The 56,998-nt window shown below is 67.7% G+C and carries 50 protein-coding genes (1 of these 50 cut by a window edge); 24 read left to right on the top strand and 26 right to left on the bottom strand.

Going from position 1 to position 56,998, the window contains the following annotated elements; all coding sequences use genetic code 11:
* Positions 1-250, bottom strand: partial view of a polymorphic toxin-type HINT domain-containing protein gene (locus tag ACIOTO_RS18530; RefSeq protein ID WP_400859155.1) — the beginning only. Its footprint begins 419 nt before the window's first position; the window shows 250 of its 669 coding nt (coding positions 1-250); its start codon is at positions 248-250; the stop codon falls past the left edge of the window.
* Between ACIOTO_RS18530 and ACIOTO_RS18525 the strand changes: the two genes are divergently transcribed.
* The 5 genes from ACIOTO_RS18525 to ACIOTO_RS18505 all read left to right on the top strand — a co-directional run bounded on the left by ACIOTO_RS18525 (position 150) and on the right by ACIOTO_RS18505 (position 11,941).
* A complete protein-coding gene (locus ACIOTO_RS18525; RefSeq protein WP_400859166.1) occupies positions 150-449 on the top strand; it encodes a hypothetical protein in 300 nt (99 codons plus the stop codon). The two genes, ACIOTO_RS18530 and ACIOTO_RS18525, sit on opposite strands and share 101 nt — an antisense overlap.
* 295 nt (positions 450-744) lie before the next feature.
* The gene (locus ACIOTO_RS18520; protein WP_400858930.1) at positions 745-3,837 is read left to right on the top strand and encodes a LamG-like jellyroll fold domain-containing protein; all 3,093 of its coding nucleotides are present in this window, start codon (positions 745-747) and stop codon (positions 3,835-3,837) included.
* A gap of 2 nt (positions 3,838-3,839) precedes the next feature.
* A complete protein-coding gene (locus ACIOTO_RS18515) occupies positions 3,840-10,820 on the top strand; it encodes a polymorphic toxin-type HINT domain-containing protein (protein ID WP_400858929.1) in 6,981 nt (2,326 codons plus the stop codon).
* Positions 10,821-11,071: 251 nt separating this feature from the next.
* The gene (locus ACIOTO_RS18510) at positions 11,072-11,293 is read left to right on the top strand and encodes a hypothetical protein (protein ID WP_400858927.1); all 222 of its coding nucleotides are present in this window, start codon (positions 11,072-11,074) and stop codon (positions 11,291-11,293) included.
* An 84-nt stretch (positions 11,294-11,377) separates the two neighbouring features.
* Positions 11,378-11,941: a hypothetical protein gene (locus ACIOTO_RS18505; RefSeq protein WP_400858925.1), complete on the top strand. Its 564-nt coding sequence runs from the start codon at positions 11,378-11,380 to the stop codon at positions 11,939-11,941.
* 57 nt (positions 11,942-11,998) lie between these two features.
* Here ACIOTO_RS18505 and ACIOTO_RS18500 read toward each other — a convergent pair whose 3' ends face one another.
* The 8 genes from ACIOTO_RS18500 to ACIOTO_RS18465 all read right to left on the bottom strand — a co-directional run bounded on the left by ACIOTO_RS18500 (position 11,999) and on the right by ACIOTO_RS18465 (position 20,265).
* The gene (locus ACIOTO_RS18500) at positions 11,999-12,292 is read right to left on the bottom strand and encodes a Dabb family protein (RefSeq protein WP_400858923.1); all 294 of its coding nucleotides are present in this window, start codon (positions 12,290-12,292) and stop codon (positions 11,999-12,001) included.
* A 19-nt stretch (positions 12,293-12,311) separates the two neighbouring features.
* A complete protein-coding gene (locus ACIOTO_RS18495; RefSeq protein WP_029262661.1) occupies positions 12,312-13,319 on the bottom strand; it encodes a sugar phosphate isomerase/epimerase in 1,008 nt (335 codons plus the stop codon).
* A complete protein-coding gene (locus ACIOTO_RS18490; RefSeq protein ID WP_400858921.1) occupies positions 13,316-14,170 on the bottom strand; it encodes a sugar phosphate isomerase/epimerase family protein in 855 nt (284 codons plus the stop codon). Before ACIOTO_RS18490 ends, ACIOTO_RS18495 begins: the two co-directional genes overlap by 4 nt.
* Positions 14,171-14,248: 78 nt before the next feature.
* On the bottom strand, positions 14,249-15,457 hold the full coding sequence (locus ACIOTO_RS18485) for a substrate-binding domain-containing protein (RefSeq protein ID WP_029262663.1): 1,209 nt from the start codon (positions 15,455-15,457) through the stop codon (positions 14,249-14,251).
* A gap of 2 nt (positions 15,458-15,459) precedes the next feature.
* Positions 15,460-16,515: an ABC transporter permease gene (locus ACIOTO_RS18480; RefSeq protein WP_029262664.1), complete on the bottom strand. Its 1,056-nt coding sequence runs from the start codon at positions 16,513-16,515 to the stop codon at positions 15,460-15,462.
* Entirely contained in the window at positions 16,512-17,624 is a 1,113-nt protein-coding gene (locus tag ACIOTO_RS18475; RefSeq protein WP_400858918.1) for an ABC transporter permease, read from the bottom strand. The genes ACIOTO_RS18480 and ACIOTO_RS18475 overlap by 4 nt, the downstream gene beginning before the upstream one ends.
* A complete protein-coding gene (locus ACIOTO_RS18470; RefSeq protein WP_400858917.1) occupies positions 17,621-19,159 on the bottom strand; it encodes a sugar ABC transporter ATP-binding protein in 1,539 nt (512 codons plus the stop codon). The genes ACIOTO_RS18475 and ACIOTO_RS18470 overlap by 4 nt, the downstream gene beginning before the upstream one ends.
* Positions 19,156-20,265, bottom strand: coding sequence for a Gfo/Idh/MocA family protein (locus tag ACIOTO_RS18465; protein WP_400858915.1), 1,110 nt, complete (start codon positions 20,263-20,265; stop codon positions 19,156-19,158). The genes ACIOTO_RS18470 and ACIOTO_RS18465 overlap by 4 nt, the downstream gene beginning before the upstream one ends.
* A 113-nt stretch (positions 20,266-20,378) precedes the next feature.
* Here ACIOTO_RS18465 and ACIOTO_RS18460 point away from each other — a divergent pair, with 113 nt between their 5' ends.
* Positions 20,379-21,572: an ROK family protein gene (locus tag ACIOTO_RS18460; protein WP_400858913.1), complete on the top strand. Its 1,194-nt coding sequence runs from the start codon at positions 20,379-20,381 to the stop codon at positions 21,570-21,572.
* Between the two features lie 31 nt (positions 21,573-21,603).
* Here the strand turns inward: ACIOTO_RS18460 and ACIOTO_RS18455 are convergent, their stop codons facing one another.
* Together ACIOTO_RS18455 and ACIOTO_RS18450 are read right to left on the bottom strand one after the other, a co-directional pair.
* A complete protein-coding gene (locus tag ACIOTO_RS18455; protein ID WP_400858911.1) occupies positions 21,604-22,734 on the bottom strand; it encodes a Gfo/Idh/MocA family protein in 1,131 nt (376 codons plus the stop codon).
* On the bottom strand, positions 22,734-23,540 hold the full coding sequence (locus ACIOTO_RS18450; protein WP_400858909.1) for a sugar phosphate isomerase/epimerase family protein: 807 nt from the start codon (positions 23,538-23,540) through the stop codon (positions 22,734-22,736). The genes ACIOTO_RS18455 and ACIOTO_RS18450 overlap by 1 nt, the downstream gene beginning before the upstream one ends.
* 108 nt (positions 23,541-23,648) lie before the next feature.
* Between ACIOTO_RS18450 and ACIOTO_RS18445 the strand changes: the two genes are divergently transcribed.
* The 3 genes from ACIOTO_RS18445 to ACIOTO_RS18435 are packed head-to-tail and all read left to right on the top strand — an operon-like array spanning position 23,649 to position 25,937.
* Complete coding sequence (locus tag ACIOTO_RS18445) at positions 23,649-24,266, top strand: TetR/AcrR family transcriptional regulator (RefSeq protein WP_400858906.1); 618 nt, start codon at positions 23,649-23,651, stop codon at positions 24,264-24,266.
* Positions 24,267-24,324: 58 nt separating this feature from the next.
* A complete protein-coding gene (locus ACIOTO_RS18440; RefSeq protein ID WP_400858905.1) occupies positions 24,325-24,969 on the top strand; it encodes a DUF4166 domain-containing protein in 645 nt (214 codons plus the stop codon).
* The gene (locus ACIOTO_RS18435) at positions 24,966-25,937 is read left to right on the top strand and encodes an epimerase (RefSeq protein ID WP_400858903.1); all 972 of its coding nucleotides are present in this window, start codon (positions 24,966-24,968) and stop codon (positions 25,935-25,937) included. Before ACIOTO_RS18440 ends, ACIOTO_RS18435 begins: the two co-directional genes overlap by 4 nt.
* Here ACIOTO_RS18435 and ACIOTO_RS18430 read toward each other — a convergent pair.
* From ACIOTO_RS18430 to ACIOTO_RS18420, 3 genes are read right to left on the bottom strand one after another with little or no spacing between them, the layout of a single operon-like run.
* A complete protein-coding gene (locus ACIOTO_RS18430; protein ID WP_400858901.1) occupies positions 25,934-26,326 on the bottom strand; it encodes a PLD nuclease N-terminal domain-containing protein in 393 nt (130 codons plus the stop codon). The two genes, ACIOTO_RS18435 and ACIOTO_RS18430, sit on opposite strands and share 4 nt — an antisense overlap.
* Before the next feature lie 50 nt (positions 26,327-26,376).
* The gene (locus ACIOTO_RS18425; RefSeq protein ID WP_400858899.1) at positions 26,377-27,306 is read right to left on the bottom strand and encodes an aldo/keto reductase family oxidoreductase; all 930 of its coding nucleotides are present in this window, start codon (positions 27,304-27,306) and stop codon (positions 26,377-26,379) included.
* Positions 27,307-27,335: 29 nt separating this feature from the next.
* The gene (locus ACIOTO_RS18420) at positions 27,336-27,542 is read right to left on the bottom strand and encodes a helix-turn-helix domain-containing protein (RefSeq protein WP_400858897.1); all 207 of its coding nucleotides are present in this window, start codon (positions 27,540-27,542) and stop codon (positions 27,336-27,338) included.
* Between the two features lie 115 nt (positions 27,543-27,657).
* On the opposite strand from ACIOTO_RS18420, the gene ACIOTO_RS18415 reads away from it, so the two are divergent.
* From ACIOTO_RS18415 to ACIOTO_RS18405, 3 genes are read left to right on the top strand one after another with little or no spacing between them, the layout of a single operon-like run.
* Positions 27,658-28,032 (top strand): helix-turn-helix domain-containing protein, encoded by a 375-nt coding sequence (locus ACIOTO_RS18415; RefSeq protein ID WP_262002503.1) that lies wholly within the window; start codon positions 27,658-27,660, stop codon positions 28,030-28,032.
* Positions 28,033-28,074: 42 nt separating this feature from the next.
* On the top strand, positions 28,075-28,467 hold the full coding sequence (locus ACIOTO_RS18410; protein WP_400858896.1) for an ImmA/IrrE family metallo-endopeptidase: 393 nt from the start codon (positions 28,075-28,077) through the stop codon (positions 28,465-28,467).
* A gap of 8 nt (positions 28,468-28,475) precedes the next feature.
* Positions 28,476-29,078, top strand: coding sequence for a GNAT family N-acetyltransferase (locus ACIOTO_RS18405; protein WP_400858894.1), 603 nt, complete (start codon positions 28,476-28,478; stop codon positions 29,076-29,078).
* A gap of 27 nt (positions 29,079-29,105) precedes the next feature.
* Here the strand turns inward: ACIOTO_RS18405 and ACIOTO_RS18400 are convergent, their stop codons facing one another.
* Positions 29,106-29,333 carry a hypothetical protein gene (locus ACIOTO_RS18400; RefSeq protein ID WP_400858892.1) on the bottom strand — a complete coding sequence of 76 codons (228 nt, stop codon included), beginning with the start codon at positions 29,331-29,333 and terminating at the stop codon, positions 29,106-29,108.
* A gap of 66 nt (positions 29,334-29,399) precedes the next feature.
* On the opposite strand from ACIOTO_RS18400, the gene ACIOTO_RS18395 reads away from it, so the two are divergent.
* On the top strand, positions 29,400-30,011 hold the full coding sequence (locus ACIOTO_RS18395; protein ID WP_105710976.1) for a flavodoxin family protein: 612 nt from the start codon (positions 29,400-29,402) through the stop codon (positions 30,009-30,011).
* 6 nt (positions 30,012-30,017) lie between these two features.
* Here ACIOTO_RS18395 and ACIOTO_RS18390 read toward each other — a convergent pair whose 3' ends face one another.
* The 7 genes from ACIOTO_RS18390 to nrdH form a co-directional block, all read right to left on the bottom strand.
* Positions 30,018-30,518 carry a GNAT family N-acetyltransferase gene (locus ACIOTO_RS18390; RefSeq protein ID WP_400858890.1) on the bottom strand — a complete coding sequence of 167 codons (501 nt, stop codon included), beginning with the start codon at positions 30,516-30,518 and terminating at the stop codon, positions 30,018-30,020.
* 43 nt (positions 30,519-30,561) lie between these two features.
* Positions 30,562-31,572, bottom strand: coding sequence for a hypothetical protein (locus ACIOTO_RS18385; RefSeq protein WP_400858888.1), 1,011 nt, complete (start codon positions 31,570-31,572; stop codon positions 30,562-30,564).
* 307 nt (positions 31,573-31,879) lie between these two features.
* Positions 31,880-32,371, bottom strand: a complete 492-nt coding sequence (locus ACIOTO_RS18380) for a hypothetical protein (RefSeq protein ID WP_400858886.1) — start codon at positions 32,369-32,371, stop codon at positions 31,880-31,882.
* Positions 32,371-33,348: a class 1b ribonucleoside-diphosphate reductase subunit beta gene (nrdF, locus tag ACIOTO_RS18375; RefSeq protein ID WP_017828866.1), complete on the bottom strand. Its 978-nt coding sequence runs from the start codon at positions 33,346-33,348 to the stop codon at positions 32,371-32,373. The genes ACIOTO_RS18380 and nrdF overlap by 1 nt, the downstream gene beginning before the upstream one ends.
* A 47-nt stretch (positions 33,349-33,395) precedes the next feature.
* Positions 33,396-35,540 carry a class 1b ribonucleoside-diphosphate reductase subunit alpha gene (gene nrdE / locus ACIOTO_RS18370; protein WP_400858884.1) on the bottom strand — a complete coding sequence of 715 codons (2,145 nt, stop codon included), beginning with the start codon at positions 35,538-35,540 and terminating at the stop codon, positions 33,396-33,398.
* Positions 35,537-35,971, bottom strand: a complete 435-nt coding sequence (nrdI, locus tag ACIOTO_RS18365; RefSeq protein WP_029262703.1) for a class Ib ribonucleoside-diphosphate reductase assembly flavoprotein NrdI — start codon at positions 35,969-35,971, stop codon at positions 35,537-35,539. The genes nrdE and nrdI overlap by 4 nt, the downstream gene beginning before the upstream one ends.
* A gap of 6 nt (positions 35,972-35,977) precedes the next feature.
* Positions 35,978-36,211 (bottom strand): glutaredoxin-like protein NrdH, encoded by a 234-nt coding sequence (gene nrdH, locus ACIOTO_RS18360; protein WP_028503264.1) that lies wholly within the window; start codon positions 36,209-36,211, stop codon positions 35,978-35,980.
* Positions 36,212-36,601: 390 nt separating this feature from the next.
* Here nrdH and ACIOTO_RS18355 point away from each other — a divergent pair, with 390 nt between their 5' ends.
* The 8 genes from ACIOTO_RS18355 to ACIOTO_RS18320 all read left to right on the top strand — a co-directional run bounded on the left by ACIOTO_RS18355 (position 36,602) and on the right by ACIOTO_RS18320 (position 49,011).
* Complete coding sequence (locus tag ACIOTO_RS18355; RefSeq protein ID WP_400858881.1) at positions 36,602-37,810, top strand: MFS transporter; 1,209 nt, start codon at positions 36,602-36,604, stop codon at positions 37,808-37,810.
* The gene (locus ACIOTO_RS18350) at positions 37,807-38,727 is read left to right on the top strand and encodes a sugar kinase (protein WP_400858880.1); all 921 of its coding nucleotides are present in this window, start codon (positions 37,807-37,809) and stop codon (positions 38,725-38,727) included. Before ACIOTO_RS18355 ends, ACIOTO_RS18350 begins: the two co-directional genes overlap by 4 nt.
* A gap of 252 nt (positions 38,728-38,979) precedes the next feature.
* Entirely contained in the window at positions 38,980-40,863 is a 1,884-nt protein-coding gene (locus ACIOTO_RS18345; RefSeq protein ID WP_262002489.1) for a metallophosphoesterase family protein, read from the top strand.
* Positions 40,864-40,901: 38 nt separating this feature from the next.
* Entirely contained in the window at positions 40,902-45,032 is a 4,131-nt protein-coding gene (locus tag ACIOTO_RS18340) for a metallophosphoesterase (RefSeq protein WP_400858879.1), read from the top strand.
* Positions 45,033-45,150: 118 nt separating this feature from the next.
* On the top strand, positions 45,151-45,909 hold the full coding sequence (locus ACIOTO_RS18335; protein ID WP_372469264.1) for an alpha/beta fold hydrolase: 759 nt from the start codon (positions 45,151-45,153) through the stop codon (positions 45,907-45,909).
* A complete protein-coding gene (locus ACIOTO_RS18330) occupies positions 45,906-47,066 on the top strand; it encodes an acyl-CoA dehydrogenase family protein (protein WP_400858877.1) in 1,161 nt (386 codons plus the stop codon). Before ACIOTO_RS18335 ends, ACIOTO_RS18330 begins: the two co-directional genes overlap by 4 nt.
* An 86-nt stretch (positions 47,067-47,152) precedes the next feature.
* The gene (locus tag ACIOTO_RS18325; protein WP_029262065.1) at positions 47,153-47,620 is read left to right on the top strand and encodes an Lrp/AsnC family transcriptional regulator; all 468 of its coding nucleotides are present in this window, start codon (positions 47,153-47,155) and stop codon (positions 47,618-47,620) included.
* Complete coding sequence (locus ACIOTO_RS18320) at positions 47,617-49,011, top strand: aspartate aminotransferase family protein (protein WP_400858876.1); 1,395 nt, start codon at positions 47,617-47,619, stop codon at positions 49,009-49,011. Before ACIOTO_RS18325 ends, ACIOTO_RS18320 begins: the two co-directional genes overlap by 4 nt.
* Positions 49,012-49,048: 37 nt before the next feature.
* Here ACIOTO_RS18320 and ACIOTO_RS18315 read toward each other — a convergent pair whose 3' ends face one another.
* Entirely contained in the window at positions 49,049-49,321 is a 273-nt protein-coding gene (locus ACIOTO_RS18315) for a metal-sensitive transcriptional regulator (RefSeq protein ID WP_029262067.1), read from the bottom strand.
* Positions 49,322-49,355: 34 nt separating this feature from the next.
* Between ACIOTO_RS18315 and ACIOTO_RS18310 the strand changes: the two genes are divergently transcribed.
* Together ACIOTO_RS18310 and ACIOTO_RS18305 are read left to right on the top strand one after the other, a co-directional pair.
* Positions 49,356-50,633, top strand: coding sequence for a DUF445 domain-containing protein (locus ACIOTO_RS18310; protein ID WP_400858874.1), 1,278 nt, complete (start codon positions 49,356-49,358; stop codon positions 50,631-50,633).
* A 1-nt stretch (position 50,634) separates the two neighbouring features.
* Positions 50,635-51,567: an agmatinase family protein gene (locus ACIOTO_RS18305; RefSeq protein ID WP_400858872.1), complete on the top strand. Its 933-nt coding sequence runs from the start codon at positions 50,635-50,637 to the stop codon at positions 51,565-51,567.
* A gap of 1 nt (position 51,568) precedes the next feature.
* Here ACIOTO_RS18305 and hutI read toward each other — a convergent pair whose 3' ends face one another.
* Genes hutI through hutH form a run of 3 tightly spaced genes read right to left on the bottom strand, consistent with a single transcriptional unit; the run spans position 51,569 to position 55,965 of the window.
* A complete protein-coding gene (gene hutI / locus ACIOTO_RS18300) occupies positions 51,569-52,732 on the bottom strand; it encodes an imidazolonepropionase (protein ID WP_400858871.1) in 1,164 nt (387 codons plus the stop codon).
* A 34-nt stretch (positions 52,733-52,766) separates the two neighbouring features.
* On the bottom strand, positions 52,767-54,431 hold the full coding sequence (hutU, locus tag ACIOTO_RS18295) for a urocanate hydratase (RefSeq protein ID WP_400858869.1): 1,665 nt from the start codon (positions 54,429-54,431) through the stop codon (positions 52,767-52,769).
* Positions 54,424-55,965: a histidine ammonia-lyase gene (gene hutH / locus ACIOTO_RS18290; protein ID WP_400858867.1), complete on the bottom strand. Its 1,542-nt coding sequence runs from the start codon at positions 55,963-55,965 to the stop codon at positions 54,424-54,426. The genes hutU and hutH overlap by 8 nt, the downstream gene beginning before the upstream one ends.
* A 52-nt stretch (positions 55,966-56,017) precedes the next feature.
* Here hutH and ACIOTO_RS18285 point away from each other — a divergent pair, with 52 nt between their 5' ends.
* Positions 56,018-56,824 (top strand): IclR family transcriptional regulator, encoded by an 807-nt coding sequence (locus ACIOTO_RS18285; RefSeq protein ID WP_400858865.1) that lies wholly within the window; start codon positions 56,018-56,020, stop codon positions 56,822-56,824.
* Positions 56,825-56,998 lie beyond the last annotated feature (174 nt).

Below are 56,998 nucleotides of genomic sequence, written 5' to 3'. Positions count from 1 at the left end.
TCGCGGTGACCTGCACCCAGGTACCAGACGAGGTCTGCACCCACATCCCCGGACGCAGTTCTCCCGCGTCCACCCACTCCTCGATGTCGGGAACCCAGAAAGGGTGACCCGCAGTCGCGGTCACCTGACCCGTCTGCCCCGACCCATCCGTGACCGACACGGTCACGAGATCCTTCACCCCGGTACCGGTGATCGTGGCGACCACCGGTCGCGCGGACGTCTTCCCCGTCTCCGGATCCGTCGCCAGCACCAGGTCACCGAGCTCGATCTTCTCGATCTCCTTCTTCGCCCCGTCCGCCATCAACACCGACGTGCCCGGCACGAAACTATTCGCCGCACACGACGACATCGGCCGACTCCCACCCGACGACGACGGCTTCGCCGCCGCGGACGGACGGATGCTCTGCAACGGCGAACTCGACGGACGCACCGACGCCCCCGCCACCTGACCCCCACGAGACGCGAGAGGTTTGAACGCACTCGACACCGCAGCCGTCACCCTGTTCGCCACCGGCGTGAACACCTTGCCCACCGCTGCAGCCACCGGGCCCAACGCCCAACCGACCGCGGTCTCCACAACCCGCCAGGCGGGTTTATCGGGCGAATAACCGGCTCAATTGACATCCAGAAGATTCACAGAATATGATCAGCTCGCTCAATGGTTGAGAGGCCGGGTCGATGTGATCGACCGCGACACCTCGTCGCGCGCTGAGCAGAATTTTGCTGGCGTTGCGAGGAGCAATCATGGGTGTGCTGTCGTCAATCGAGCGTTCGAGCGCGAGCCAGCGCTGGATCGCGGGCGGACTCGTCGCCGTTCTCGCCGCCACCGGAATCGTCGTGGCGGTCAACCTGGCTAGCTCTCCGGGAGCCGACTGCGCCGAGTTGCGCGCGTCGAGCGCGAACGAAGCCGGTGTCAAGGCTGCGGCGTGCGACTCGGACGTCGAGGTGTTGGATGAGCGCACTCCGTGGGTTTCCGTCTACGCCCAGCCGGATGGCCGCACGAGGATGACGGTCGACGCAGTCGCCGGCCGCACGAGCATCGACGGCGAATGGCAAGACGTCGACCCCGCCATCGCGACGGAACCCTCGACCACAGCCGACGCGGCTGATGCCGCCGAGGCACCGACCGGCACGCCGGCCCCGTCCGATGTCGTCCCCGATGATGTGGACGAGGCCGTAGCCCCTGACACCGATCGGATGCTCTCCGTCGAAGCTCCCGTGTATCCGATGTGGTTCAACCCGGGCGGCGAAGCCGGAGTAGGCATGCCGTTGGGCGTGGTTCAGAGGGACGACGCGTGGGTGGCGATGCGGTTCCCGCTCGCTCTCCCGACACCCGTCATCGACGGCCGGTTTGTCACCTATCCGCTCGCTGATGGCGTGCGGCTCACCCTTTCCGTCATGGAGGACGGCTCCGGATTTCGTCCGATCCTCGAACTGGACTCTGCGGATGCGACCGAATGGTGGCGGACCGCACTCGCTTCGGTGCGCCAGGCTGCCGATCTTCCGGGCGATGGCTTCGATGTGCCATATCGGGTGTACTCCTCTGAGGGGCTGACCTTGCGAGGAATCGATGAGGTCGGATTCGAGATCGTTGACGGTGACGAGAACTCGGTGTTCTGGTCACCGCAGTCGTCGATGTGGGACTCCGCTGCCGACGAGGTTTCCGAAGAACCGGTGGAGCGTATCGAATTCCCCACGCCTGGCGATCGAGTGTTCGACATGCCGGTGCGTGTGGTGGGCGCCGCTGGAGGCGCAGGCTACGTGGTGGTGGAGCCGAACGAACAGATGCTGACGGATCCGGACCCGGCGTGGCCGATCCACATCGACCCGTCGCTTGGCGCCCGAACACCGACCGAGTGGATCGCGATTCGGACAGGCGGATACACATCTTCGATCTATAAGTGGGCTGACACCGCCAGCCGAGTGGGCGAGTCCATGGGGTACTGCTCCACGAGCTGGACATCGGCCTGCGTCACCACGTTCACGTCCCGTCTCGTGTGGGAGTTCGGCGACAGCACACTCGCTTCCTGGATGAAGACGCTTTCGGGCGCCGACATCGTGTCCGCCGAGTTCTCGGCAGATCCGGGTCAGCGAGGAAATTGCACTTCCTCACGCACAGACGCCTACATGACCGATTCGATTGCGAGTTCCGCGTCGAACTGGAACCTGCGGTTTTCGGTCTACCAGGCCAACGTCACCGCGCCCCAGGGTGATGCGTGTTCGGACGCCGGCGTGCGTCGAGGCTGGAATGTCCTCGCCGGCGTCAAAACGGCGGCGGACTCGAACTACGGTTCGATGACGTTCGGCCTGAAGGCGAACAACGAGACCACTTCGAGCGGATACAAGACCTACAAGAACGACGCCCGCTTGACGATCGTCTACAACCGCCCGCCGAACAAGCCGACAGGCGTCAAGCTTGCGTCGCCCTCTGTCGCTTGCACTTCCGGGGTCAATCGCCCGGCGATCGCGACGACGACTCCGACGCTGACCGGCGTCGTCTCCGATCCCGACGGTGGCACGGTGCAGGCCCACTTCCAGATCGTGCAGGCGGGGACGGCGACCGAGGTCTGGAACAGCGGAACCCTCGCTGCAAAGGCGTCCGGATCTGCGTTCAGCGCAGCCGTGACGGCCGGGAAGCTGGTGAACGGCCAGTCGTATCAATATCGGGTCACGGCCACCGATGGTTCGAAATGGTCGGGGTGGTCGACAGCACTGTGCGAGTTCTCCGTCGACACCAGCAAGCCTGCAGCACCCGCCGTCACTCCCGTGCGAACGGGCGTGTCCGCCGTATACGACGAGGGCTTCGAGCGTGGTGGAGTCGGATTCGACGGGAAGTTCACGCTCAGCAGAGCGGGCACCACCGACGTCAAATCGTTCTCCTATTCCTACAACAGCACAACGCTCGCAACGAGCGTCCTGCCTGACGCGGCAGGCAACGCGGTTGTCTCCTTCTCGCCCACGGCCGCCGGACCGGTGGTACTACGAGTTCTCAGCGTGGACAGCGCGGGGAACAAGTCGGAGACGACCAGTTACACCTTCGACGTGGGAGCGGCGAAGGAAGACGGCATCTGGATGCTCGATGAGGGCGACGGGACGGACGCCGCCGACACGAGCGGCAAGGGCACAGCCCGCAGCATGGTGGTGGACGGTCCCTCCTGGGAGACAGGTCCGCACGGGCTGTTCGGATCCCGACCCGGCGATCGTGCGCTGAGCTTCGACGGAACCGACGATCTGGCCAGCACCGGTCCCATCGTCGACACACGAAAGTCCTTCGTCGTGTCCGCGTACGTCTGGCTCGACGCGGAGAAGGTCAAGACGGGCACGTACACCGCTGTATCCCAAGACGGTGTCGCTCAGTCCGGGTTCGATGTGTCTTACGTGCCTTCGTGCACAGTCACCACGACGGGGTGCTGGACCTTCGGGATGAAGAACACAGACTCGAATGGTGCTGCGTCGACAACAGCCGTATCCGACACCCCCGTCGTGGGCGACCAATGGGTGCACCTGGTCGGCGCTCACGACGCTGCGTCGAAGACGCTGAGGATCTGGGTCTGCGAGATCGGCACGCCCTCAGCTCCTGGCGCGGGATCGCCCGTCTCTGCCTCCACTCCGCGATCAGCGACCGCGTGGCCTGCGACCGGCGGGCTGGTCCTCGGGCGTGGCCTGATCGACGGGTCGGGAGCGAACTGGTGGCCCGGGCGCATCGACAACGTTCGAGTCTTCTCCGGCCAGGTTCTGTCGGAGGCCAAGATCCGGAGGATGTGTCAGGGCGCCGAGGCTCAAGACTTCAGCACAGGGCTCGATGCCCTCGACCCGACGACGACGAACGGAGAATGAGCATGGAGCGCAAGAATGCCACGGGCGGCGCCGGTACCCGTGCAATCCGCACTCTCCGGTCGAAGTTCGTCACGATGGGTGTCGCCGCAGGGCTCGCCGTGATCATCGCTGTGGATCCGGTCGGACTCGGCGTCGTCGCCAGCGGGGAGGCTCGCGCGGCTACATCTCCGGAGGATCGCTCCTCGAACCTGGCTGCCGCGCTCGGGAAGGTCGCGGGCGAAGCCGCAGCCCCGTCGACGCTGCTCGGAGGTGCTTGGTCCCAAACGCCGGAAGCGGGTCTTCCCCTGCCGAGTGCGGAACTGCCCGCCCCCGACGAGGCGACCGTCGAAGTGCCGGCTTCTTCGGCGGCAAGCACTGACCTGGGCGGCATGACAGTCGAGGTTGCCGGGACCGATGGTGGCGCGTCTCCTGACGCGGTGACGTTGAAGGTCGAAGATGCGGCGACCGCTGAAGCCGCCGGTGTGACAGGTGTGCTCCTCGACGTCATCGATGTAAGTGAGGATGGGACGGCAGACGACCTGACGGTCGATCTCACTCTGTCGTACGAGCAGTTCGCGGGCGCGGTCGGCGGCGATTGGGCGTCACGACTCAGGCTCGTCCGAGTGCCCGATTGCGCACGCGAAACTCCGAACGCTCCGGAATGCCAGCCCGAGCCGATCCCGTCGACGAACGATGCAACGGCGCGCACGGTCACCGGCACGGTCCCGGTCGAGTCCGCATCCGCATCGGGCGGAGCGACAGCTGTTGCATCGACGACGGGTTCGCTCATGGTGCCGACTGCGGTCTCTGCGAAGGGCAGCTCGATCGCATTGGCCGCTGGAGCGTCAGGCTCCTCCGGGGACTGGACACAGACCGGGCTTTCCCCATCTTCGTCTTGGGGTGCATCGGGAAACACGGGCGCATTCACCTGGTCTTACCCGCTGGAGCTCCCGGAGGCAGTAGGACCGTCACCCGACCTTTCCCTGTCGTACTCGTCGGCCGTGTCCGACGGACGCGTTCCCTCCGCGAACAACCAGGCAGGCTGGATAGGTGAGGGATTCGACCTGACCTCGAGCTACGTCGAGCGTCAGTACAAGCCGTGCACGGAGGACGCGCGAAGCGGCTCCAACAACGTGGACCGGGAGAACGGCGATCTGTGCTGGGGGCCGGCAAACGCCACGTTGGTCCTCAACGGAGCCTCGAATCCGCTCGTCTACGACTCCGTCGCGAAGACATGGCAGTCCAAGTCGGTTGACGGGTCACGGGTCGAACTGCTCACCGCCGGCTGGAACGGCATCGGGTCAGCTGAGTACTGGAAAGTGACGACTGTCGACGGCACCCAGTACTTCTTCGGCCGTGGCAAGACATCTTCCGCCGGGGCAGATCTCAAGTCCGCCTGGTCGGTTCCGGTGTACGGCAACGACAGCGGTGAAGCCTGCTACAAATCGGCTACTGACGGCGGGTTCGCCTCCTCGCGGTGCAACCAGGTCTGGCGCTGGAACCTCGATCATGTCGTCGATCCGTCGGGCAATACGATGACGTACTCCTACGCGACGGAGGCGAACAGCTACGTCGCCGATTACGCAAACAACACAGCCTGGACGACGACGTCGTATGTATCGGGCGGGCGACTGACGAAGATCGAGTACGGAGCGCGCACCGGATCCTCCGGCAGCGCACCATACCGAATCGTGCTCGGAACCGAAGCTCGGTGCGTCACGGACCGCGCGGACGGTGCTTCGGTCTGCTCCGGAGGGCGCGTCGAGACTGACAAGAGTCGCTGGCTTGACACACCCACCGACCTGCAATGCACCGCGAGCACTGCGGAGTGCAAGAGCGTGACGCCGGTGTTCTTCGACACCACTCGTCTCGTGAAGATCACTGCGCAGAGCTGGGACGGCAGCGCCTATCAGGACATCGATGCCTGGGCGTTCACTCAGCGTTACGTCGGCGAGGGGGACTCCGGTCTGGCGAACGTCGCGGACGCGGCCGTTCTGCGTCTGGACCGCGTCACTCGGACGGGCCGTGGCGGCACGGCATCGACGGCCGACGACATCGCCCTGCCTCCGGTGGAGTTCACGTACATGTCCATGCCGAATCGTGTCGACACGGCGAGCGACGGCCAAACCGGCCTCTGGCGTCCTCGTGTCATCCGAGTGCGCACCGATTCCGGCGGTGCGGTGAACGTTGCCTATCGCACGGAGTGCGAAGCGGCGAGTGTGCCGGCGACGACGGATGCGGCGCAGGCTGCAAACCCCAAGCTGTGCTACCTGGTGAAGTGGCAGCCCGATGGCGAGTTGGTCGCTCAGAACCATTGGTTCCACAAGTACGTGGTCGAGAGCATCGTCGAGGATGCTGCACCTCATGTCGGCGAGAGCCAATCACTCATCACCGGGTCGCTCTCGACGACGACCAGGTTCACTTACCTGGGCGGCGCCAAGTGGGTCAAGCCCACCGGGCCGATGGTCGACGCCGACCAAGTCACGTACTCGGACTTCCGTGGATTCGCGCAGGTTGCAACGGTTCTCGGCGAAGGAGCAGAACAAACCACTGCAGAGAAGAGCACGTACTTCCGAGGGACTGGTGCGACGCTCACAGCCGGCGCGGCAGGGCAGACCATCAGTGCGGTGGACCGTGACGAGTTCGCGGGCCAGGTGTTCGCCAGCGAGAAGCTCAACGGCTCGACCAAAGTGTCGGAGACCGTCAGCCAACCGGCCACTCCCGTCGTCGTCGCGACCGGCTCGGGCGGTCTGAAAGCGACGCGGATTCCCTCGACGACGACCTTCGGGTTCACGTACAGCGCGGCAGGTGCCCTCGTTCACCGCACCTCGGCGACGACCACCAATGACTCGAGTGGTTTGCCGGTGTCTGTCGAAGATCGAGGCGATCTCACTTCGACTGCTGACGATGTGTGCACGAAGACGACGTATCGGCGCGACGGTGGATTCGCCGAGGCCAACAAGCTCTCCTACGCCTCGAAGACCGAGAGCTTCGCGGCATCGTGCAGTGGCACCCTCACCGCAGCCACGCTGATCTCGCGGGAGACCGCGACGTATGACGATGCGGGACGCACGGTCGAGACGAAGTCGGTCGACCCGGCCAACGGCGCTGCCGACATCGTCCGCACCAAGGCCACATACGACTCGTCTGGGCGTACCCTCACGAGCCACGACGCTGCCGGGAACGTGACGACCCTGGTCTACGCGCTCGGCGCCGGCGGGCAGGTGGCCAAGGTCGTCACGACGTCGCCCGACCCGGACGGCGCGGGCGAGGGCACGTCTTTCACCTCGACCCAGGTGTTCAACCCGCTGACGGGGATGCCGGTCTCGACGACCGATCAAAACGGCAAGTCGACCAAGGGCACCTATGACTCGCTCGGCCGGCCCACGAGCGTGACGTACCCGCAGCATGCTGACGCCGCAAAGCCGTCCGTTCAGTACGAGTACGTGGTAGCGACCAACGGACTGAATGCCGTCATCACTCGGACCCTCGGAGCAGACGGAAAGCGCCAGCACGCGTCGGTCGTGCTGTACGACGGCATGTTGCGCCCCTTCCAATCCCAGGTAGAGAGTGCCGATGCCACGGATGCCAGCGGTAGTCGATCCGTCTCGCATATCTACTACGACTCGGCTGGCCGCACAGTCAAGAAGACCGCTCCCTGGTCTGCTCAGGGCTGGCCGAGCGGCCAAGCGATCGTTCCCATCGCTGTTCCGCCCGCACACACCACCTACGTCTACGACAAAGCGGGGCGAGTTACCGACGAGGTGTTGTGGGTCGGCACGGACTCCGAGCCGACGAATGAGAAGTGGCGCACGAAGACCGCCTACGACGGTGCGGCGACGCTGACGATCCCTCCCAGGGGCGGGGTGCCCACCGAAACGGTCGTGGATGCTCTCGGACGGACCATCGAGCTCCGTGAATACCTCCGAGACCCGGTATCTCAGGCCAACGTGGTCACGGCTGCCGGGGTACGAGCGCTGGTGAAGCAGACGACGGCGTACACATATGACGCAGCGGGTCGAATGCTGACGATGAAGAACCCTGCCGGGGATGTCTGGAAGAAGACTTACGACGTGGCCGGGCAACTCGTGTCTTCCACCGATCCCGACGCCGGGGCATCGACGAGCACCTACGACATCCTCGGGCGAGTCGCCACGCAGACCGACGCGAACGGCGCGAAGCTCGCGTACACGTACGACGCCCTCGGGCGTGTGACTAGCCTGCGCGACAGCAGTGCGAGTGGACCCGTCCGTGCGACTTGGGAATACGACGCGTCATTGCTCGACGGGAGCGAGGCGCGAGCCCTCGGTCAGCTCAGCACCTCGAAGCGGATCATCGGAGGAAAAGAGTACACGACATCGTTCCCGGTGTACGACGCTGCCTACCGCCCCTTGGAAGTCCAGACGAGCCTGCCTGCCGATAGTGCGCTGAACGGTCTGTCCGGCGCAGACTTCACGACCGCCTACTCCTACGCTGCGGACGGCCAGATCGCGCAGGTCACCTACCCGCAGGTGAAGGATGGCGAGATGACCGTCCTCGGCGCGGAAACCGTGACCACTCGGTTCAATCAGCGTTCGATGCCGTCCTGGATGGGAAGCGGCTTCGGGTGGGGAGTCTACGTCGCTGACGCGAGGTGGACGCACGACGGCAAGCCGCTGCTGCAGGATCTCGGGAACACCTATGGCGCGGCGGTCACCTACGACTGGGAAACAGGCACGAACCGTCTGCGTACCATTCGCCTCGATCGAGAGCGAGTGGATGGCACCGAAGTAGATACGCGCTACTCGTACGACGCGGCTGGCAACGTCACGAGCCTCATCGATGCTCCGGTGAACGCTGCCGTCGCCGGTGCCTTCGATGCTCAGTGCTTCGCGTATGACAGCCTCCGTCGCCTCAAGACCGCGTGGACTGCCGCTGACAAGACGTGCTCGGCAAGCCAGGTGACCCAGGCCGTCGTCGGTGGCGCATCGCCGTACTGGACCGATTACGAGTACGACCCTCTCGGCAATCGCACGAAGATGACAGAGCACGCGTCGTCAGGCAACTCCGTCACCACGTATGACCACGGTGATGGTGCAGCCGGCCCGCACCAGCTCACGTCGATGACCAAGACGACCGGCGGCATCGCCGTGACAACCGGCTTCACGTGGGACGCCGCAGGAAACCAGACATCGCGCACCGCCGATGCCAACCTGCAGACTCAGGCCTGGGACGCCGAGGGCGAGCTCGTCTCGATCTCAGGTGGTGACGAAGACGTCTCGAACGTGTTCGACGCGAACGGCGTTCGGCTCATTCGTACCGATGAGGCGGGAGCGACCCTGTTCCTCCCCGGCGGTCAGGAAGTGCGTGCGAGTGCGACCGCTGTGTCGGCGACGAGGTGGTACTCGTTCGGCGGTGTGAACGTCGCGGTGCGGACAGGCACGGGCATGGCCGGAGTGAGTAGCGTGGTCGCCGATGCACACGGTACGCCTCTCGCCTACGTGCACAACACGAACTGGGCAGAGGCGGTGCGACGCGTTCGCACGGACCCGTTCGGGTCGGCGCGGGCGGACGCGGCCGGGACTCTTGCGGGTCGCGGATTCTTGGGGGCGCCGGCGGACGCCTCGGGTCTGACGTTGTTGGGAGCGCGGTTCTTCGACCCCGATACCGGCACGTTCCTCAGTCCAGATCCTGAGCTCACCGCAGGGGTACCTGCGCAGTTCAATGCGTACGTGTACTCGGGGAACAACCCGATGACGTGGTCCGACCCCTCGGGGCGGAACTGGTTCGGCGATTTCTTCAACTCCGCGAAGAAGTTCGTGAAGAAGTACCAGGCCGAGATCGCGGGCGCCGTGGTCGGGACGCTCGTCACAGCCGGTTGCCTGGCGGTGACGGCTGGTGCGGGCAGTGTCGGTTGTGCGATCGCCGGCGGCGCAGCGGGTGCGGCCACGACGAACGTGTGGAAGCAGTCGCAGTCGAAGAAGCCGTTCAACATCGGCAGTTTCGCCCGGGACACGGTGATGGGCGCTGCGGTCGGTTGGGCGTTGGGCCCGGTGGCTGCGGTGGTGGGCAAGGTGTTCACGCCGGTGGCGAACAGGTTGACGGCTGCGGTGTCGAGTGCGTTCAAACCTCTTGCGTCTCGTGGGGGTCAGGTGGCGGGGGCGTCGGTGCGTCCGTCGAGTTCGCCGTTGCAGAGCATCCGTCCGTCCGCGGCGGCGAAGCCGTCGTCGTCGGGTGGGAGTCGGCCGATGTCGTCGTGTGCGGCGAATAGTTTCGTGCCGGGCACGTCGGTGTTGATGGCGGACGGGGCGAAGAAGGAGATCGAGAAGATCGAGCTCGGTGACCTGGTGCTGGCGACGGATCCGGAGACGGGGACGTCGTCTGCGCGTCCGGTGGTCGCCACGATCACTGGTGTTGGGGTGAAGGATCTCGTGACCGTGTCGGTCACGGATGGGTCGGGGCGGACGGGTCAGGTGACCGCGACTGCGGGTCACCCGTTCTGGGTTCCCGACATCGAGGAGTGGGTGGACGCGGGAGAGTTGCGTCCGGGGATGTGGGTGCAGACCTCGTCTGGTACCTGGGTGCAGGTCACCGCGATCGAACACGATCACCGTGAGCAGACCGTCCACAACCTCACCATCGACACCACCCACACGTACAGCGTCTACGCTGGTGCCGACGCTGTTATCACCCACAACTGCGGTGTGACGCGGGACCCGACGACCGGACGTTTCATCAGCGGCGCAGGCGGAGAATCGAGCGCAACGGCAGCGGGGCGGTCGGCGCATACGAGCTACGAAAACACTTTAGGCGGTGACTACGTGTTCAACCGTGGGCTTCCTGGAACTGGCGGAGCGATGCGGCCAGACGCGGTTGATTGGGCGGCGAATGTGGTGCGCGAACTGAAGCCCGATTCGAAGAGCGCCATAAATCGCGGATGGCGACAGGTGACGACTTACAAGGAGTATCTGGAAGAGTTGACCGGGCAAGCGTGGACAGCCATCGTGGACGTGTACAAGAGATGATCACCTCAGATCTTCGAAAGATGTACTCGCAAGCATTGCGAGACGCAGGCTTCGCGGGTCGTGGTTCGGTATGGCACTATCTGGGTCACGACGTTCAATGGACCTGTCAGATCAGCGTCTCGAACTGGGGGCGACAGGTGTCCCTGGATATCGGAGTCGACCTCCAGATCGATCGGCCTCTTTCGCGCGCAGATGACTCTCCGATAGTCATGTACCTGGAGACATTTGCGAGTCTGGACGATGCGCTTCAAATGGCCGGCATCGATCGCATGGAGGTCAGCGCGGCCGGAAGGCTTGAGTCTGGCGTTGACATCGAGGAGCGGGAGGCCGTGATCGTGAAGGCTGCGAGGGCGGTGCACGCGTATGTTTCGGAGAGGTCGGATCTCGAATCGGTGCGCTCCGCCTTTCGGCGAGGCGAGTTTCGGACGGGGTTCGTGCGAAAGGATGCGAGAGAAGCGCTTGCCGGAGAATGATACGAGAACGAATCCCCCGCAGCCAGCGACGGCCCGTCGGTGAAGCGATCATCGTCAGGGTCTTCTCCGAGAACGAGTGCGCAAGTGTTACTTGATCAGTTTCGGTCGGCGTATCAACTCGGTCCCCGCGAGCCAGGAGCGGACACGCACCTGTGGCGGCCGCGAGGGTCGGACAGGATCAAGGGGTTCGATCAGTTCGCGGAAGAGTTCACCGGTGCGTCGTTCAACGGTGGGCTGTATCGGTTCCACGATGAGCACTCGGCCGCACTTGCGGCGACGTTCATCAACCAGACATTTCCCCAGTATTCGGAGCGTACCCTGCCGTTCGGATACGACTGGCTGGGGCGACACTTCCTGTGCGACTTCCGGCGCCTGGTGCGGAATGAACCACAAGTTCTGCTGATCGACCCCGGCGCTGGCGAGGCCTTGGAGGTACCCGTCAACTTCACGGAGTTCCACGACGTGGAGCTCGTCGTGGAATCCGATGCCGCGGTGGCCAGCTCTTTCCACCGCGAGTGGGTCAGCAGCCGGCCCTCACCAGTCGCTCCCATCCTCAGATCGCAATGCGTCGGCTACGACGTGCCGCTCTTTCTCGGTGGAAGCGACACTGCCGACAACCTCTCGCTGACGGATCTCGAGGTCTACTAGGACCTGAGTTCACAACTATGGAGAATGGCGACCACGCATGGCTCGAGCGACTGACCGTCACTCCACGAAGTCGTACTCCTGGAACTCGGCGACCTCGGGCACCCACCGCTCCGCGACGAACGCCCGGTGCGCGGGATGGACGTCATAGGTGTCGTAGACGCTCTGATCGGCGAACACCATCGAGAACTGGTGCGTGAGATCGCTCTTCGCGCTGACCTGGCGACGGATCGTGAAGTCCCCGACGCCGGGGATCGACGTGAGCACGGCGTGGCCGGTCGCCAGGAACTCCTGCTCCTCGGCGGAGCCGGCCGGATGGATCAGGCGGAAGACGACGGTGTGCTGGATCGGCATGGGGTTCCTGTCGGGGTGGTCACTGGTTGCTGAACGCGGCGTCGAACGAGGCTTCGGGCTTCGGCCACAGCAGCGAGCGCACGTATGCCAGCGCCTCGGGGGCGCCATGCAGGCGGTCCATCCCGGCATCCTCCCACTCGATCGAAATGGGGCCGGAGTAGCCGATCGCATCCAGAGCGCGGAACGAATCCTCCCACGGCACATCCCCGTGCCCCGTCGAGACGAAGTCCCAGCCCCGCCGAGGGTCGCCCCACGGCAGGTGCGAGCCGAGCACGCCGGCCCGGCCGTTGTGCGGACGCATCCGGGTGTCCTTGCAGTCCACGTGGTAGATCCGGTCGGCGAAGTCCACGATGAACCCGACCGGGTCGATGTTCTGCCACATCATGTGCGACGGGTCCCAGTTGAACCCGAACGCCTCGCGGTGGTCGATCGCCTCCAGCGCACGCACCGACGACCAGTAGTCGTAGGCGATCTCTCCCGGGTGCACCTCGTGCGCGAACCGCACGCCCTCCGCATCGAACACGTCGAGGATCGGGTTCCATCGGGCCGCGAAGTCCTCGAACCCACCCTCGATGACGGATGCCGGAACCGGCGGGAACATCGCCAGATACGGCCAGATAGACGAGCCGGTGAACCCGACCACGGTGTCGATGTCGAGCTTGCGCGCGACGCGGGCCGCCCGCTTCATGTCCTCGGCCGCCCGCTGCCGCACGCCCTCCGCCTCACCGTCACCCCACACGTACTCGCGCAGGATTGCCTGGTGGCGGAAGTCGATCGGCGCATCGCACACGGCTTGACCGGCGAGATGGTTCGAGATCGCGAAGATCTTCAGCCCGTGCCGGTCGAGGATCTCCCGGCGCGAGGCCACGTAGGCGTCATCCTCGTCGGCACGCCGCAAGTCGAGGTGATCACCGGACGCGGCGACCTCCAGCCCGTCATAACCCCACTCCGCAGCGAGGCGGGCGACCTCCTCGAACGGCAGGTCCGCCCATTGCCCGGTGAAGAGGGTGACCGGATGCGTGCTCATGGATACTCCAATGCTCGGAGGGCAGCGATGCTGCGTGCAGCGAGTTCGTCCTGGCTCGGGGCGAGGGGTCGCCACACCGAGGCCGCGACCGCGATCGTGGCGTTCTCCCCCGTGAAGCTCTCCAACCCGAGCGGGCCGCGATAGCCGGCATCATCGAGGGCCGCGAGGATCCCGGGCCAGTCGGTGTGGTCGTCGCCGACGGCCCCACGGTCGCTCCCGCACACCTGCACGTGGGCGATGGCGTCACCGGCGGCACGGATCGCCTCGGCGGGCTTCTTCTCCTCGATGTTGAGGTGATACGTGTCGAGTGCGAGTCCGAGACCGGCACCGAGCAGCGGGCCGAGCGCATCGAGGCTCTGCTCGACCGTGTTGAGCAGGCTCGTCTCGTAGCGGTTCAGCGGCTCGATCGCGAGGGTGATACCCGCGTCTGCGGCCTCGGCGACGAGGGGCGCGAGGTTCTCCCGCAGCTCCCCCACGACCGCCGCCCGCTCGTCGGCATCCATCCGCCAGGTGACGCCGGTCGGCGCGTAGAAGGGGCCGGCCACGACCTCGGCGCCGAGCGTCCGAGCGGCCGCGATGCAGGCGCGCAGGTAGGTCTGCGTCGCGGCGACATCGCCGGCACGGGCGATCAGAGATCGTCCAGGGCCCATCGCCCCGACCACGATCGCGCCGAGCCCGAGCGAATCGAGCAGGTCGCGGGATCGCGCCGAGTCCCAGTCGCCAACGCTCTCGAGCGGCAGCTCCAGGGCGTCGTACCCGAGGTCCTTGGCCTTGCGGGCGAGCGGCTCGAGCGACGCGTCGGTCAGCGGAGACGTCCACACCCAGGTGTTGACGGCGATCGTGCGGGGCATCGTTGTCCTTGTGATCGTGAAGCGCTCCCACCCTCCCACCCCGCGGGTGCGGAGCGGAAGGGCGGGAGCGGATTTCGGTTACGGGATCTGACGCTGCTGCCACACCGTCGGGTAGCCGGGGAGGTTCTCCCCGCCGAACTTGGCGTAGTGGCCGTCGGGCATGCCCTCGTTGGCCTTCAGGTAGTCGTCGAGCTCGGGCTCCGTGATCGGCTTCTGCGGGAGGACCCATTCCTTCGGGACCTCTTCGCCGGCGAAGATCATCTGCGCCGCGAGCAGCGGAGTGCGCCACTGGAAGTTGGAGTACACCGGCGCGAGGCCCGTGAGCCCCGTGTCCTTCCACTTGCGCAGGAAGCTCATCTCGTCCTCACCGGTCATGACCGGGTAGTCCGCTCCGGCGTCCTCGAACGCCTCGATGGCCGCGACGGCGCCGTCACCGGCGTCCATCCAGATGCCGTGCACGTCGCCCTTGGCGAGCTCGTCGCTGATGATGCTCTTGATCTCGGCGGGGTCGGCACCCGTGAAGTGATCCACGGCCTCGATGCCGGCCTCGTCGAAGAGCTTCTCGGCGGCGGCCCAGCGGTGCTCGAGCACGTCGACACCCGGGAGGATGCGCAGCGCCACGACCTTGTCGCCCTCTTCGAGGTTGTCGATGAGGAACTCGGCGGTGTCGATACCCCAGGCGAAGCCGCCGATCGGGTGGATGAACGTGACCGGGCAGTCGGTGTTCACACCGCGGTCGAACACGACGACCGGCTTGCCCGTCTCGCAGGCCCGCTCGACGGCCGGGGTCATGGCCGCCGTGCTGTTCGGCGAGATGAGGAAGACGTCGCATTCGCCCTCGGCGATGAAGTAGTCGATGTCCGCGATCTGCGTGTCATCGGAGTCCTGCGCGTCGCGGGTCTCCATCTCGCTGATGGCGCCCGCGTCCTGCAGCGACTTCAGCTGCTCGTTCATCGTGATCCAGCCGGTCTGGCGCCACGGGTTGGAGATCGACGCGTTGGCGAAGCAGGCCTTCTTGGCCCCTTCGCTCGCGAACTCCGCCGTGTCGACCATCTCGGCGTTGATGTGCTGCAGGTAGGGCTCGTCCTCCGGCCCCTGCGGGGTGACGCCGCGCTCCTCGTCCTGCTTGTCGAAGAGCTCCTGGTCGAACCACTCTGTCGTCTCTGCCGTCTCCTCGGGGTTCTCCGACTCCGCCGGCGCCACGGACGGGTCGGTCGTACACCCGGCGAGCGCGATGAGGCCGAAGAGAGCCACCCCTGCGGTGGCGATCTTCATCGATCGTCGCATTGCTAATCTCCTCTGGTTTCTGTGTTGATGGTGCTGGTGGAACTGGTGGTTTCAGGGATTCTGGGTTCTTCGGGAGGGATGTCCGAGGGCAGCGGGCCGCGCTTGCGCCGCGCCCGGAAGGCGACGGCGGAGTAGGCGACCGCGGCGATGATGATGACGCCCTGCACGGCATCGCGCAGTGTCGAGGGGATGCCCGCGATGTTCAGCAGCATGAACAGGGCCTCGAGGGCGAAGGCACCGGCGACCGCCCCGACGATCCACCCTCGGCCACCGCCCAGCACGACGCCTCCGAGCACCACGGCCGTGATGGCGGTGAACTCGTATCCGCGGCCGACCGAGGGATGCACGCCGGCGTATCCGACGAGGAGCACGGCTGACAGCGAGGCGGAGAGCGACGAGATGACGAACGCGCGCGTCGTCACCCAGGCGCGGCGGGCCCCGGCGTAGTCGACCGCACCGGCGTTGTCGCCGACCGCGATCAGCGTCTTGCCCAGCGGGCGCTTGGTGATCCAGATGCCGAGTCCCAGCCACACGATGAGCAGCAGCACCGCCCAGGGGATGAACTCGAGGAACGGCACGTCGCGGATGCCGCCGCGGCCGATCTCACGGAAGCTGTCGGCCGGGTTCCCGGTGGCCGCTCCCCCGGTCCACCACATCACTCCGCCCAGGAGGGCGAGCATCATGCCGAGCGTGACGATGAACGACGGCACCTTCAACAGTGTCGTGATCACCCCGTTCACGAGCCCGACGGCCACAGCGAAGACGATCATGAGCAGCAGGACCGGCACCGTGCGGGCGTCGTCCTGACCGACCAGGTTGCCGGCGATGATCACCTGCGCCGTGATGAGCGAGCCCTGCGAGAGGTCGAACTCCCCCGCGATGATCACGAAGTACTGCCCGATCGCGACGATCGCGATGGGCGCCACCCGCTGGATGAAGCGCATGAACTGACCGGGCTCGGCGAAGCTCGGGTTGAGGATCGTGACGGCCACCAACAGCAGCACGAGCAGCAGGAACACGGCCCCACGGGGGCTCACGAGAGTGCGCAGCGCGTTCATGAGCGTCCTCCTTCCGTGGCGGTGCCGATATCGGATGCGGTGTCGGTGTCGGTGCTGACGGCGGCGAGCTGCGACGCGGCGGCGGCCATCTCGGGTGCCGCTGCCTTCGCGGCATCGTCCCCACCGGTGCGGGTGCCTCCGGCGCCGAAGCGCGGACGGCGGCGGATGATCGAGCGGCGGCTGTAGACGGCCACCGCGGCGACGATGACGACGCCGCGGACGACGTCCTTGAGGAACGGGTTGACCTGCATGACGCTCATGACGTTGTCGACGACCGCGAGGATCGCCACGCCGCCGATCGTGCCCCAGACGGAGCCGCGACCACCGAGCAGCAGCGTTCCGCCGAGCACGACCGCCGCGATCGAGAGCAGCGCATAGCCGCCCTGCTGCCCGACGGTCGGGCTGCCGACGCCGAGGCGGCTGGCGAGCAGCAGACCCGCGAGACCCGCGAACACCGAGCAGAGCACGTGCGCCCAGATGAGAGGCATCCGCGTGCGCACGCCGGAGAGCCGGGCGATCTCGGGATCGCCGCCGACGGCGTAGAGGTGGGCGCCGGTGCGGGTGCGGTTGAGGAGCACCCAGATCACGACGGCCAGCACGATCATGATGAGCGTGGAGACCGGGATGGGTCCGACGCCGGTGGCGCCGATGAGCTGGAACGCCCAGGGCACCTTCCCCGCGGATCCCTCGAAGTTCGTGTTGAGGATGCCCTGCAGGATGAGTCCGACGCCGAGTGTGGCGATGAAGCCGTTGACCTTGAGCACCGTGACGATGAGCCCGTTCACGAGACCCACGCCGGCGCACACGAGCAGCGTGACGATCACGGCCACCGGGATGTTCGCCGCGTTGTCGTTCATCATCGTGGCCGCCAGCAGACTCGACAGGCTGATCACGTAGGTGACAGAGAGGTCGAGAGAGGCGCCGAGCACCACGAGCGTCTGCCCGATCGCGACGAGGCCGAGCACGCTCATGCCGGTCAGGATGTCGCGGATGTTGCCGGCGCTGAGGAAGTTGCGCCCCACGGTGCCGACCAGGATCGCGCCAATGACGAGCACCAGGAGCAGGATGCCGAGCACGATGACCGTGGAATCGATCTTCAGACGCTTCATCGCGCACCTCCGTCCGTCGCGGTGTCGGGATCGAGGGTGCCCGGATGGGCGGCGCCGGTCGCGGCCCCGAGGATCTCGTGCTCGGCGGAGCCCGCCGGCAGTTCGGCGACGAGTTCGCCGTCGTGCATGACCAGAATCCGGTCGCTCATGCCGATCACCTCCGGCAGTTCGCTCGACACCATCAGCACGGCCTTCCCTTGCGCTGCGAGCTCGCGCATCAGCTGGTAGACGGCGTACTTCGCACCGACGTCGATGCCGCGGGTGGGCTCGTCGAAGAGCACGATCTGCGGCTGGGTGAGCAGCCACTTGGCCAGCACCACCTTCTGCTGGTTGCCGCCGGAGAGGAAGCGCACCTCCTGATCCAGGCCCCGCGAGCTGACCTCGAGCGAGCTCAGGATGCCGGGTACCTCGCGCCGGGATGCGGCGGTGCGACCGGCGAAGACACTGCGGACGACCAGCAGAGCGTTGTCGAGGACCGACTGCCCGAGGGCGAGGCCCTGCGCCTTGCGGTCCTCGGAGACGAGGGCGAGGCCGGCGCGGACGGCGGCGCGGGCGGTCCCGATCCGCACGGGCGCCCCATCGATGCGCATCGATCCGCGGGTGAAGGCCTGGATGCCGAACACCCCTTCCACCAGCTCCGTGCGTCCGGAGCCCTGCAACCCGGCGATGCCGACGATCTCCCCGGCGCGGAGCGTGAGGGAGACCCCGTCGACGTAGGCGTTGCCGCAGCCGTCGAGTTCGAGCCGCGCCTTCCCGACCGTCGTACCCTCGACCGCATCCGGGAAGTACGACTGGATGGAGCGGCCGACCATGCGCCGCACGAGCTCACCCGTGGTCAGGGCGGCGGTCTCGTCGGTCGAGACGAGCGCGCCGTCTTTGAGGATCGTGATGCGATCGCACAGGTCGAAGATCTCCTTCAACCGGTGCGAGACGTAGATCACGGCGACGCCGCGGGAGGTGAGCCGGCGGATGATCGCGTAGAGCAGCTCGACCTCGCGGTCGCTGAGGGCGGCGGTCGGCTCGTCCATCGAGATGACCCGAGCATCGAAGGAGAGCGCCTTGACGATCTCGACGATCTGCTGCTCGGCGACCGTCAGCGAACCGACGCGCGCGGTCGGCTCGATGAAGGAGACCCCGAGGTCGGTCAGCAGGTCGGCGGTCCGCGAGTTCATGGCGCGCTGGTCGACGAATCCCCGCCGACGCGGCTCGCGTCCGAGGTAGACGTTCTGCGCCACCGTGCGCTCCGGCAGCAGCGTGAACTCCTGGAAGACCGTGACGATGCCGGCATCCATCGCCTGCCGCGGGTGCGCGTGGTGCACCTCTTCGCCGCGATACGAGATCGTGCCCTCATCGGCCGGCTGCACGCCGGCGATGATCTTCATCAGCGTGGACTTGCCCGCGCCGTTCTCGCCGACGAGACCGTGCACCTCGCCGGGCCGCACGTCGAAGTCGATGCCCTTGAGAACCTCGACGCCGAAGAACGACTTGCGGATGCCGGCCACCCGCAGCACGGGTTCGGTCGTGGTCGCGATCATGCCGTCACCTCCACCCATCGTCCGCCGTCGGCCGCCGAGGCGAGCACGGCCTCCGTGAGCACGGCCGAGCGGTATCCGTCGGCGAAAGTCGGGAGCCCATCGGGTTCCGCACCGGCGATCGCCGCATAGACGTCGGCGATGAAGCTGTTGAAGGCGTCCTGGTACCCCATCGGGTGTCCCGCCGGAACCCGCTGCAGCCGCGCGGAATCCGGGTCGGCGGTGGCGGGGTCGCGCAGCAGCAGCCGGGATTCCTCGCGCATGCCGATCCACAGCTCCTCGGGCCGCTCCTGCTCGAAGCGCAGGCTCTGCCGCGAACCGTGCAGCTCGAGGGTGAGGGCGTTCTTGCGGCCGGCGGCCATCTGCGAGATGAGCAGCGTGCCGAGGGCGCCCGACTCGGTCTCGACGAGCACCGCGACGATGTCCTCCGTATCGACCGACTGCCCGGAGCGCTCCGAGAAGACCCGACGGGTGCGGGCGCTCAGCGCGTGGATACGCTCACCGATCACGAACTCGATCAGGTCGCACAGGTGGGAGCCGATGTCGGCGAAGGCGCGGGATGCGCCGCCGGACTCGGAGCGCACCCGCCAGTCGTCGTCGCTCGACAGCAGCATCCAGTCCTGCAGATAGGAGCAGTCGAGGGTGAGCAGGTCACCGGCCTCGCCGCGGGCGATCCGCGCCCTGGCCTCGCGCACCATCGGGTGATAGCGGTAGATGAACGGGACGGCCGCCACCAGTCCGCGAGCTTCCGCGGTCTCGGCGAGAACCTTGGCGTCCGCCGCCGTCGTGGCGAGCGGCTTCTCGCACACGACGTGCTTGCCAGCGGTCAACGCCTGCAGCGCGAGCGAGGCGTGCGTGGCGTTCGGCGTGCAGATGTGCACGACGTCGATGTCCCCCGCTTCCAGCAGACCGGCCGCATCGCTCTCGGCTCGACCGGCACCGAGCGCCAGCGCGGCATCGCGACTTCCTTCGCGAGAGCGGGTGGCGACGGCGCGCAGTTCGCCGCCGGCGTCGCGGGCCGCGGTGCGATGCACGCGGGCCATGAATCCTCCGCCGAGGATGCCGGCTCGGATCGTTCCGAGACCGGTGTCAGTGACATCCGTTGTCATGCGGCGATTCTGACACAGACCTGCAGACTTTTGCTAGACCTTCGTCAAAAGTTATCTGACGGAAATCGGAAGTCGATCGGCGAGACGCCGAAGTGCTGTGGTTTACTGACGCAATGGTTGACGTTCTCAGGCCCGCTCCGGCGATCGCATCGGGGATCGGAGAGATCTTCCAGATCCTCCGCGACGGCCACGCCAGGACGAAGGCGGAACTCGCCGTCCTCACCGGCCTCGCCCGGTCGACCGTCGCCCTGCGGGTCGACGCGCTCCTCGCCGCCGACCTCGTCCGCCCCGCCGGAGAAGCCGTCTCCACGGGTGGCCGACCGCCCGCACGCGTGGCCTTCAACCCGCGCGCCGGGCTCGTGCTGGCCGTCGACCTCGGTGCCACGCACGCGACGGTCGCGGTCGCCGACCTGGCCGCCGTCATCCTCGATGCCCGCACGCGCACGATCGACATCGGCGACGGACCGGAGAGCCTGCTCGACACGATCCTCGCCGACGCCGCCGAGCTGCTCGACTCGACCGCCGCCGGCCTCCCGCTCGTCGGTGTCGGCATCGGCGTGCCAGGCCCCGTCGAGCACTCCACCGGCCGACCCACCAATCCGCCGATCATGCCGGGCTGGGACCGGTTCGACGTGCCCGCCTACGTGCAGAAGACCTTCGACGTGCCCGTTCTCGTCGACAACGACGTCAACATCCTCGCCCTCGGCGAGCAGGCGATGAGCTGGCCACAGGTCGAAGACCTCGTCTTCGTCAAGGTCTCGACCGGCATCGGCGCCGGCATCATCGCGGGCGGCCAACTGCAGCGCGGCGCGCAGGGATCCGCGGGCGACATGGGCCACGTCCAGGTGCCCGCGGGCGCGGGGTCGACCCGCGAGCCGGGCGATGAGCGCGACCTCGAGGCCCTCGCCAGCGGTTCCGCACTCGCGATCGCGCTCCGCGAGGAGGGGCTCGACGTGCACGGGCCCTCGGATGTGGTCGATCTGGTCCGCGCCGGAAACGCCGCCGCGATCGAGGCCACCCGTCAGGCGGGGCGTGATGTCGGCGAGGTCCTCGCGACCGTCGTCAATCTCCTGAACCCGTCGATCATCGTGCTGGGCGGCAGCATCGCCCGCGCCGGTGAGCACCTGCTCGCGGGTGTGCGCGAGGTCGTCTACCGCCGCTCGATCCCGCTCGCGACGCAGCATCTGGCGATCGTGCAGTCCCAGGCGGGCGACCGCGCGGCCGTGCTGGGGGCCGCGATCATGGTCGCGCGCGAGGTGCTCTCCCCTGCGAGCGTCGACCGCTACGTGGCGGCGAAGGCGCGCTGATCCGCACCCCCGCCGCCCCGAGCGGCGACCGTCAGAGCGTGGCCTCGAACGGATCGAAGTCCGCGGCGATCGCGCCCACCTGATCCAGCGTGCTCTCGACCGGGACGAAGCTCCGCGATTCGGCCGCCTCCTCGATCGACAGGAGCGTGTCGAGCACGTGGTAGCCGAACTCCCCCGTGGCGACGTGCGGCCGGCCGGCCGCGATCGAGCGGGCCATGTCGAGCAGCCCGACACCACGACCGGAGAGCACACCCTCCTGCGCGATGTCGACGATCTCCTGCGTCATCGGCTCCGGCGGAACGAACTGACGTGTGAGCGGACGCGTGATGGTGATCGGACCGCCGAAGGTGTTCGGGTCGGGGATCACGATCGTGCCCTCGGTGCCGGTGATCTCGACGATCCCTTGCCGCAGCAGCGGTGAGTCGGTGCTGTACAGGCTCTGCGCCTGGCCGCCCTCCTCGAAGTCCATCAGCACGCTGAGCGTGGACGGGATCTCGACCGGGAACTCCTGGCCCGCCAGCTCGCCGACCTGCACACGGCGCGTCGGCGACCCCTGCAGCCCGAGGGCGGCGACCGCGGCGACCGGTCCGAACACGTGCACGAGGGTCGACACGTAGTACGGGCCCATGTCGAGCAGCGGCCCCGCGCCCTTGGCGTAGAGGAACGCAGGGTTCGGGTGGAAGATCTCCGGACCCTGCCACTGGAAGGTGGTCTGACCGAACAGCGGGCGCCCGATGTCGCCGCGCGCTATCGCCCGCTTGGCGGTCTGCACGCCCGGGCCGAGCACGGTGTCCGGGGCCACGCCGACGCGCAGACCGGCGGCATCCGCCTTCTCCAGCAGCCGACGCGACTCCTCGCGGCTGACGCCGATCGGCTTCTCTGTCCAGACGTGCTTGCCCGCGGCGATGATCGCCTCGGAGACCTCGACATGCACCGCCGGGATCGTCAGGTTCACGACGATGTCGATCTCGGGATCGTCGAGCACCACGTCGACGCCGCCGGCACGCGGGACGCCGTACTTCGCGGCCTGCGCCTTCGCACGCTCCTCGATGACGTCGGCGACCGCGATCACACGGACATCCGGGAAGGTGGTGAGGTTCGACAGGTACTGGTCGCTGATGTTCCCGGCACCGATGATGCCGACTCCGACGGGACCCGCCATCAGCCGGCCACCTTCTCGTCGAGGAAGACACGGCTGCGCTCGATCGCGTCGAACAGGTCGCCCTCGTAGTAGTCGAACTCGACGATCGCGAGCTCGAGCGCCGGGGCGGCGGAGATGGCTTCGACCAGCGGAACGGATCCCTCGCCCGCGGCCACCTGGTCGGCGGGCGGGTAGGCGCCGGCGAGCGCCGGGTCGAGCGTGCCGTCCTTCGCGTGCACGGCGATCACGCGGTCACCCAGGCGCTGCAGCAGCGCGACGGGGTCGACACCGCCGCGAGCCACCCAATACAGGTCGACCTCGAGCACGACGCGCTCGTCGAGCAGCCCGGCGAGAACCTCCAGCCCGGTCACCCCGTCGAAGACGGCCTCCAGCTCGTGCGCGTGGTTGTGGTACCCGACGCGGACGCCGACGGTCGCGCCGATCTCGGCGGCCGCGTTCAGCAGGCGCGCGGTCTCCTCGATCTGCGCGACCGACTCCCAGCGCGCGGGCTCGGTGTAGGGGTCGATGACCGTTTCCATGCCCAGCACCCGGGCTGCGGCGAAGACGACGTCGGGCGTGGGGACGGGGATGGTCGTGCCGCTGCCGTCGGGGTTCACGAACGACTCCGAAGCCAGGAAGGCGTGCCCGGACGGGGCGGTGAGTCCGGCGGCGGAGAGCGCGGCGGCGAGCGGCTCGGCACGGCGGACGAAGTCGTAGGGCTCGACGGCCGTGAAGCCGCGGGCGGCGACCGCCGTGAGCGTGCCCTCCAGGTCGGCCTCCAGCTCGTCCTTGATCGTGAACAGCTGCAGGGAGGTCTGAATCGTCATCGGTCGTGCTCCTTCGGTCTTCGGTGACATGTGGGGGTCACTACCCCGTGCAGGCACGCTACCACCAAATACCTCCACGTGGAAGTTTTGATTCGCTAGACTCCCCCCATGCCCGCCGACACGCCAGAGCCTGCCGAGCAGCCCCGCCCGCGCGGCACCTACGCCAAGGGGATCGCTCGCCGACAGGAGATCCTCGATCGCGCCATCGAGGTCTTCGCCGCGCGCGGCTCCGACCGCACGAGCCTGCGGGCGATCGCGCGCGAAGTGGGCGTCACGCACGCCGCCCTCACCCACTACTTCGGGTCTCTCGAAGAGCTGCTCGTCGCCGTCTACGAGGAGAGCAACGCGCCGGGGCGGCAGCCCGATCCCCCGTCGGCGGATGCGACGCCGGTCGAGATGATGATCGAGTCGGCACGCTTCAACCGCGCGATCCCCGGCCTCGTGCAGCTGTATTCGACCCTTGTCGCGTCGGCACTCGAGGAGGGCCACCCGGCGGCGCGCACGTTCGCCACCGGTCGTTTCACACGTCTGCGCGAACGGCTCGCCGAGACCGTGCGGCGGCAGCAGGAAGGCGGGCAGATCCGGAAGGACGTCGACGCGGATGCCGTCGCGGCTCTCGTCGTCGCGGCGTCGGACGGCCTTCAGACGCAGTGGCTGCTCGACGAGACGGCCCCGCAGCACGAGGCGCTCGCGCTGCTCGACCGGCTGCTGCGCCCACCCGCGTGACCGACCGCGGACCGGCCAAGAGCAGCCGCCGCCGGACTAGGCTCGAAGCGTGACGCCCGTGCCGGATTCCCCTTACGCCCGGGCGCTCGGCGAACGCATCGACGAGCTGCACCCTCGCCTGCGCGCCTACTTCTCGGCGGTCCCCGACGGCGCCGTCGGCATCGGCGAGGGCGTGTTCCACGTCGTCGGCACGCCGCGGCGGTGGCTGTGGCCCGTGCTCCGCGTCCTCGAACGTCGCGGGGTCGTCGCCGCCGTCTGGGAGCGCGACGTGCCCTTCCGCGTCGAGAACCGCACGATCGCATCGAGGGCCATCGGCGAGCGCACGTTCCGCTTCACCCGCGGCCCGTGGGTCATGCGCGATGCGGTCGCGCTCACCCGGCACGGTCGCGTGCTCGACGAACTCGGCGAACCCGGACTCATCGCGGCCTGCTTCGACGTCGACGTGCGCGACGGCGGACTGCACCTCACGAGTCGGGCTGTCGGGGTGCGACTCGGACGGCTCCGAATCCGCGTCCCCCGCCTGATCGCACCGGTCGTCCGCCTCACGGAGCGCTTCGACGACGCCATCGACCGGCAGCAGTTGGCACTCACGATCGACGCGCCTCTCCTCGGCCGCGTGTACGAATACCGGGGCGACTTCGAGTACCGCGTCCCGCACATCGCCGAGGTCCCCCGCACCGCAGAGAAGGAGCAGTCCGCATGAGCACAGGCCGGGTCGTCATCGGCGGGTCCACGGGCTTCATGGGGAGCCACCTCGTCTCCCGACTCCGCGCCGAGGGCCGCGAGGTCGTCACGATCTCGCGCTCCGGCGCCGACATCCGCTGGGGCGATCAGGTCGAGATCGACCGCGCGGTCGACGGCGCCTCCCTGGTCATCGGCCTCGCGGGCAAGAGCGTCAACTGCCGGTACACGCCGGAGAACCGCGCCGAGATCTTCCGGTCCCGGCTCGACACCACCACGTCGCTGAGCACGGCGATCGCCCGCGCGTCTGCGCCTCCCGCCCTGTGGGTGAACTCCTCGACGGCCACGATCTACCGGCACGCCGAAGACCGTCCGATGACCGAATCCACGGGCGAGCTCGGCACCGGCTTCTCGGTCGAGGTCGCGAAGGCCTGGGAGAAGGCGTTGTTCGCCGAAGAGCTGCCCGCCACTCGCCGCGTCGCCCTCCGCAGCGCCATCGTGCTCGGCCACGGCGGCGTGCTCGGGCCCCTGAAGAACCTCGTCCGGCTCGGGCTCGGCGGTCCGCAGTACGACGGCCGGTGGCCCGCGACCGCCGCGCGACGCCGGGCCGGGACCGTTCACCACTTCCGCGCGCGCCGCGGGAGTCAGCGGTTCAGCTGGGTGCACATCGACGACGTCGCGCGCATCATCGACTTCATCGAGCAGACGCCGTCACTCGAGGGTCCCGTCAACGTCGCATCCCCGAATCCGGTCGACAACGTCGAGTTCATGGCGACGATCAGGCGGGTGCTGGGTGCTCGCGTCGGCCCGCCGCTGCCCCGCTGGATACTCGAGCTCGGCGCCATCGGCATCCGCACCGAGACCGAACTCGTCCTGAAGAGCCGGTGGGTGCTGCCGGAGAAGCTCACCGCCGCGGGCTTCGAGTTCCGCCACCCGCAGTTGGAAGAGGCGATCCGCGAGTCCTTCGACCGCGGAGGGGTCTCGGCCTAGGAGGCGGCGCCGGCGGATCCGGAGGCTGCGTCCCCGTCGCGGCGGCGCTTCTCGAGCTCCTCGCGGAGCCGCCATTCCTCGATCTCGCGGTCGAGGTCGGCGATCTGCTGCTCGGTCGTGCGCGTGTCCGCCGGCGGCGAGGGGCGCACGTCGGCGCGGGTGGCGGTCGGCCGCTCGGCTCGACGCACGCGAGGGATGGAGACGCCGGCCTCGCCGTACTCGCGTCCGATGGCGAACCACAGCACGCTGCCGACGAACGGCAACAGGATCACGATGATGATCCACACCATCTTCGGCAGGTGCTTCACCAGGGCGCTGTCGCGGGTGATGATGTCGATCAGTGCGCCGATCATCAGGGCGATGACGAGGAGCGAGAACAGGAACGGCATGAGTTCAGGGTAGACGACGGCGTGCCGGACCGCGCCGACCCGAACCAGTTCTACGGCAGCAGGTGTCCGGCGGCGCGGAACAGCTCGTACCACTCGGGCCGGGTCAGCTCGAGGTCGGCGCCCATCGCGGCCTCGCGCACGCGCTGGGGTGTGGTCGTACCGAGGACCACCTGCATGCCGGCGGGGTGACGGGTGATCCAGGCGGTCGCGATGGCGAGCGGAGTCACGCCGTACGACGCCGCGAGGCGATCGATCACCGCGTTCAGTTCGGGGTACTCGGGGTTGCCGAGGAACACGCCGTGACCGCGGCCGTCCTGGAACGGCGACCAGGCCTGGATCGTGATGCCGTTGATGCGGCAGTACTCCACGATGCCGCCGCCGTCGCGCACGACGCTCTGCTCGTGGCCGGCGATGTTCGCCGCGACCGGCTGGGCGAGGATCGGCGCATGGGTGATCGACAGCTGCAGCTGATTGGCGACCAGCGGCTGCCGGACGGCCGTGCGGAGAAGGTCGATCTGCCGCGGTGTGTGGTTCGAGACACCGAAGGCCCGGACCTTGCCCGCGACCTCCAGATCGTCGAACGCACGGGCGACCTCCTCAGGCTCGACGAGCATGTCGGGGCGGTGGAGCAGCAGCACGTCGAGGCGGTCGGTCTGCAGGGCAGCGAGCGACCCTTCGACCTGGGTCACGATGTGCTCGTAGGAGAAGTCGAACGTCCCCTGCGCGGGCACGATCCCGCACTTGGTCTGCAGCACGATCTCGTCGCGCTCGGAGGCGCTGAGCCGCAGCGCACCGGCGAAGCGCGCCTCGCACTGGTGCATGCTCCCGCCGTAGATGTCCGCGTGGTCGAAGAAGTCGATGCCGGACTCCCGCGCTGTGGCGTAGAGCGCCCGGATGTGCGCCTCGTCTTTATCGTTGATGCGCATCATGCCGGCGACGACGGCGGGGGCGGTGGACGATCCGAACGGCACGGTCTTCATACGGACCACGCTACTGTGCGCGTCCGACGTCAGTCGTCGACCCCGGATGCCGGGAGGAGTCTCGTGATCGGGATGTCGAGCGCCGCGGCGATGCCGGCGAGGTCGACGACGGTGAAGTCGACCTGACCCTCCAGCAGCTCCGAGAGCGCGTCCGGCGTGATGCCCGAGAGCTCGGACAGTCGAGAGAACGACAGCCCGGCGTGCATTCGCGCGCCGTTCACGGTGGATGCCAACATCTGACGCAATTCTGTCCCCATACGCCTACGCTAGTACCCCGCACGGACACGCAGACCTGTCGATTGCACCATAATGGCGGCATTCTGGAGTCGGTGCGCTGCTATCGTGAGCCGGGTGAAGACACCGGCCGAGGAATTCAACAACGCCGTGGGGCGCCAGATCCGCGGCGAGATCGCCGCGTCCAGGAGCAGCATCGCGGCGATGGCGCGCACCATCGGCATCGCGCGCAGCGCCCTCGACAACTACGTCACCGGCAAGCGTGCCATCCCGGTCCCGGTCGTCTACTCGGTCTGCGACGCTCTCGGCCTCGAGCCCCACGTGCTCTTCGCTCGCGCAGAGGAACGCCTCAGAGCAGACGGGGAGACGACCGCGCGCATCACCCCGATCCGCCCCACCCCCGATGTCGCCGGTCCGCGAGAAGATACCCGCGAGGTCGCCTTCGAATCCCGCACGTCGCACGACTCGGATACGGACGACCTCTACGACTAGCGGCGCACACGCTGCCGCCCCGGCACGGCGAGGAGGAGAGCGATGGACGACCTTCTGCACCTCGCCGAGGAACAGCGACTGCGCATCGTCGAGGGTCCCGGCCGCACGCGCGGCGGCTTCGATCCCCTGACCCGCACGATCCGACTCAGTCCCGGTATGAGCGCGCGCACCACACGCAGTGTGCTCGCCCACGAGCTCGGGCATGCGCAGTTCGGGCACACTCCGGCGCGCGTGCCCGTGATCCGTGCGCAGCAGGAGCGCCAGGCCGACGAGTGGGCGGCCTGTCGGCTGATCACCCCGCGCGCCTATGCCGAGGCAGAAGAGCTCCGCGGGCCGCACCTGGCCAGTCTGGCCTTCGAGCTCGGGGTCACCATCGAGCTGGTCACCGCCTACCAGCAGCTCCTGCGTCAGGGCGCCGTCCCGGTCGCTGGTTGAATACCGTCATGGCTTTCCTCGTCGCTCCCGCCCCCGTCACCCTCACCGGCGAACTCGTCGAACTCCGTCCGCTCGAGCGCTCGCACGTCGACGGTCTCATCGACGCGGTGCAGGAGGGCGACCTGTGGAAGACGGCCTGGTACACCTCGGTTCCGGCCCCCGACGGCGTGGGCGCAGAAGTCGACCGACGCCTCTCGCTCATCGAGAGGGGCGAGATGGTGCCGTTCACCGCTTTCGGTGCCGACGGACGCGTTCTCGGGCTCACCTCGTACTACGACATCGTCGCGGATGTCCCGCGGCTGCACATCGGCTACACCTGGAACCGTCCGTCCGCCCACGGCACGGGCACGAACGCGGAGTCCAAGCTGCTGCTGCTCCGGCACGCCTTCGAAACGCTCGGGGTGTTCCGCGTCGGCCTGACCACACAGTGGGTCAACTTCCAGTCCCGCACGGCGATCGAGCGGCTCGGAGCCAAGCAGGACGGCGTGATGCGGGCCATGAGCCGCTACCGCAACGGCGCGCTGCGCGACAGTGTGGAGTACTCGATCATCGAACCGGAGTGGCCCGCGGTAAGGGCCAACCTCGAGGCGCGGCTCGCTAAACGACGCTGAGCGGACGGCGTTGCCGTCCGCGATGGATCACTCGGTGGCGTTGCCCGACCAGTTGTTCGCCCGACGCGTGGCCGACCCTCCCTGGCGGAGCATGAACGCCATCGCCAGCGTGACGAGGAGGAGGCCGCCGCAGAACGCGAGCGCCTGGAAGTCGGGCAGCCCGAACGAGATGCCCATCGTCCAGATGCCTCCGATGAAGAGGATCATGAAGAAGAGGAAGCTGAGGATCACGGGATCTCCTGTCGTCGGTGCCATCTACCAGGATAGCCCCGGTGCGGAAACCCCCTGTGCACGCGTGTGCTCGCCTGCTCTGCTGTGATCATGAAGACACCACTGACCGCGGTCGCCGTCTCGTGCACGCTGAAGCCGTCGCCCGCCTCCTCCAGTTCCGACCTTCTCGCCACGCAGCTGCTCGAGGCCCTCGCCGGTCACGGCATCACGGGCGACCTGGTCCGCGCCGTCGATCTGTCGATCAGCCCCGGCGTGGAGAAGGACATGGGTGACGGCGACGAGTGGCCGAGCGTGCGCCGACGCATCCTCGACGCCGACATCCTCGTGTTCGCCACTCCCACGTGGATGGGACAGCACTCCAGCGTCGCGCAGCGCGTGCTCGAACGCCTCGACGCCGAGCTCGGCGAGACAGACGCGCGAGGACGGCCCACCCTCTTCGACAAGGTCGCGATCGCGGGCATCGTCGGCAACGAGGACGGAGCCCACCACATCGCGGCGATCCTCTTCCAGTCGCTGAACGACGTCGGTTTCACCATCCCGGCCCAGGGCTCGGTCTACTGGAACGGGGAGGCGATGCACACCACCGATTACAAGGACCTCGACGAGACCCCCGAGAAGGTTGCCTCGGCGATCGGGACGGCGGCGCGGAACGCCGCGCACCTCGCCCGGCTGCTCAAGGCGCAGGAGTACCCGGCGGGGTGATGTCGATCACCCCGTGAGGTCGAGCATCCACTCGTTCACGGTCAGTTCTGCGCCCCGGAACGCCTCAGTGAACGTGCCGACCAGGGCGAAGCCGTTCCGGCGGCAGACGCTGTTGGACGCCGGGTTGTCGACGCCGGGGAATGCGGCGAGGAAACGCCTGCCACCTCGATGTGCGCGGGCATCGTCGATGAGCAGGGCGAGGGCTTTCGATGCGACGCCGCGCCCTTGCGCCTCGGGGCGGACGAACCAGCCGGTCTCCAGCGCGGGCTCGTCCCGCCAGTCCATGCGCCAGTAACCGATCGAACCGAGCGACGCCCCCTCGGCGTCTTCGATCACGAACATCCGTGCCTCGCCGGAGGCCACGAGCCGCAGGTAGCGGGTCTGACGTTCCACGACCTGCTCCTCGGTCTCGGGACCGTTCAGATGAGCCGTCATCGCGGGGGTGTTGGCGGCATGCAGCAGCTCGAGGTCGTTCTCGGACCAGAGTCGGAGGCGGAGGGAATCCATGCACGGATGTTCGCATGAGCCACCGACGCTCTACCGGATCGGCTCACCGACGGAAGGTGACGACCTCATCCCGGCGCGATTTCTCGAGCGTCAGACCGGCGAGCTCGAGGCGCCGATACACCCGTCTCGGCAATGGCGGCAGCTCGGCGGAGAACCCTCGGGGCGGCTTCGCGATCCCGGTGACCACCGAGAGGTCGACACCGGACCCGCCGCGCGCTTCGAAGCGTGCGTAGTCGCTGCGGGTCCGCCAACGGAGGAGCTCGAGGTCCCGGAACGGGATCGAGTAACGGGCCTCCCCCACGCGGATCCGGAGTTCGTCGTTGCCGAAGGCGACAGCGCACTGCTGCGTGCGGCGACGCAGGATCGCGGTGAACGCCAGGTATACGGGGAGTCCGACCACGATCCCGAGGAGGAGGATGGCGAGGCGCGGGCCCATCCGCATCGCGAGGTCGTCGAGCGCGATCAGCGCGACGACACCGAGGAGCCCGAACACCACGACGATCGCCACGATCGCCTGCGTGAGGCTGCGCATCCGGAGCTCGATGCCGGGGAACCGCACGACCGAACCGTCGCCGCTCTCCTCGCGTTCCCACTCCGGGGCCACGGGCAGCGGGCGCTTCTTCGCATCCCGGCGCCCGAGCAGATCGGTGACGCGGCTGAGCAGCCCGAGCCAGATCCATCCGACCGCGGGGATCGCCGCCATCTGCAGCACCACGGCGACACCGCGAACCGCAGCGGGGAACGGGTCGAGTAGGTCTCCCCCGAACTCGATCACCGAGGCGACGAGCACGCCCAGGACCACGGCCACGATCACGTGGAGGATCGCGCCGTTGCGCGCGGGCACCATGTCGAACGTCGCATTCACGAACGCGAAGCCGAAGCACCAGCCGCCGACCAGCATGAGCAGGAAGGGGAAGAAGCTCAAGTCATCGCCCGCGACCGTGAAGACGATGGCGGCGAGCAGCAGCACCGCGCCCCAGAGGAGCGGGTTGCGCACCAGTTTCCGGGTCACGCTCGTACGCACCCGCGCGTCGGCGGTGGTGTTCTCCGTCATCGGGACGAGCCTAGGCTCCAACAGGGCCGCCGCAGTGCGCCGTGGAACAACAAATCAACGCCATCGACTGACCTCTCCTCATCGAGATCCGGCGATGCCAGCCACAAGCAACACAAGACTGACGCCGACTGCCCTGCCGCCACTTCGAGTCCAACTGGGCTGACGTCGAGCATCGATCGCGGTGTGCTTGCGCAGATCTCGGCATCGTCGAACCTGACCGGGGCAATCTGCTCCAAATCGCCACATCTAGCCCCAGGTTTGACGCCCGATTTCAGCACCTGCCGGGACGCCAAAACAGCAACGATTGTCAGATGCGTCTCATGCCACGGTACGTTGCGATCGAAATCACGAGGGCCGCGACAGGAGACAAATCCCCGTTGAACGCTGCATCCAGACCCCAGCACGCACTTCCAACTATCAACGCTGTTGCAGCGCAGAAACATCGATACAGGCGACCGGAGGCGTCCCTCACCCCAAGGCGTACAACATCGAACGGAGCATCTGTCGCCAGTTCGTGCGGGGCGATGTCAATGTCGGTGTCGATGTCACCAACGATCTGATTGAACCGTCGCTCGGTCTCGAGCACCTGATCAATGTAAGCCCCGAGGTCATGTCGCTCAACGAGACTTCTCAGGTCGCTGCGGACGACGGACGATTCGACTTCCGCATATGGAGACACGTCAATCGACTCCGCCAACCGACTCATCATCTCCGCATACGGAGACACATCAATCGACTCCGCCAACCGACTCATCATCTCCGCATACGGAGACACATCAACATTGAGAGTTCGCACCATTAGAAGTCCCAGTCGTCGTCTTCCGTGGCCTCGGCCTTGCCGATGACGTACGACGAGCCCGACCCCGAGAAGAAGTCGTGGTTCTCGTCGGCGTTCGGCGAGAGCGCCGACAGGATCGCCGGGTTCACGTTCGTGACGCTGGAGGGGAACATCGCCTCGTAGCCCAGGTTCATGAGGGCCTTGTTGGCGTTGTAGTGCAGGAACTTCTTGACGTCTTCGGTCAGACCGACGCCGTCGTAGAGGTCCTGCGTGTACTGCACCTCGTTGTCGTAGAGCTCGTACATGAGCGAGAACGTGTAGTCCTTGAGCTCATCGCGACGCTCCTGGGTCTCGTTCTCGAGCCCCTTCTGGAACTTGTAGCCGATGTAGTAGCCGTGCACGGCCTCGTCACGGATGATGAGGCGGATCAGGTCGGCCGTGTTCGTCAGCTTCGCCTTCGACGACCAGTAGATCGGCAGGTAGAACCCCGAGTAGAAGAGGAACGACTCCAGCAGGGTGGAGGCCACCTTGCGCTTGAGCGGGTCGTCGCCCTGGTAGTAGTCCATGATGATCTGAGCCTTCTTCTGAAGGTTCGGATTCTCGGTCGACCAGCGGAACGCCTCGTCGATCTCCTTCGTCGACGCGAGCGTCGAGAAGATCGAGGAGTAGCTCTTCGCGTGCACCGACTCCATGAACGCGATGTTCGTGTACACGGCCTCTTCGTGAGGCGTGATCGCGTCGGGGATCAGCGACACCGCACCCACGGTGCCCTGGATCGTGTCGAGCAGGGTGAGACCGGTGAACACCCGCATGGTGAGCAGCTGCTCGTCGGGGGTGAGCGTGTTCCACGACTGCACGTCGTTCGACAGCGGCACCTTCTCCGGCAGCCAGAAGTTGTTCACCAGACGGTTCCAGACCTCGAGGTCCTTGTCGTCCTGGATGCGGTTCCAGTTGATCGCCTGCACGCTGGAGACCAGCTTGAGTCTTTCAGGAGTCATTTTCTTCGTCGTCTCTCGGGGTTCAGCTGTGTTCTCGGGTCAACAGGTCAGAGCATGCACGAGACGCACTCGGCCATGTCGGTGCCCTCGAGCGCCAGCTGACGCAGGCGGATGTAGTAGATCGTCTTGATGCCCTTGCGCCATGCGTAGATCTGCGCCTTGTTGATGTCACGCGTGGTGGCGGTGTCCTTGAAGAACAGCGTCAGCGACAGACCCTGGTCGACGTGCTGCGTGGCAGCCGCGTACGTGTCGATGACCTTCTCGTAGCCGATCTCGTATGCGTCCTGGTAGTACTCCAGGTTGTCGTTCGTCATGAACGCCGCCGGGTAGTACACGCGACCGAGCTTGCCTTCCTTGCGGATCTCGATCTTCGACGCGATCGGGTGGATCGACGACGTGGAGTTGTTGATGTACGAGATCGAGCCGGTCGGCGGGACGGCCTGCAGGTTCTGGTTGTAGATGCCGTGCTTCTGGATCGACGCCTTCAGCTCGGCCCAGTCATCCTGCGTCGGGATGTGCTTGCCGGCGAAGAGCTCCTTGACCTTCTCGGTCGCGGGGACCCACGCCTGGTCGATGTACTTGTCGAAGAACGCACCCGACGCGTAGGTCGAGTCCTCGAACCCGTCGAACGTCGTGCCGCGCTCGATGGCGAGGTTGTTCGACGCACGCAGCGCGTGGAACAGCACCGTGTAGAAGTAGATGTTCGTGAAGTCGATGCCCTCTTCGGAGCCGTAGTACACGTGCTCGCGGGCGAGGTATCCGTGCAGGTTCATCTGGCCGAGGCCGATCGCGTGAGAGCGGTCGTTGCCGTCTTCGATCGAACGCACCGAGCCGATGTGGCTCTGGTCGCTGACCGCGGTGAGAGCGCGGATCGCCGTCTCGACGGTCTGACCCAGGTCGTCGGCATCCATCGACAGCGCGATGTTCATCGAGCCGAGGTTGCAGGAGATGTCCTTGCCGATGTTGTCGTACGACAGGTCGTCGTTGTACGTCGTCGGCGTGTTCACCTGCAGGATCTCGCTGCAGAGGTTGGACATGTTGATCCGACCCTTGATCGGGTTGGCCTTGTTCACCGTGTCTTCGAACATGACGTACGGGTAGCCGGACTCGAACTGGATCTCGGCGACGGTCTGGAAGAACTCGCGCGCGTTGATCTTGGTCTTCTTGATGCGCGGGTCGTCGACCATCTCGCGGTACTTCTCGGTGACCGAGATGTCGCCGAACGGCACGCCGTAGACCTTCTCGACGTCGTACGGCGAGAACAGGTACATGTCCTCGTCGTTCTTGGCGAGCTCGAACGTGATGTCGGGAACCACGACACCCAGCGAGAGCGTCTTGATGCGGATCTTCTCGTCGGCGTTCTCACGCTTGGTGTCGAGGAAGCGCATGATGTCGGGGTGGTGGGCGTTGAGGTACACCGCACCCGCACCCTGACGGGCACCGAGCTGGTTGGCGTAGCTGAAGCTGTCTTCGAGGAGCTTCATCACGGGGATGATGCCCGAGGACTGGTTCTCGATCTGCTTGATCGGCGCACCCGACTCGCGGATGTTCGAGAGCAGGAGCGCCACGCCGCCGCCGCGCTTGGAGAGCTGCAGCGCGGAGTTGATGCCGCGGGCGATCGACTCCATGTTGTCTTCGATGCGCAGCAGGAAGCAGCTGACGAGCTCGCCGCGCTGTGCCTTGCCGGCATTGAGGAAGGTCGGGGTGGCGGGCTGGAAGCGACCGGAGATGATCTCCTCGACGAGGGCGACCGCGAGCTTCTCGTCACCGTCGGCGAGGCCGAGCGCGGTCATGACGACACGGTCCTCGAAGCGCTCGAGGTAGCGCTTGCCGTCGAAGGTCTTGAGCGTGTAGCTCGTGTAGTACTTGAACGCGCCGAGGAACGTCTCGAAGCGGAACTTCTTGCCGTAGGCGAGATCGTTGAGCTTCTGGATGAACTCCATCGAGTACTTCTCGATGACGGCGCCCTCGTAGTACTCCTTCTCCACGAGGTAGTCCAGACGCTCCTTGAGCGAGTGGAAGAACACCGTGTTCTGGTTCACGTGCTGCAGGAAGTACTCCCGCGCCGCGCGCTTGTCGGCGTCGAACTGGATCTTCCCGTCCGCGTCGTACAGGTTGAGCATCGCGTTGAGGGCGTGATAGTCGAGACCCTCGTATGCAGGGTTCGTCTTGAATGCCACTGTCTCGGTCACTGAAGCTGCCACCGTCGTTCCAATCCGTCGCTCACGCGATCCACATCGTCTTGTGTGCCGAAGATCTCGAGCCGATACAAGTGCGGCACGTGGCACTTGCGGCTGATGATGTCACCGGCGAGGCAGAATGCATCGCCGAAGTTGGTGTTGCCCGCGGAGATCACTCCGCGGATGTGGCGCCGGTTGCGCTCGTCGTTGAGAAACCGGATCACCTGTTTGGGGACGGCGCCCTTCTCGACGCCGCGCCCCGCGCCCCCGCCATAGGTGGGGGTGACCAGCACGAAGGGCTCGTCGATGACGAGATCTTCTTCGTGTCGGTGGAGGGGGATGCGTCGGGACGGGAGTCCGAGTTTCTCGATGAAGCGCGCAGTGTTACCCGACACGCTCGAGAAGTAGATCAGGAGCGGCGCTGCGGTCGCGACGGCGCTCATGGGGCGTCACGCCAGACGGGAGGCGAGCTCGTCGATCTTGTCGGGACGGAAGCCCGACCAGTGACCCTCGTCGGTGACGACGACGGGTGCCTGCAGGTAGCCGAGCGCCTTGACCTGCTCGAGCGCCGTCGGGTCCTCGGAAAGGTCGAGGATCTCGTACTCGATGCCCTTGGCATCGAGGGCGCGGTAGGTGGCGTTGCACTGAACGCAGGAAGGCTTTGTGTAGACCGTGATCGACATCTTTTCGTAACCCCTCAAATCTCTGGCCTGCTTCTCATCAGGCTGTTTCCCGGTAGACCCCCTGCCGGGACTTCAATACTACATATGGGGACCGACATTGGGGGCGACCACAAGGGGTAGTAGTTACATCCGTGTAGTTATCCACCGTTCTCTACAGATACAACACAGGTTCTCCACCGTTTCTTCCACAGGCTGAGGCCCCTTCGCGAGGCTCGCGAACCGCGAGAAATCGCGGCTGGGAAGCCCCTGTGAACGATCCATCCACAGGGGGCACGCTACGCCGCCCCTCAGACATTTCGTTTCCTGTGGAATCGGACTTTCGGCGTGTCGCGGGCGTGTCGCCGCACGGCCTCTTCCACGACCACACTCGAGGCCCGGTACCGTTGTCTGGTGGCGGGATATCGGGACCTTCTTCGCACGCCCGGAGTGGCGCGCATGATCGCGGCTCAGCTGACCGCGCGCTTCCCCAACGGCATGATGTCCCTCGCGATCCTGCTGCACGTCGAGCAGCAGACCGGGTCGTACGGCTCCGCCGGCCTCGTCCTCGCCACGACCAGCGTCGGGCAGGCCGTCGCCGGCCCGATCACGAGTCGATGGATGGGCGTCTGGGGCATGCGACGGGTGATCACCCTCACCCTCTCGGTCTGCGTCGTCACCGTGCTCGGACTCGCCCTGCTGCCGCTCGACGTGCCGGGCTACATGCTGCTCGGGATGGTCGCGGGGCTCTCCACCCCGCCCGTGCAGGCCGCTGTCCGCACGATCTACCCGAAGCTCGTGAACTCCTCGAACCTCACGCCGCTGTTCTCCCTCGACGCCTCGCTGCAGGAGATCATCTGGGTGCTGGCGCCGGTCGTCATCACCCTGGTCTCCACCCAGATCGGGACGGCGGAGGGCCTGCTGCTGGTGGCGATCATCCTCGTCGGCGGCGGCGCCTGGTTCATCCTCTCCCCCGAGGTCGGTCGGGTGCGCATCCCGCGCAGCCGCAATGCGCTGGGCAAGGTCGTCCTCAGACCTCCCGTGCTGCTGGCGACCGTCATCGGCTTCCTGCTGATCGGCGCCTGCTCGGCGGTGGAGGTGGGCGTCGTCGCGACCTTCGAGCACGGCAGTCTCGCGGCCGGACTCGTGCTCGCCGTGTTCTCGGCGGGGAGCCTGGCGGGCGGCCTGGCGTTCGGCCACATCCCGATCGGGCCGTGGGCCATGGCGCGCCGCCTGCTGATCGTCACGATCGGCCTGGGCCTCACGATGGTCATGCTCAACGTGTTCTGGCTGGGCGGCACCCTGATCCTCGCCGGCATCGGCATCGCTCCCGCCCTCGCCGTGCTCTTCGCCATCACCTCGGCCAGCGTGAAGTTCAGCGAGACCGCTGAAGCCTTCGGATGGGCGGGCACCGGGCAGCTGATCGGCGCGGCAGCCGGATCCGCCGTCGCCGGGTTCCTCGTCGATGCGAGCGACTGGCGCGGCGCCTACCTGGCCGCCACGATCTTCGCCGCGGTCGGCCTGCTCGTCTCCATCGTCTTCGTCCGTTCCTTCCCCGACCTGCGTCATCGCGACGCGAGCCCGTATCCCGACACCGAACCCCTGGCGGTCACCCCCTCATGAGCTCCACCTCCTCCCCCGTCTCCGCACCCGAGATCGTCTGCGTCGGCGAGACCATGGCGCTGATCACACCGACCGATGCCGCACTCGCGAAAGCCGGTCACGCGACGATCGGCATCGCCGGGGCGGAGTCGAACGTGTCGGCCGGGGTCGCCGCGACCGGGCACCGCGTGGCGTGGGCATCACGCCTCGGCGCCGATCCGCTCGGCGACCGCATCGCGTCGGAGCTCGAGCGTCGCGGCGTGGAGCTGTGGGTCGAGCGCGACGACACCACCCCGACCGGCGTGATGTTCAAGGATCCGGGCGTCGAGTCCTCCTCCGTCTACTACTACCGCCGAGGCTCCGCGGCCTCTCGCATGGCGGCGGGGTTCCTGACGCCGGAGCGGCTCGACGGCGTGCGCATCGTGCACACCACCGGGATCACGCCCGCGCTCTCCGCATCCTGCCGCGAGATGGTGGACCGGCTCTTCGCCGACGCACGCATGGCCGGTGCGCTGGTGTCCTTCGACGTGAACGACCGCCGCCCCCTGTGGAGCCGGGAGGACGCGGCGGAGGCCCTCGCCCGCCTGGCCGACGCCGCCGACATCACCTTCGTCGGACGCGACGAGGCCGAACGCATCTGGGGAACCGCGACGGCGGCCGAGATCAGGGCCTTCCTGCCGAACTGCGCGCTGCTGATCGTCAAGGACGGCGACATCGGCGCGACCGCGTACGACGGCGACGCCGAGCCGGTGTTCGTCCCCGCTCCGGTGGTCGACGTGGTCGAGCCGGTCGGCGCGGGCGATGCTTTCGCCTCCGGCTTCCTGGCGGCGACCCTCGACGGCGCCGACCTCGCCGCACGCCTCTCCGCGGGTCACGCCGCCGCCGAGAGAGTGCTGCTGATTGCGGCGGACCTGCCGGCTCTGCCGCCGCTCGACTGACACTCGGGATCGCTTCCGGGGAAGACTCTCCCCTTTCACTGAACGCCCGTTCAGAGATCGCCGAGCGGCGTCAAGCGACTGCTCGGTGAACGCTCGTCGCCTTTCGATGAACGACGGATGACGGGTGGCAGGAACCGCCGTTTCGCTACGCCCCGCGCTAGTAGCTTCGCGAATGGCGCCTCCTCCACCCTGTTGCAGCGCGCCATCACCCCTCTCGAATCCCGACGAAAGGTGCTGCCTGCGATGGCGCGCTTGCCACGATCCCTGACCCTGCGGCGCAGTGCCGCGTTCACCGCGGGCGGCCTCGCCGCCGCCGTCGGCCTCACGTTCCTCGGAGGCGGCGTCGCCGTCGCCGCGGGAGGCCTCAACCCGCCTGCCGTCGCCCCCGCGACGGTGTTCGTCCCGTCGGCCGTGCCGGATCGCGTGATCCTCACACCGACCGCGACTCCTGAGACGAGCCAGAGTGTCAGCTGGCGCACGTCCTCGGACGTCACGTCGCCGCAGATGCAGCTCGCCCCTCTGACCGCGACGCCCGTCGACGTGGCTGCGGCGCGCACGATCACCGCCACCACCACCGGCTTCGAGTCGAACTTCGGCTACGAGATCGCCCATCACTCGGCCACGGTCGATGAGTTGAAGGCCGCGACGACGTACCTGTACCGGGTCGGCGACGGCACGACCTGGAGCGAGTGGCTCGAGTTCACCACGGCGGATGACAAGCCAGGCAACTTCAGCTTCCTCGTGCAAGGAGACGCGCAGAACGACAACAAGGCGTTCACCTCGCGCGCCCTCCGCGCCGCGTTCGAGGCCCGCCCGTACGCGCGCACGGTCGTGCACGCCGGTGACCTGATCGACACCGAGACCTCGGATGCCGAATGGGGAGAGTGGCACGAGGCCGCTGCCTTCTCGAACCAGTACCTCAATGTGATCGCCGCCACCGGCAACCACGAGTACTACCCGGGACCGGAGCTCTCGAAGCACTGGGACGCGCAGTTCGAATACCCGGCCAACGGCCCCGAGGGCGCTGACCTGGGCGAGACCGTCTACTCGGTCGACTACCAGGGCGTGCGCTTCATCACGCTCAACAGCACCCAGGCGTTCGACCCCGCGAGCCTGTCGGCGCAGACCGAATGGCTCGAGGGCCAGCTCGCTGAGAACCCGAACACCTGGACCGTCGTGGCCTTCCATCACCCGGTCTTCTCGGTCACGTCCGGCCGCGACAACGCGGTGCTGCGCGAGGCGTGGATGCCGATGTTCGAGAAGTACGGCGTCGACCTCGTCGTCCAGGGCCACGACCACGCCTACGGTCGCGGCAACCTGATCGCCAACGAGAAGAACCTGCCCGCGGGCGCCGACCCGGCGAAGAGCCACACCGGACCGGTGTACCTCGTCTCCGTCGCCGGACCGAAGATGTACATCCCGGACCCGGAGGACGCCAACAACTGGACAGCCAACGACGCGAACCTCCGCGTCGTCGGACGCGACGTGCAGCTGTTCCAGACGGTCGACGTCACCGACGACGAGTTCCACGTCGAGGCCCGCACCGTCGACGGCGCCCTGTTCGACTCCTTCACGATCGAGATGGCGAAGGACGGCAGCAAGCTCGTGAGCGACGACACGGCATGGGCGGCCGGCCCCGGCTCGACGCGTGACGGCCTGCCGGGGGCCACCGACCCGGTCGATCCGGTCGATCCGGTCGACCCGGTCGATCCCGTCGACCCGGTGGACCCCGTCGACCCGGATGGCGTCTCGATCACCCTCTCCACCGCACAGGTGGCTCCCGGCGAGGAGATCGAACTGCAGGCGAAGGGACTCGAGCCCGGCGAACGCGCCTCGATCGAGCTGCACTCGACACCGGTGCAGCTCGCCGTCGCCTCGAGCGACGCCGACGGTGCGCTGGCGGCGACCGTGCGCATCCCCGCCGACACCGCCCCGGGCGAGCACGAGATCGTCGTGACCGGCCTCGGCTCCGACGCCACCGGACGCATCGCGATCATCGTGACCCAGCCGTCCGACGGCGGCGGCTCCCTCGCCGCGACCGGGTGGGCCGGAGGCGGCCTTGCCCTGTTCGGCATCCTCATCACCGCGGCCGGTGCCGCCGTGATCCTCCGCGCCCGTTCCCGCTCCGCCGCGTGACCGGCCCCTTCCTCTCTTCCCGAAAGGCATTGATCTCGATGACCACCCCCTTCACGCGGCGCCGCTCCCCGTGGCGGCTCGCCGCCTGCGCCCTCGCGGGAGCCGTGCTCCTGTCGGGCGGGGTCCTCGCCGCTCCTGCGCCCAGCGCGCAGGCCGCCGAGGACACCCCCTCCCGCTGGGAGCCCTCCGCGATCCCTGACCGGATCGTCCTCACTCCCGCAGCCGACGCCACCACGCAGCAGAGTGTGACCTGGCGCACCTCGGCGACCACCGACCGCGGACTCGTGCAGTACCGCACCATGACGCCGGCCCCCTACCCGGGTGGCGTGCTCGAGGCGGAAGCCGCGCAGACCGAGGTCACCACCGACATCGGCTACACCCAGAACATGCACACCGCCACGATCACGGGCCTGCAGCCCGGTGTCGAGTACATGTACCGCGTGGGCGACGGGACGAACTTCTCGGAGTGGCAGGACTTCGCCACAGCCAGCGCGACCGACAAGACGACCTCGTTCATCTTCCTCGGCGACATCCAGAACGGCATCCTGAGCGACGGCTCGCGCGTGCTGCGCAACGCCTTCCGCGACCGGCCGAACGCGGATGCCGTGGTGCAGATCGGCGACCTCGTCAACGATGCGAACTCGGACCAGGAGTGGGGCGAGCTGTTCGACGCCTTCTCCTACTCACTGGGCACGCAGAACCTCATCACGACGCCCGGCAACCACGAGTACGACGGCGGCCTGTCCCGCACCTGGCGCGCACAGCTCCCTTACCCGGACAACGGTCCGGGCGGCGAGGGCGACATCTACGACGAGCTCGCCGGCACGGTGTACTTCACCGACCGTGAGGGGGTGCGCTTCATCTCCCTCAACAGCAACATCTCGTCCGAGGAGGGCCTGCGCGTCCAAGCCGAGTGGCTCGAAGGGGTGCTCGCAGACAACGCGAACGAGTGGACCGTCGTGCTGTTCCACCACCCCGTGTACTCCCTCGACGAGGGCCGCAACAACCTCGGCATCCGCACCGTCTGGGGCTCCCTCCTGGAGAAGTACAACGTCGACCTGGTGCTCCAGGGCCACGACCACGCCTACGGCCGGGGCAACACACTCGCCGCGGAGGAGAACCTCCCGGCGGGCGCCGACCCGAAGAAGAGCGCGACCGGACCCGTCTACGTCGGCTCGAGCGCGAGCGTGAAGCTGTACGAATACGGGCCGCGCCTGTGGAAGGAGAACGGCGCGCACCTGCGTCGCCTCGACGGCGGCAAGCAGTTCTATCAATTGGTTGACGTCACCGAGGGCACGCTGCGCTACGAGTCCCGCACGGCCGATGGCGAGTTCTTCGACGGCGTGACCATCAAGAAGGACGAGAAGGGCAAGCTCGTCACCGACGGGGTCGATCCGCAGGAGATCCCGACCGGTCCCGTGCAGCCGTGCCTCGGCTGCGGCGGCAACCCCGACCCCGGTGAGGTCGCGCCCGACGTGCCGACCGGCGAGGTCGACTACGAGGTCACCGGGAACCTGGCGTCGGTGGATCGTTCGAAGGCGAGCCTGCCCGCGGGCATGGCCTACTCCGAATCGCGCGACCTGCTGTACCTGGGCGACCAGAACAGCCGGAAGATCTTCGAGATCGACCCCGACACCGACAAGGTCCTGGGCGAGATGACACTGCCGGAGAACATCCGCGACATCGGCATCGACGACGAGAAGAACCTCCTCTACGTCGGACAGCAGAACCGCAACTGGCTCGTCGTGTCCATCGCCCCCGACACCTTCGGACAGGTCGTCCGAGGACCGTTCCCCACGATCGAGTCCAACCGCTCGATCGACGTCGACCCGAAACTCGGACACGTCTACGTCGCCGTCCCCTCCCGCGGCATCGAAGTCCTCGACGCCGAGACCGGGGCCTCCCTCGGAGTCATCAACGGCACCGCAGACGCCTACTACGTCGCCGCCGACCCCACCACCGGCACCGTCGTCAGCACCAAGTTCCACGACCTCACGAATGTCGTGAACGTCGAGGCCTTCGACGCCGACAACGGCTTCAAGAAGCTGTGGGCCAAGGCGACCCGCGCGAATCCGCGTCAGCTCGACATCGACTCCACCAATGGCCTGCTCTACATCGGCTACACCGGCACGGGCAAGGGCGCGGGCGGATTCTCGGTGCACGATCTCACCTCTGGGAAGGCGCTCGGCGACTTCGCGGATCCGAAGTACGGCAAGGACGGCTACGGCATCACAGTCGACGAGGAGCACCAGCGCGTGTTCGTCTCCAACCGCGACTTCCGCCTCAACCCGCCGGGAGAGGAACTCACCTCGGCCGCCGTCACCGTCAGCGAACGGGTGCTTCCGGAGACGCTGAGCTACGAATCGGCGGGGCACCTGGCGTCGGTGGATCGTTCGAAGGCGAGCCTGCCCGCGGGCATGGCCTACTCCGAGTCCCGCGACCTGCTGTACCTGGGCGACCAGAACAGCCGGAAGATCTTCGAGATCGACCCCGACACCGACAAGGTCCTGGGCGAGATGACACTGCCGGAGAACATCCGCGACATCGGCATCGACGACGAGAAGAACCTCCTCTACGTCGGACAGCAGAACCGCAACTGGCTCGTCGTGTCCATCGCCCCCGACACCTTCGGACAAGTCGTCCGAGGACCCTTCCCCACCATCGAGTCCAACCGCTCGATCGACGTCGACCCGAAACTCGGACACGTCTACGTCGCCGTCCCCTCCCGCGGCATCGAAGTCCTCGACGCCGAGACCGGGGCCTCCCTCGGAGTCATCAACGGCACCGCAGACGCCTACTACGTCGCCGCCGACCCCACCACCGGCACCGTCATCAGCACCAAGTTCCACGACCTCACGGACGTGATCAACCTGGAGGCCTTCGACGCGTCGAACGGGTTCGCGAAGCTCTGGGAACGCACGAGCAGGGCCAACCCCCGTCAGGTCGACATCGACTCGACGAACGGCCTGCTCTACGTCGGCTACACCGGCACGACGGCCGACCGCGGCGGATTCTCCGTGCATGACCTGGCGACAGGTGCACTGCTCGGCGACTTCGCCGGGGCGAAGTACGGCAAGGACGGCTACGGCATCACAGTCGACGAGGAGCACCAGCGCGTGTTCGTCTCCAACCGCGACTTCCGCCTCAACCCGCCAGGAGAGGAACTCACCTCGGCCGCCGTGACCGTCAGCATCCGCACGGTCGATCCCACGGACCCGACCGATCCGACGGATCCCACGGACCCGACCGATCCCACCGATCCGACGGATCCCACGGACCCGACCGATCCCACGGATCCGACCGACCCGGAGACCCCGGAGTTCACGGCCCGTTCGCTGACCGTGATCCCCTCGGCGACCGACGTCCCCGAGTCGGATGATCGACCGGTCGGATCGGCCGTCGACAGTCGTACCGGGAACCTCTTCGTCGGCAACGAGATGCGCCCGGCGCGCGTCTGGGAGATCGACCCGGAGACGGACGCCCTGGTGCGCACGCTCGACGTGCCGGCCCCCACCGCGGCAGACGAGGGTGTGCGAGACGTCGCGCTCGACGAGTCGACGGGTGAGCTGTACGTCGCCTACTCGAACCAGTGGCTCGTGATGGACGCGGCCAGCGGCGACCTGAAGCGCGGTCCGTACGCGTTCACGGCGAACGTGCGCGGCATCGACGTCGACCCCGAGGCGGGCCTGGTGTTCGGAGCCACGCGCGGGTCGGGTGTAGAGATCATGGATGCCGCGACGGGGGCGCCGATCACCGTGACACCGGCGGGCGCGTCGCCCTGGCGTTCGCATGGCGTCGCCTGGGACGGGGTGAACGACCGCCTCTACGTCGGCACGGCGGACGCCGAGGGCTCGACCGACGGTGTGCGGGTGTTCGCGGGCGCAACGTGGGAGCTCGTCGGGACCATCCCGATGGCGAACGCCGACCTGCGCTCGCTGGCTGTGGACACCGCGAGCGGATGGCTCATCGCCGGACACCAGTCGGCAACCTTCGATGCGAGCGGGGTGTCGGTCTACTCGACCGACGACCTCTCGCTGGTCGCCCGTCTGAGCGCTCATGCCTACGGCAACAAGGTCTACGGCGTCTCGGTGAACCCCACCGACGGCGAGATCTACGTGTCGGCGCGTGACCGGTTCCCCTCGGGCCTGATCGCGATCAGCACCGACTGACCGGACCGACCGGCAGAGGGGATGCATCCGCCCGGGTGCATCCCCTCTGTGCTGCTCGGGTCGGAGCTGCTCGGGCGCTTCCGGAGACGGACATCTCTCCCGGTCGTAGGCTGGTGCCATGCCTGCACCGCTCACGCTGCCCCGCCTCGCCTGGGGTTCTCCGTCGGCCTCGCGGCGGGCGCTTCTGGTCCACGGTCTCGGCTCTTCGGGCGCGCTGATGTGGCGCCTGGGTGACGCTCTCGCCGACGCCGGATGGCATGCCACGGCCGTCGATCTCCGGGGTCACGGCGACGCCCCGCGCTCCCTCGACTACTCCGTCGCCGCCTACGGTGCCGACCTCGCCGCCACTCATCCGGAGGACGGCGGATCCTGGGACGCGGTCATCGGCCACTCCCTCGGTGGCGCGGCGAGCACGGTCGCGGCGGCATCCTCCCCCGGCTGGACGCGACGCCTCGTGCTCATCGATCCCGCGATCCATGTCGACGGACGCGACGCGGCCATCGTCCGCCGGAGCCAGGAGCGCGCCTTCGCCGACACCCGGCTCGAGGTCGTGCAGCAGGAGCACCCGCACTGGCATCCGCAGGACCAGGAGCTCAAAGTCGACGCCGTCCTGCGCGCCAGCGCCTGGGCGGTGGAGCAGACCAGCGTCCAGAACCAGCCGTGGGATGTGCGTGCCGACGCCGCGCGCCTCACCGTGCCGACACACGTGATCGGTGCGGATCCCGCGGTCTACAGCATCTTCACCGGCGACCTCGCCGCGGAAGTCCTCGCCGCGAATCCGCTGATCACCCTGTCCGTCGTCGAGGGTGCAGGACATTCGCTGCACCGTGATCGCCCGGACGAATCCGTCCGTCAGCTTCTGGAGGCACTCGCATGAGCACGTTCGATCCCACAGCCTTCCTGCCCGACGACCTTCTCGAACGCATCAGGGAGCGCGCGCCGATCCACGACCGCGAGAACACCTTCCCCCGGCAGGACCTCGACGAGCTGCGCGCCGCCGGCTACCTGTCGATCCTGGTGCCCACCGAACGCGGCGGGGCGGGCCTCGGTCTCGCCGAGGCCGCGCTCCTGCAGCAGCGACTGGCGGGCGCCGCTCCGGCGACGGCGCTGGCCATCAACATGCACCTGGTGTGGACCGGGGTGGCGAAGGTGTTCTCCGACCGCGGCGTTCCGGGCCTCGAGTTCGTGCAGGACGGCGCGGTCGCCGGCGAGGTCTTCGCCTTCGGCATCAGCGAGGGCGGCAACGACCTGGTCCTGTTCGGCAGCGACACCGCCGCCGTGCCCGACGGGAGCGGTGGCTACGCCTTCACCGGCACGAAGATCTTCACGTCTCTCGCCCCGGTGTGGACGCGGCTCGGACTGCACGGCCTCGACACCACGAGCCCCGACGCGCCGAAGCTGGTGTTCGCGTTCGTGGAGCGGACGGATGCCGTCACCACCTCCGATGACTGGGACACCCTGGGCATGCGCGGAACGCAGAGCCGCACCACGCGGCTGAACGGTGCAGTGGCGGATGCCGCGCACGTGGTGCGCCGCATCGATCCCGGTCCCAGCCCCGACCCGATCGTGTTCGGCATCTTCTCGGTGTTCGAGATCCTCCTGGCCTCGGTGTACACCGGCATCGCCCGGCGCGCACTCGAGCTGGCGATCGCCACCGCGCAGAAGCGGCACTCGAAGAAGACCGGGCTGGCATACAGCCAGGACCCCGACATCCGCTGGCGCATCGCCGACATGGGGCTCGCGTACGACGCGCTGCCTCCGCAGATCGCGGCGCTCGCCCGCGACGTCGACGATCGTGTCGACAACGGGGTGCGCTGGTTCCCGCTGCTCTCGGGCGTCAAGCACCGCGCGATCACGATGGCCAAGCACGTCGTCGACGAGGCGATGCTCGTGGCGGGTGGTGGCTCCTACTTCTCGGCGAACGAGCTGTCCCGGCTGTATCGCGACGTGCTGGCGGGTGCCTTCCACCCCTCCGACCCCGAATCCGCGCATTCCACTGCGGCGAGCGCACTGCTGGGTCCGATCGAGTCCTGAGCGCATTCCCGCCGGTTCCGTCGATGAAGCACGTCGCGACCGCGGAATCGGTTGCCTGACGCGGTGACGAGTGCGAAGATCGCACCATGGGTCCGGTGAAGAAGAATCCCACACTCGACGCGATCTCCAAGACGATCATCGAGCTGCTCCAGGAAGACGGACGCCGCTCGTATTCCGACATCGGTCGTGTGGTCGGCCTGAGCGAGGCCGCCGTACGGCAGCGCGTGCAGCGGCTGACGGAGTCCGGGGTGATGCAGATCGTCGCGGTCACCGATCCGATGCAGCTCGGCTTTCCCCGGCAGGCGATGATCGGCATCCGCGTGTCGGGAGATACACGACACGTCGCCGAGGCCGTGGCGGCGATCGATGCCGTCGACTACGTCGTCATCACGGTCGGCTCCTTCGACGTCCTCGCAGAGGTGGTCTGTGAGGACGACGACGACCTGCTGTCTCTGATCAACGACGTCATCCGCCCGATCGACGGCGTCCTCTCCACCGAGACCTTCATCTACGCGAAGCTGCAGAAGCAGCTCTACAACTGGGGGACCAGATGAACACCGCACGCACCATCCCGTCGGAGTCCGCGCTGCAGACGATGGCGAAGGACCATCTCTGGATGCACTTCGCCCGGCAGTCCACGATGACCGCGTCCGGTGTCCCGATCATCGTCAAAGGCGACGGCCATCGGATCTGGGACGCGAAGGGCAAGGAGTACTTCGACGGCCTCGCCGGCCTGTTCGTGGTGAACGCCGGGCACGGTCGGCGAAGGCTGGCCGAGGCGGCCGCCGCGCAGGCATCCGAGCTGGCGTTCTTCCCGCTGTGGTCGTATGCACATCCGGCGGCGATCGAGCTGGCCGACCGTCTCGCGGACGAGGCTCCGGGCGACCTCAACCGAGTCTTCTTCTCCACGGGCGGCGGCGAGGCCGTCGAGACCGCGTTCAAGCTCGCGAAGCACTACTGGAAGCTGCAGGGGAAGCCCGCCAAGCACAAGGTGATCTCCCGGGCGGTCGCGTACCACGGCACCCCGCAGGGAGCGCTGGCGATCACCGGCATCCCGGCGATGAAGTCGATGTTCGAGCCGGTCACCCCTGGCGGCTTCCGCGTGCCGAACACCAACTTCTACCGCGCGGCCGAGATGGGCGCGCCCGCCGACGACCTCGAGGCCTTCGGACGCTGGGCGGCAGACCGCATCGAGGAGATGATCCTGTTCGAGGGCGCCGACACGGTCGCCGCGGTGTTCCTCGAGCCGGTGCAGAACTCCGGCGGCTGCTTCCCACCGGCTCCCGGGTACTTCGCGCGCGTGCGCGAGATCTGCGACCGCCATGACGTGCTCCTCGTGTCGGACGAGGTCATCTGCGCCTTCGGGCGCCTCGGCCACACGTTCGCCTGCACGGGCCTCGGCTACGTGCCCGACATGATCACCTGCGCCAAGGGCATGACGAGCGGATACTCCCCCATCGGTGCGACGATCGTCAGCGACCGCATCTACGAGCCGTTCTCGAAGGGAGACGTCTCGTTCCCGCACGGTTACACGTTCGGCGGTCACCCCGTCTCCGCAGCAGTCGCCCTGGAGAACCTCGACATCTTCGACGAGGAGGGACTCAACGCGAATGTCCGCGAGAACTCTCCGCTCTTCCGCGCCGAGCTCGAGAAGCTGCTCGACCTGCCCATGGTCGGTGACGTGCGCGGGGACGGGTACTTCTTCGGCATCGAGCTCGTGAAGGACAAGGCCACCAAGGAGACCTTCGACGGCGCCGAGTCCGAGCGGCTGCTGCGTGGGTTCCTCTCCCCCGCGCTGTTCGAGGCGGGACTGTACTGTCGCGCCGACGATCGCGGCGACCCCGTCATCCAGCTCGCGCCACCGCTCACCGTCGGGCCGGCCGAGTTCCGCGAGATCGAGCAGATCCTCCGTGACGTGCTGACGCGCGCGCAGTCGGTGCTCTAGGCGTCGAGTCCGTCGCAGGTGGGCGGACGAGAACCGGCTACTTGGAGTCGAAGTCGAAGGCTTTGAGCAGCTCGACCACGGCCTTGTCGCGTTCGTCTCCACCGGCATCGAACATGTGGGTGACGTGCGTGCGGAGGTGGTTCTCGAGCAGCAGCCGGTTCAGCGACTCGAGGGAACGCTGGATCGCACGCGACTGCGTGATGATGTCCATGCAGTACTCCTCGTTCTCGATCATCCGCGCGACGCCGCGCATCTGCCCCTCGAGGATGCTGGTGCGGTGCAGGGCGCGCTTCTTGATGTCTTCGATCACGTCTCGAGGCTACCGCCCGTGAAAGGATGACGTCATGCCGCGAACACCGATGACGCAGCTCTCGCCCGCTGACCAGGAACGCCTGCGCGCGCTCGGCCGGATGAAGGCCGTCGCCCTCGGAGCGCTGGTGTTCATGGCCGTCGTGTTCGTGTTCGCCTTCGCCTTCCAGCAGCGGTTCGACTGGCTCGCCTATGTCCGTGCCGCGGCGGAGGGCGGCATGGTGGGCGCGCTCGCGGACTGGTTCGCCGTGACCGCGCTGTTCCGCCGCCCGCTGGGACTGCCGATCCCGCACACCGCGATCATCCCGAGCCGCAAGGACGAGATCGGCCGGAGCCTCGGCGAGTTCGTCGAGACGAACTTCCTGGCGGGCGATGTCGTGCGCACCAAGCTGTCGAGCACGCGGATCGCCCTCCGTGCCGGCGAATGGCTGCGTGAGGCTCCGCACGCCGAGCGCGTCGGCGCCGAGGGGGCGACCATCGCGACGGCGGTGCTCAACGCGCTGAGCGACGACGACGTGCGCGACCTCATCACCGACCTCGCGCGCGAGCACCTCGTCGCTCCGGAGTGGGGCCCTCCCGCGGGCGCGTGGCTCGAGAAGATCGTCGAGGCCGACGCACATCACGGCGCCGTCGATCTCGCGGTCGACAGCATCGGACGCTGGCTCGAGGCCAATGCCGAGTCCTTCTCGGGCCTCGTCTCGCGGCGCCTTCCCGGCTGGGTCCCGAAGCTCGCCCATCGATTCGTCGACGACACCGTCTACAACGAGGCGATCAAGTTCGTCCACGCTGTGCAGGCCGACCCGCGGCACCCGGCCCGCATCGCCGTCGACGGCTACCTCGGCCGCCTCGCCGACAACCTGCAGAACGACCCCGCCACCCGCGCCAAGCTCGAGAACGCGAAGGCGTCACTGTTCGACAGCCCCCGGGTCGGTGCCCTGGCCGCCGAGGCGTGGAACACCGCGAAGAACGGGTTGCTCGCCGCTCTCGCCGACCCCGAGAGCGGTCTGCGCCGACGCGCGGTGCAGGCGCTGCAGGAGGTCGGCGAACGCCTGACGACGGATGCCGCGCTGCAGAACCGCGTGGACACCTGGGTGTCCGATGCCGCCGTCTTCCTCGTCGACCGCTACCGCCACGACATCGCGTCGATCATCACCGACACCGTCGAGCGCTGGGACCCGGCCGAGACCACGGAGAAGATCGAGCTCATGGTCGGACGCGACCTGCAGTACATCCGACTGAACGGCACGTTCGTCGGCGCCCTCGCCGGCCTCGCCATCTTCACGATCGCCCACGCCCTGATCCCCGGAGTCTGACATGGCACCCGCATCCCGACAGCTGAGTCACGACCCGCTCTGGCGGCGCGCCGGATCCTGGCCCGCCTTCAGCGGTGCAGCCGATGCCGTGCTGCTCGGCGTACCGACCTGGCGCACGTCGCTGTCGCCGACAGGTGCGCACGCGACACCGACCGCGATCCGCGAGGCCCTCCCGCGATACGGAACCGCCCTGATGGGTCCGCCCGTGGTCGAGCTCGATGACGTGCTGCGCATCGCCGACGCCGGCGACGTGACCGATCCCGACGGATCCGCCGGCGAGGCGAGGGTCATCTCCCGCGTACGAGAGCTCACCGGTGCCACAGAACTCGTGATCGCACTCGGCGGCGACAACTCGCTCACCTACCCTGTCGCCCTCGGCGCCGAGGCGACAGGGCTGATCACCTTCGACGCGCACTTCGACCTTCGTGACGGGATCTCCAACGGCACGCCGGTGCGCCGCCTCGTCGAAGACGTGCCTGCCGCGTCGTCGCTCGGCACCGCGCGCATCGATCCGTCCAGGATCGTTCAGATCGGCATCGCCGACTTCGCGAACTCCGCCGCCTACGCGCAGCGTGCCGCTGAGTGGGGCATCCGGGTGATCACCCTCGACGAGCTGCGCCGTCGCGGCGTCGACGACGTGGTCGCGGAGGCCCTGGAGATCGCGGGCGCCGGTGAGGACTCCCGCGTGCACCTCGACATCGACGTGGACGTGTGCGACCGCTCGGTCGCACCGGGTTGCCCCGCGAGTGTGCCGGGCGGGCTCCAGGCATGGGAGCTGCGCGCGCTCACCCGTGCCGTGGCCGCGGATCCCCGCGTCGTGAGCGCCGACATCGCCGAGGTCGACGCGACGGCCGATGCCGAGGATGCCCGCACGGTCCGGCTCGCGGCGCTGTGCGTGCTCGAACTGCTCGCCGGTCTCGCCGCCCGTCGGTGACTCACACGACGGTCGTGCCGTCCTTCCACACCTGACGCACCAGGGGCACGCCCGGGCGGTACGCGAGATGCACGCGGGTGGGGGCATCGAGCAGCACGAGGTCGGCGCGGGCTCCGGGGGCGATGATCCCGACGTCGTCGCGCCGCAGCGCACGGGCGCCCCCTGCGGTCGCCGCCCAGACGGCTTCGGCCGGAGTCATGCCCATGTCGCGCACAGCGATCGCGATGCAGAACGGCATCGACGAGGTGAAGCTCGATCCCGGATTAGTGTCGCACGCGAGGGCCACGGTGACGCCGGCATCGATCAGGCGCCGCGCGTCGGGGTACGGCTGCCTGGTCGAGAACTCGACTCCCGGAAGCAGGGTCAGCACGGTGGAGCTCTGAGCGAGTGCGTCGACGTCGGCCTCGGTGAGATACGTGCCGTGGTCGATGGACGCTGCGCCCAGATCGACCGCGAGGCGCACGCCGTCGCCCGGTCCGAGCTGGCTCGCATGGACGCGAGGCGCGAGTCCGCGCGCGATCCCCGCCTCGAGCACTCGCCGTGATTGCGCCACGGTGAATGCGCCGGTCTCGCAGAACACGTCGATCCACTTCGCGTGCGGTGCGCAGGCGTCGAGCATGGGCCCCGTGACCAGGTCCACGTACTCATCCGGGCGGTCGGCGTACTCCGCGGGAACGACGTGCGCGCCGAGGAAGGTCACCTCCGATGTGACCTCCGCCGCCAGACGCACGAGCCGTTCCTCGTCGGCGACACTCAGCCCGTAGCCGCTCTTGACCTCGACGGTGGTCGTCCCCTGCGCGAGCATCTCGGCGAGGAACCCGCGGAGTCGCGCGCGCAGCTCCTCGTCACTCGCTGCCCGGGTGGCGGCGACGGTGGAGCGGATGCCGCCGGCCGCGTACTTCTGCCCCGCCATGCGCGCCTCGAACTCCGCCGCGCGGTCGCCCGCGAACACCAGGTGGCTGTGGCTGTCGACGAATCCGGGGATCACGGCCCGGCCGCCGGCATCCACCGTCTCGTCGGACGCCGGTGCGTCCGCGGCCGCGCCGAGCCAGGCGATGCGGTCGTCCTCCATCAGGACGGCCGCATCGCTCAGCGTTCCGCAGGGGTCGCCATCGGCGGCGATATTGGTGGTGAGTTCTGCGATGTTGGTCAGCAGCGTGCGCATCGCCGTTCCTCCCGTTCGAGATCCTTCGAGGGTGTCAGAGCATCGGGATGTTCAGGCCGCGCTCGCGCGCGACCTCGCGGGCGCGCTCATACCCGGCATCCACGTGGCGCATCACACCGGTGCCCGGGTCGTTGGTGAGCACCCGTTCGAGCTTCTCCGCGGCGAGGGCCGAGCCGTCGGCGACGGTCACCTGACCCGCGTGGATCGAGCGGCCGATGCCGACACCGCCTCCATGATGCAGCGATACCCAGGAGGCACCGGATGCCGTGTTCAGCAGCGCGTTCAGCAGGGGCCAGTCGGCGATGGCATCGGAGCCGTCCTTCATGGCCTCGGTCTCGCGGTACGGCGAGGCGACCGAGCCCGAGTCCAGGTGGTCCCGTCCGATCACGATCGGCGCCGAGAGTTCGCCCGACGCGACCATCTCGTTGAACTTGAGCCCCGCGAGGTGCCGCTCCTTGTAGCCGAGCCAGCAGATGCGTGCGGGAAGGCCCTCGAAGTGCACTTTCTCCGCGGCCTTCTCCAGCCAGCGGTGCAGGGCCGCGTCCTCGGGGAAGAGTTCGGCGATGGCGCGATCGGTCTTGTAGATGTCCTCGGGGTCTCCGGAGAGAGCCGCCCAGCGGAACGGGCCGCGCCCCTCTTCGAACTGCGGACGGATGTAGGCGGGCACGAATCCGGGGAAGGCGAAGGCCCGGTCGTAGCCACCGAGCTGCGCCTCGGCTCTGATCGAGTTGCCGTAGTCGAACACGGCAGCTCCCGCGTCCTGGAACGCGACCATCGCCTCGACATGTGCCGCCATGGATTCGCGCGACCGGCGAGTGAACTCCTCGGCGTCGCGCTCGGCTTCGGCCTTCCACTCCTCGACGCCGATCCCGATCGGGAGGTACGCGAGCGGATCGTGCGCGCTGGTCTGATCGGTCACGATGTCGATCGGCACGCCACGGCGCCGCAGTTCGGGGAAGACCTCGGCCGCGTTCCCGACGACACCGACCGAGAGCGCCTCACCGGCCTCCTTCGCGGCGATGACCCGTGCGACAGCCGCGTCGAGGTCGGTCGTGTACTCGTCGAGATAGCCGTGGTCCACCCGCCGAGCGAGACGTGACTCGTCGACGTCGACGATCAGCACCGCGCCGTCGTTCATGGTGACCGCCAGGGGCTGGGCCCCGCCCATGCCACCGGCACCGCCGGTGAGGGTGAGGGTGCCTCGCAGGGAATCCCGACCGAGGGAGCGTGCCACTGCGGCGAACGTCTCGTAGGTCCCCTGCAGAATGCCCTGCGTACCGATGTAGATCCAGGAGCCGGCGGTCATCTGCCCGTACATGATGAGGCCGAGTTCCTCGAGACGGCGGAACTCCGGCCAGTTCGCCCAGTCCCCCACCAGGTTCGAGTTGGCGATGAGCACGCGCGGCGCCCACTCGTGGGTGCGGAAGACACCGACCGGCTTGCCCGACTGCACGAGCAGCGTCTCGTCGGGTTCGAGCTCGTCGAGAGTGCGCACGATCGCGTCGTACGCCTCCCAGCTGCGGGCGGCCTTGCCCGTCCCGCCGTACACGACGAGGTCCTCGGGGTGCTCGGCCACTTCGGGGTCGAGGTTGTTCATCAGCATGCGCTTGGCGGCTTCAGCGCCCCAGCTCTTCGCGGTGCGTGTGTTTCCGCGCGCAGCGCGGACGGCACGCGGCCCAGCGGTCGTGTTCTCAGCCATCGATGTGCTCCTTTGCGATGCGGGCGACGTCGCCCGACTGGACGAGGGCGGTGACCGCTTCCATCTCCGGGGAGAGGAAGCGGTCGGGGCCGGGGCCGGCGGCGACCGTGCGAACCAGGTCGCGTACGGCGCCGGTCGCGGGTCCTGCCTGCAGCGGGGCGCGCAGATCGAGGGCGCGAGCGCCGGTGAGGATCTCGATCGCGAGCACGCGGCCGAGGCCGTCGATCGCACGGCGCAGCTTGCGCGCGGCGGCCCACCCCATCGAGACGTGGTCCTCCTGCATGGCGGACGATGGGATCGAATCGACGGATGCCGGCACCGCCAGGCGCTTCAGCTCGGAGACGATGCCCGCGGCTGCGTACTGCGCGATCATGAGGCCCGAGTCGACGCCCACCTCGTCGGCGAGGAACGGAGGGAGGCCGTGACTGCGTGCCGGATCCAGCGCGCGGTCGGTCCGGCGCTCCGACACCGACGCGATGTCGGCGACCGAGATGGCCAGGAAGTCGAGGACGGCAGCCACCGGGGCGCCGTGGAAGTTGCCGTTGGACTCGATGCGTCCGTCCACGGTGATGACCGGGTTGTCGATGACGCTGGCAAGCTCGCGGCCGGCGATCATCGCTGCGTGCGCGAGCGTGTCGCGGGCCGCACCGTGGACCTGGGGTGAGCAACGCAGCGAATAGGCGTCCTGCACGCGCCCGTCCTCGGGCCCCTTGTGGCTGGCGACCATCGGGGAGTCCGTCAGCAGCGCCCGAAGGTTACCGGCGGATGCGGTCTGCCCCGTCTGCGGGCGCAGGGCCATGAGGTCGGCGGCGAAGACCGCGTCGGTACCGAGCTGCGACTCCACCGACATCGCCGCAGCCACGTCGGCAGTGAGCAAGAGCATCTCGAGGTCGTGCAGGGCAAGCACCAGCATGCCGAGCATGCCGTCGGTGCCGTTGATGAGGGCGAGACCCTCCTTCTCGACGAGCACGAGCGGTACGATCCCCGCCGTCGCGAGCGCTTCGGACGCGGGGACGAGAGCACCCGATGCGTCGCGGACCTCACCTTCCCCCATCGCGGCGAGGGCGATGTGCGCGAGGGGCGCGAGGTCGCCGGAGCACCCGAGCGAGCCGTACTCACGCACGACGGGGGTGATCCCGGAGTTCAACATGGCCGCATAGGTCTCGACGACGACGGGGCGCACGCCCGTGCGCCCCGAGCTCAGGGTCTGCAGGCGGAGGAGTTGCAGTCCCCGGACGACCTCGCGCTCGACCTCGGCGCCGGTGCCTGCGGCGTGAGAACGGATCAGGCTGGCCTGCAGCTGCAGGCGCCGGTCGGGCGCGATGAACGTGGTCGCGAGGGCGCCGAATCCCGTCGAGACTCCGTAGTGCGGATGCGGGTCTGCGGCGAGGCCGTCGATCACGCGACGGGTCTCTGCGACGCGGCCGAGAGCATCCGCGTCGATCTGCACGGGGACATCGTGGCGGGCGACGGCGACGACTTCGGCAGGAGACAGCGGGGCCGCTCCGACGAGCACGGGGGCAAGTTCGGTCATGGTTCGATTCCACACCCGACGTGTCGTCAGCGGCACCCGTTCGTGCGATGCTTTGTCTGTGATCCCAGACAATCCTGATGCGGCGAAGGCGCCCAACGCGGCGCTGGCACCCGCCTCGCAAGTACCTGCTGCGGAGAACACGCTCCGCATCCTGAGTTTTCTCGCCGGTCGGCCCGCTCCGGTGGCGGCGTCGGCGATCGCGCGCGAGCTCGAACTGCCGCGGTCGACGGTCTACCACCTCCTCACCACGCTGGCCGCTCACGGATTCGTGCTTCACCTGCGCGAGGAGCGACGGTGGGGCCTGGGAACGTCAGCGTTCGAACTCGCCGGCGGGTATGCGCGCCAGCAGCCACTTGCGCGGAGAGGCCGACCGCTCGTGGCCGCGCTCTCCGACCGACTGGGCGAAAGCGCGCACCTTGCGGTGATGAGCGGGGGCGATGTGCTCTACATCGTCGAGGAGCGGGCACCACGTCGGCCCGCTCTCGTCACAGATGTCGGTGTACGGCTCCCCGCGCACCTCACCGCGTCGGGGCGAGCGATGCTCGCTGCTCTCCCCCGTGAGCAGGTGCGTGCCCTGTACCCGGATCTGTCGGCATTCCCCGACCGCACGGGACTCGGGCCGCGCACGCCGCGGGAGCTGCGGGAGCTGCTCCGCGAGGTGCGCTCACGAGGGTACGCGACAGAGAACAGCGAGATCGCGGACGGACTGCGCAGCGTGGGCGCCGCAGTTCTCGACGCCGCCGGGTGGCCGGTGGCCGCCGTGGCTGTGACGTGGGGACGAGCGGATCTGGACGAGAACCTTCTGGCCGCAGCTGTACAGGAGTGCGCAGCCATGCTCGAGGCTCGTCTGAAGCGGTGAAGCAACGACCTCGCGGCGCGGGTTAACGCAGAAGAGCCACCCCGCGAGGGATGGCTCTTCTGTTCTTCTCCAGCACAATGCAAAATGGCCACCCATCGATGGGTGGCCATTTTGTCTAAAAGGAGTCCGGCGGTGTCCTACTCTCCCACAGGGTCCCCCCTGCAGTACCATCGG

Origin of the sequence: Microbacterium sp. NPDC087592 (assembly GCF_044743585.1) — a bacterium.
Lineage (GTDB): Bacteria > Actinomycetota > Actinomycetes > Actinomycetales > Microbacteriaceae > Microbacterium.
This window is presented reverse-complemented; position numbering and strand designations above follow the sequence as displayed.

What these genes read in the sequence shown, in the direction of transcription:
- ACIOTO_RS18460 (WP_400858913.1), top strand. Translation starts at nt 20,379, where the DNA reads ATGGTTGACGTTCTCAGGCCCGCTCCGGCGATCGCATCGGGGATCGGA.
- ACIOTO_RS18305 (WP_400858872.1), top strand. Translation starts at nt 50,635, where the DNA reads ATGGCACCCGCATCCCGACAGCTGAGTCACGACCCGCTCTGGCGGCGC.
- ACIOTO_RS18450 (WP_400858909.1), bottom strand. Translation starts at nt 23,540, where the DNA reads ATGACGATTCAGACCTCCCTGCAGCTGTTCACGATCAAGGACGAGCTG.
- ACIOTO_RS18500 (WP_400858923.1), bottom strand. Translation starts at nt 12,292, where the DNA reads ATGCCGATCCAGCACACCGTCGTCTTCCGCCTGATCCATCCGGCCGGC.
- ACIOTO_RS18390 (WP_400858890.1), bottom strand. Translation starts at nt 30,518, where the DNA reads ATGGATTCCCTCCGCCTCCGACTCTGGTCCGAGAACGACCTCGAGCTG.
- ACIOTO_RS18395 (WP_105710976.1), top strand. Translation starts at nt 29,400, where the DNA reads ATGAAGACACCACTGACCGCGGTCGCCGTCTCGTGCACGCTGAAGCCG.
- ACIOTO_RS18425 (WP_400858899.1), bottom strand. Translation starts at nt 27,306, where the DNA reads ATGAAGACCGTGCCGTTCGGATCGTCCACCGCCCCCGCCGTCGTCGCC.
- ACIOTO_RS18515 (WP_400858929.1), top strand. Translation starts at nt 3,840, where the DNA reads ATGGAGCGCAAGAATGCCACGGGCGGCGCCGGTACCCGTGCAATCCGC.
- ACIOTO_RS18490 (WP_400858921.1), bottom strand. Translation starts at nt 14,170, where the DNA reads ATGCCCCGCACGATCGCCGTCAACACCTGGGTGTGGACGTCTCCGCTG.
- ACIOTO_RS18465 (WP_400858915.1), bottom strand. Translation starts at nt 20,265, where the DNA reads ATGACAACGGATGTCACTGACACCGGTCTCGGAACGATCCGAGCCGGC.
- ACIOTO_RS18400 (WP_400858892.1), bottom strand. Translation starts at nt 29,333, where the DNA reads ATGGCACCGACGACAGGAGATCCCGTGATCCTCAGCTTCCTCTTCTTC.
- ACIOTO_RS18445 (WP_400858906.1), top strand. Translation starts at nt 23,649, where the DNA reads ATGCCCGCCGACACGCCAGAGCCTGCCGAGCAGCCCCGCCCGCGCGGC.
- ACIOTO_RS18335 (WP_372469264.1), top strand. Translation starts at nt 45,151, where the DNA reads ATGCCTGCACCGCTCACGCTGCCCCGCCTCGCCTGGGGTTCTCCGTCG.
- ACIOTO_RS18475 (WP_400858918.1), bottom strand. Translation starts at nt 17,624, where the DNA reads ATGAAGCGTCTGAAGATCGATTCCACGGTCATCGTGCTCGGCATCCTG.
- nrdH (WP_028503264.1), bottom strand. Translation starts at nt 36,211, where the DNA reads ATGTCGATCACGGTCTACACAAAGCCTTCCTGCGTTCAGTGCAACGCC.
- ACIOTO_RS18320 (WP_400858876.1), top strand. Translation starts at nt 47,617, where the DNA reads ATGAACACCGCACGCACCATCCCGTCGGAGTCCGCGCTGCAGACGATG.
- nrdF (WP_017828866.1), bottom strand. Translation starts at nt 33,348, where the DNA reads ATGACTCCTGAAAGACTCAAGCTGGTCTCCAGCGTGCAGGCGATCAAC.
- ACIOTO_RS18495 (WP_029262661.1), bottom strand. Translation starts at nt 13,319, where the DNA reads ATGAGCACGCATCCGGTCACCCTCTTCACCGGGCAATGGGCGGACCTG.
- ACIOTO_RS18405 (WP_400858894.1), top strand. Translation starts at nt 28,476, where the DNA reads ATGGCTTTCCTCGTCGCTCCCGCCCCCGTCACCCTCACCGGCGAACTC.
- ACIOTO_RS18520 (WP_400858930.1), top strand. Translation starts at nt 745, where the DNA reads ATGGGTGTGCTGTCGTCAATCGAGCGTTCGAGCGCGAGCCAGCGCTGG.
- ACIOTO_RS18485 (WP_029262663.1), bottom strand. Translation starts at nt 15,457, where the DNA reads ATGCGACGATCGATGAAGATCGCCACCGCAGGGGTGGCTCTCTTCGGC.
- nrdI (WP_029262703.1), bottom strand. Translation starts at nt 35,971, where the DNA reads ATGAGCGCCGTCGCGACCGCAGCGCCGCTCCTGATCTACTTCTCGAGC.
- ACIOTO_RS18410 (WP_400858896.1), top strand. Translation starts at nt 28,075, where the DNA reads ATGGACGACCTTCTGCACCTCGCCGAGGAACAGCGACTGCGCATCGTC.
- ACIOTO_RS18385 (WP_400858888.1), bottom strand. Translation starts at nt 31,572, where the DNA reads ATGACGGAGAACACCACCGCCGACGCGCGGGTGCGTACGAGCGTGACC.
- ACIOTO_RS18510 (WP_400858927.1), top strand. Translation starts at nt 11,072, where the DNA reads ATGGCCGGCATCGATCGCATGGAGGTCAGCGCGGCCGGAAGGCTTGAG.
- ACIOTO_RS18435 (WP_400858903.1), top strand. Translation starts at nt 24,966, where the DNA reads ATGAGCACAGGCCGGGTCGTCATCGGCGGGTCCACGGGCTTCATGGGG.
- hutU (WP_400858869.1), bottom strand. Translation starts at nt 54,431, where the DNA reads ATGGCTGAGAACACGACCGCTGGGCCGCGTGCCGTCCGCGCTGCGCGC.
- ACIOTO_RS18430 (WP_400858901.1), bottom strand. Translation starts at nt 26,326, where the DNA reads ATGCCGTTCCTGTTCTCGCTCCTCGTCATCGCCCTGATGATCGGCGCA.
- ACIOTO_RS18340 (WP_400858879.1), top strand. Translation starts at nt 40,902, where the DNA reads ATGACCACCCCCTTCACGCGGCGCCGCTCCCCGTGGCGGCTCGCCGCC.
- ACIOTO_RS18470 (WP_400858917.1), bottom strand. Translation starts at nt 19,159, where the DNA reads ATGATCGCGACCACGACCGAACCCGTGCTGCGGGTGGCCGGCATCCGC.
- ACIOTO_RS18330 (WP_400858877.1), top strand. Translation starts at nt 45,906, where the DNA reads ATGAGCACGTTCGATCCCACAGCCTTCCTGCCCGACGACCTTCTCGAA.
- ACIOTO_RS18310 (WP_400858874.1), top strand. Translation starts at nt 49,356, where the DNA reads ATGCCGCGAACACCGATGACGCAGCTCTCGCCCGCTGACCAGGAACGC.
- ACIOTO_RS18350 (WP_400858880.1), top strand. Translation starts at nt 37,807, where the DNA reads ATGAGCTCCACCTCCTCCCCCGTCTCCGCACCCGAGATCGTCTGCGTC.
- hutI (WP_400858871.1), bottom strand. Translation starts at nt 52,732, where the DNA reads ATGCGCACGCTGCTGACCAACATCGCAGAACTCACCACCAATATCGCC.
- ACIOTO_RS18325 (WP_029262065.1), top strand. Translation starts at nt 47,153, where the DNA reads ATGGGTCCGGTGAAGAAGAATCCCACACTCGACGCGATCTCCAAGACG.
- ACIOTO_RS18480 (WP_029262664.1), bottom strand. Translation starts at nt 16,515, where the DNA reads ATGAACGCGCTGCGCACTCTCGTGAGCCCCCGTGGGGCCGTGTTCCTG.
- hutH (WP_400858867.1), bottom strand. Translation starts at nt 55,965, where the DNA reads ATGACCGAACTTGCCCCCGTGCTCGTCGGAGCGGCCCCGCTGTCTCCT.
- ACIOTO_RS18455 (WP_400858911.1), bottom strand. Translation starts at nt 22,734, where the DNA reads ATGGCGGGTCCCGTCGGAGTCGGCATCATCGGTGCCGGGAACATCAGC.
- ACIOTO_RS18420 (WP_400858897.1), bottom strand. Translation starts at nt 27,542, where the DNA reads ATGTTGGCATCCACCGTGAACGGCGCGCGAATGCACGCCGGGCTGTCG.
- ACIOTO_RS18380 (WP_400858886.1), bottom strand. Translation starts at nt 32,371, where the DNA reads ATGGTGCGAACTCTCAATGTTGATGTGTCTCCGTATGCGGAGATGATG.